This is a genomic window from Neorhizobium galegae (assembly GCF_021391675.1).
Lineage (GTDB): Bacteria > Pseudomonadota > Alphaproteobacteria > Rhizobiales > Rhizobiaceae > Neorhizobium > Neorhizobium galegae_B.
In genome coordinates this window covers 1,025,729-1,081,833 of sequence record NZ_CP090095.1, presented here as the reverse complement: position 1 = coordinate 1,081,833, position 56,105 = coordinate 1,025,729, and the positions used below count along the sequence as shown (strand labels likewise).

At 62.7% G+C, this 56,105-nt stretch carries 57 protein-coding genes and 1 pseudogene (2 of these 58 running past the window's edge); 34 read left to right on the top strand and 24 right to left on the bottom strand.

Annotation, left to right across the window (positions count from 1 at the left end):
• Positions 1 to 387: the 3' portion of a DUF1801 domain-containing protein gene (locus LZK81_RS05230; RefSeq protein WP_233955406.1), read on the top strand. The gene continues 57 nt to the left of window position 1, outside the view; 387 of the gene's 444 nt are visible here — the last part of the coding sequence; the start codon falls outside the window, past its left edge; it ends in the stop codon at positions 385 to 387.
• Positions 388 to 590: 203 nt separating this feature from the next.
• Positions 591 to 1,745 carry an acyl-CoA dehydrogenase family protein gene (locus LZK81_RS05225; RefSeq protein ID WP_233955405.1) on the top strand — a complete coding sequence of 385 codons (1,155 nt, stop codon included), beginning with the start codon at positions 591 to 593 and terminating at the stop codon, positions 1,743 to 1,745.
• Positions 1,746 to 1,991: 246 nt separating this feature from the next.
• Here the strand turns inward: LZK81_RS05225 and LZK81_RS05220 are convergent, their stop codons facing one another.
• From LZK81_RS05220 to LZK81_RS05210, 3 genes are all read right to left on the bottom strand, one after another.
• On the bottom strand, positions 1,992 to 3,059 hold the full coding sequence (locus tag LZK81_RS05220; protein ID WP_233955404.1) for a zinc-binding metallopeptidase family protein: 1,068 nt from the start codon (positions 3,057 to 3,059) through the stop codon (positions 1,992 to 1,994).
• Between the two features lie 92 nt (positions 3,060 to 3,151).
• Positions 3,152 to 3,343: a CsbD family protein gene (locus LZK81_RS05215; RefSeq protein WP_046607099.1), complete on the bottom strand. Its 192-nt coding sequence runs from the start codon at positions 3,341 to 3,343 to the stop codon at positions 3,152 to 3,154.
• A gap of 93 nt (positions 3,344 to 3,436) precedes the next feature.
• A complete protein-coding gene (locus LZK81_RS05210; protein WP_046627305.1) occupies positions 3,437 to 4,042 on the bottom strand; it encodes a YqgE/AlgH family protein in 606 nt (201 codons plus the stop codon).
• 162 nt (positions 4,043 to 4,204) lie between these two features.
• Between LZK81_RS05210 and LZK81_RS05205 the strand changes: the two genes are divergently transcribed.
• The 6 genes from LZK81_RS05205 to LZK81_RS05185 all read left to right on the top strand — a co-directional run bounded on the left by LZK81_RS05205 (position 4,205) and on the right by LZK81_RS05185 (position 8,514).
• Entirely contained in the window at positions 4,205 to 5,062 is an 858-nt protein-coding gene (locus LZK81_RS05205; RefSeq protein WP_233955403.1) for a protein-disulfide reductase DsbD domain-containing protein, read from the top strand.
• A 139-nt stretch (positions 5,063 to 5,201) separates the two neighbouring features.
• Positions 5,202 to 5,687 (top strand): peroxiredoxin, encoded by a 486-nt coding sequence (locus LZK81_RS05200; RefSeq protein WP_046607097.1) that lies wholly within the window; start codon positions 5,202 to 5,204, stop codon positions 5,685 to 5,687.
• A 142-nt stretch (positions 5,688 to 5,829) separates the two neighbouring features.
• Positions 5,830 to 5,952 (top strand): hypothetical protein, encoded by a 123-nt coding sequence (locus LZK81_RS29240; protein WP_267967568.1) that lies wholly within the window; start codon positions 5,830 to 5,832, stop codon positions 5,950 to 5,952.
• Positions 5,949 to 6,716, top strand: coding sequence for a metal ABC transporter ATP-binding protein (locus LZK81_RS05195; protein WP_233955402.1), 768 nt, complete (start codon positions 5,949 to 5,951; stop codon positions 6,714 to 6,716). Before LZK81_RS29240 ends, LZK81_RS05195 begins: the two co-directional genes overlap by 4 nt.
• On the top strand, positions 6,713 to 7,585 hold the full coding sequence (locus LZK81_RS05190) for a metal ABC transporter permease (protein WP_233955401.1): 873 nt from the start codon (positions 6,713 to 6,715) through the stop codon (positions 7,583 to 7,585). Before LZK81_RS05195 ends, LZK81_RS05190 begins: the two co-directional genes overlap by 4 nt.
• A 29-nt stretch (positions 7,586 to 7,614) precedes the next feature.
• Positions 7,615 to 8,514: a metal ABC transporter substrate-binding protein gene (locus tag LZK81_RS05185; protein ID WP_233955399.1), complete on the top strand. Its 900-nt coding sequence runs from the start codon at positions 7,615 to 7,617 to the stop codon at positions 8,512 to 8,514.
• Between the two features lie 42 nt (positions 8,515 to 8,556).
• Here LZK81_RS05185 and LZK81_RS05180 read toward each other — a convergent pair whose 3' ends face one another.
• The 7 genes from LZK81_RS05180 to LZK81_RS05150 all read right to left on the bottom strand — a co-directional run bounded on the left by LZK81_RS05180 (position 8,557) and on the right by LZK81_RS05150 (position 13,216).
• On the bottom strand, positions 8,557 to 8,865 hold the full coding sequence (locus tag LZK81_RS05180; RefSeq protein ID WP_046607093.1) for a Dabb family protein: 309 nt from the start codon (positions 8,863 to 8,865) through the stop codon (positions 8,557 to 8,559).
• A gap of 63 nt (positions 8,866 to 8,928) precedes the next feature.
• Positions 8,929 to 9,738 carry an endonuclease/exonuclease/phosphatase family protein gene (locus LZK81_RS05175; RefSeq protein ID WP_233955397.1) on the bottom strand — a complete coding sequence of 270 codons (810 nt, stop codon included), beginning with the start codon at positions 9,736 to 9,738 and terminating at the stop codon, positions 8,929 to 8,931.
• Between the two features lie 15 nt (positions 9,739 to 9,753).
• The gene (rnhA, locus tag LZK81_RS05170) at positions 9,754 to 10,194 is read right to left on the bottom strand and encodes a ribonuclease HI (protein WP_046610823.1); all 441 of its coding nucleotides are present in this window, start codon (positions 10,192 to 10,194) and stop codon (positions 9,754 to 9,756) included.
• Positions 10,191 to 11,174, bottom strand: coding sequence for a homoserine kinase (locus LZK81_RS05165; protein ID WP_233955396.1), 984 nt, complete (start codon positions 11,172 to 11,174; stop codon positions 10,191 to 10,193). Before LZK81_RS05165 ends, rnhA begins: the two co-directional genes overlap by 4 nt.
• 142 nt (positions 11,175 to 11,316) lie before the next feature.
• Complete coding sequence (ispH, locus tag LZK81_RS05160; RefSeq protein ID WP_233955395.1) at positions 11,317 to 12,324, bottom strand: 4-hydroxy-3-methylbut-2-enyl diphosphate reductase; 1,008 nt, start codon at positions 12,322 to 12,324, stop codon at positions 11,317 to 11,319.
• Positions 12,325 to 12,328: 4 nt separating this feature from the next.
• Positions 12,329 to 12,436 carry a DUF1304 family protein gene (locus tag LZK81_RS05155; RefSeq protein ID WP_233956474.1) on the bottom strand — a complete coding sequence of 36 codons (108 nt, stop codon included), beginning with the start codon at positions 12,434 to 12,436 and terminating at the stop codon, positions 12,329 to 12,331.
• A 129-nt stretch (positions 12,437 to 12,565) separates the two neighbouring features.
• Complete coding sequence (locus LZK81_RS05150) at positions 12,566 to 13,216, bottom strand: invasion associated locus B family protein (protein ID WP_233955394.1); 651 nt, start codon at positions 13,214 to 13,216, stop codon at positions 12,566 to 12,568.
• Between the two features lie 411 nt (positions 13,217 to 13,627).
• On the opposite strand from LZK81_RS05150, the gene coxB reads away from it, so the two are divergent.
• From coxB to LZK81_RS05105, 9 genes are all read left to right on the top strand, one after another.
• The gene (gene coxB, locus LZK81_RS05145; protein WP_046603472.1) at positions 13,628 to 14,512 is read left to right on the top strand and encodes a cytochrome c oxidase subunit II; all 885 of its coding nucleotides are present in this window, start codon (positions 13,628 to 13,630) and stop codon (positions 14,510 to 14,512) included.
• An 18-nt stretch (positions 14,513 to 14,530) separates the two neighbouring features.
• A complete protein-coding gene (gene ctaD / locus LZK81_RS05140; protein ID WP_233955393.1) occupies positions 14,531 to 16,237 on the top strand; it encodes a cytochrome c oxidase subunit I in 1,707 nt (568 codons plus the stop codon).
• A gap of 68 nt (positions 16,238 to 16,305) precedes the next feature.
• Positions 16,306 to 17,262, top strand: a complete 957-nt coding sequence (locus LZK81_RS05135; RefSeq protein WP_233955392.1) for a heme o synthase — start codon at positions 16,306 to 16,308, stop codon at positions 17,260 to 17,262.
• Positions 17,262 to 17,399, top strand: coding sequence for a hypothetical protein (locus LZK81_RS05130; RefSeq protein WP_046610976.1), 138 nt, complete (start codon positions 17,262 to 17,264; stop codon positions 17,397 to 17,399). The genes LZK81_RS05135 and LZK81_RS05130 overlap by 1 nt, the downstream gene beginning before the upstream one ends.
• Before the next feature lie 9 nt (positions 17,400 to 17,408).
• Positions 17,409 to 18,044 (top strand): cytochrome c oxidase assembly protein, encoded by a 636-nt coding sequence (locus LZK81_RS05125; protein ID WP_046603468.1) that lies wholly within the window; start codon positions 17,409 to 17,411, stop codon positions 18,042 to 18,044.
• Positions 18,045 to 18,095: 51 nt separating this feature from the next.
• A complete protein-coding gene (locus LZK81_RS05120; protein ID WP_233955391.1) occupies positions 18,096 to 18,971 on the top strand; it encodes a cytochrome c oxidase subunit 3 in 876 nt (291 codons plus the stop codon).
• Positions 18,972 to 19,038: 67 nt separating this feature from the next.
• Positions 19,039 to 19,809 (top strand): SURF1 family protein, encoded by a 771-nt coding sequence (locus LZK81_RS05115; protein ID WP_418936469.1) that lies wholly within the window; start codon positions 19,039 to 19,041, stop codon positions 19,807 to 19,809.
• Positions 19,810 to 19,902: 93 nt separating this feature from the next.
• On the top strand, positions 19,903 to 21,318 hold the full coding sequence (tldD, locus tag LZK81_RS05110) for a metalloprotease TldD (RefSeq protein ID WP_233955390.1): 1,416 nt from the start codon (positions 19,903 to 19,905) through the stop codon (positions 21,316 to 21,318).
• Positions 21,319 to 21,324: 6 nt separating this feature from the next.
• A complete protein-coding gene (locus tag LZK81_RS05105) occupies positions 21,325 to 21,870 on the top strand; it encodes a GrpB family protein (RefSeq protein WP_233955388.1) in 546 nt (181 codons plus the stop codon).
• Between the two features lie 13 nt (positions 21,871 to 21,883).
• Here the strand turns inward: LZK81_RS05105 and LZK81_RS05100 are convergent.
• Positions 21,884 to 22,180: pseudogene (locus LZK81_RS05100) on the bottom strand (pyrophosphatase); the annotation flags it as partial.
• 232 nt (positions 22,181 to 22,412) lie between these two features.
• Here LZK81_RS05100 and LZK81_RS05095 point away from each other — a divergent pair.
• The 3 genes from LZK81_RS05095 (at position 22,413) to LZK81_RS05085 (ending at position 25,011) form a co-directional block, all read left to right on the top strand.
• On the top strand, positions 22,413 to 22,976 hold the full coding sequence (locus tag LZK81_RS05095; RefSeq protein ID WP_046625076.1) for a hypothetical protein: 564 nt from the start codon (positions 22,413 to 22,415) through the stop codon (positions 22,974 to 22,976).
• Between the two features lie 95 nt (positions 22,977 to 23,071).
• Positions 23,072 to 23,863, top strand: a complete 792-nt coding sequence (locus tag LZK81_RS05090) for a sulfite exporter TauE/SafE family protein (protein WP_046625075.1) — start codon at positions 23,072 to 23,074, stop codon at positions 23,861 to 23,863.
• Between the two features lie 164 nt (positions 23,864 to 24,027).
• Positions 24,028 to 25,011: a polysaccharide deacetylase family protein gene (locus LZK81_RS05085; RefSeq protein WP_046611060.1), complete on the top strand. Its 984-nt coding sequence runs from the start codon at positions 24,028 to 24,030 to the stop codon at positions 25,009 to 25,011.
• A 15-nt stretch (positions 25,012 to 25,026) separates the two neighbouring features.
• Here the strand turns inward: LZK81_RS05085 and pdxH are convergent, their stop codons facing one another.
• A complete protein-coding gene (pdxH, locus tag LZK81_RS05080; RefSeq protein ID WP_046603462.1) occupies positions 25,027 to 25,647 on the bottom strand; it encodes a pyridoxamine 5'-phosphate oxidase in 621 nt (206 codons plus the stop codon).
• 64 nt (positions 25,648 to 25,711) lie between these two features.
• On the opposite strand from pdxH, the gene LZK81_RS05075 reads away from it, so the two are divergent.
• The 4 genes from LZK81_RS05075 (at position 25,712) to LZK81_RS05060 (ending at position 29,163) form a co-directional block, all read left to right on the top strand.
• Positions 25,712 to 26,170: an RT0821/Lpp0805 family surface protein gene (locus LZK81_RS05075; protein ID WP_046603461.1), complete on the top strand. Its 459-nt coding sequence runs from the start codon at positions 25,712 to 25,714 to the stop codon at positions 26,168 to 26,170.
• Between the two features lie 276 nt (positions 26,171 to 26,446).
• Entirely contained in the window at positions 26,447 to 27,583 is a 1,137-nt protein-coding gene (locus LZK81_RS05070; protein WP_046625074.1) for a DnaJ C-terminal domain-containing protein, read from the top strand.
• Positions 27,584 to 27,734: 151 nt separating this feature from the next.
• Entirely contained in the window at positions 27,735 to 28,553 is an 819-nt protein-coding gene (gene fabI / locus LZK81_RS05065) for an enoyl-ACP reductase FabI (RefSeq protein WP_038584258.1), read from the top strand.
• 22 nt (positions 28,554 to 28,575) lie between these two features.
• On the top strand, positions 28,576 to 29,163 hold the full coding sequence (locus tag LZK81_RS05060; protein ID WP_046610984.1) for a histidine phosphatase family protein: 588 nt from the start codon (positions 28,576 to 28,578) through the stop codon (positions 29,161 to 29,163).
• 57 nt (positions 29,164 to 29,220) lie between these two features.
• On the opposite strand, the gene LZK81_RS05055 is transcribed toward LZK81_RS05060, so the two are convergent.
• On the bottom strand, positions 29,221 to 29,481 hold the full coding sequence (locus LZK81_RS05055; protein ID WP_037084286.1) for a DUF1344 domain-containing protein: 261 nt from the start codon (positions 29,479 to 29,481) through the stop codon (positions 29,221 to 29,223).
• Positions 29,482 to 29,779: 298 nt separating this feature from the next.
• Here LZK81_RS05055 and LZK81_RS05050 point away from each other — a divergent pair, with 298 nt between their 5' ends.
• From LZK81_RS05050 to LZK81_RS05030, 5 genes are all read left to right on the top strand, one after another.
• Positions 29,780 to 32,941, top strand: a complete 3,162-nt coding sequence (locus LZK81_RS05050; RefSeq protein ID WP_233955386.1) for an EAL domain-containing protein — start codon at positions 29,780 to 29,782, stop codon at positions 32,939 to 32,941.
• Positions 32,942 to 33,075: 134 nt separating this feature from the next.
• Positions 33,076 to 34,173 (top strand): chorismate synthase, encoded by a 1,098-nt coding sequence (gene aroC, locus LZK81_RS05045; RefSeq protein ID WP_233955385.1) that lies wholly within the window; start codon positions 33,076 to 33,078, stop codon positions 34,171 to 34,173.
• 12 nt (positions 34,174 to 34,185) lie between these two features.
• Positions 34,186 to 35,286, top strand: a complete 1,101-nt coding sequence (gene ribB, locus LZK81_RS05040) for a 3,4-dihydroxy-2-butanone-4-phosphate synthase (RefSeq protein ID WP_233955384.1) — start codon at positions 34,186 to 34,188, stop codon at positions 35,284 to 35,286.
• A gap of 89 nt (positions 35,287 to 35,375) precedes the next feature.
• A complete protein-coding gene (locus tag LZK81_RS05035) occupies positions 35,376 to 35,624 on the top strand; it encodes a BrnT family toxin (protein ID WP_046625071.1) in 249 nt (82 codons plus the stop codon).
• Entirely contained in the window at positions 35,621 to 35,935 is a 315-nt protein-coding gene (locus tag LZK81_RS05030; protein ID WP_046610988.1) for a BrnA antitoxin family protein, read from the top strand. The genes LZK81_RS05035 and LZK81_RS05030 overlap by 4 nt, the downstream gene beginning before the upstream one ends.
• A 6-nt stretch (positions 35,936 to 35,941) precedes the next feature.
• Here the strand turns inward: LZK81_RS05030 and LZK81_RS05025 are convergent, their stop codons facing one another.
• The 11 genes from LZK81_RS05025 to LZK81_RS04975 form a co-directional block, all read right to left on the bottom strand.
• Complete coding sequence (locus LZK81_RS05025) at positions 35,942 to 36,943, bottom strand: Gfo/Idh/MocA family protein (protein WP_046603454.1); 1,002 nt, start codon at positions 36,941 to 36,943, stop codon at positions 35,942 to 35,944.
• A gap of 25 nt (positions 36,944 to 36,968) precedes the next feature.
• Positions 36,969 to 38,144 carry a mannonate dehydratase gene (uxuA, locus tag LZK81_RS05020; protein WP_046603453.1) on the bottom strand — a complete coding sequence of 392 codons (1,176 nt, stop codon included), beginning with the start codon at positions 38,142 to 38,144 and terminating at the stop codon, positions 36,969 to 36,971.
• Positions 38,145 to 38,165: 21 nt separating this feature from the next.
• Positions 38,166 to 39,233: an ABC transporter ATP-binding protein gene (locus tag LZK81_RS05015; protein WP_233955383.1), complete on the bottom strand. Its 1,068-nt coding sequence runs from the start codon at positions 39,231 to 39,233 to the stop codon at positions 38,166 to 38,168.
• A gap of 4 nt (positions 39,234 to 39,237) precedes the next feature.
• Entirely contained in the window at positions 39,238 to 40,470 is a 1,233-nt protein-coding gene (locus LZK81_RS05010) for an AGE family epimerase/isomerase (protein ID WP_233955382.1), read from the bottom strand.
• A gap of 2 nt (positions 40,471 to 40,472) precedes the next feature.
• A complete protein-coding gene (locus tag LZK81_RS05005) occupies positions 40,473 to 41,366 on the bottom strand; it encodes a carbohydrate ABC transporter permease (protein ID WP_233955381.1) in 894 nt (297 codons plus the stop codon).
• Positions 41,363 to 42,250, bottom strand: coding sequence for a carbohydrate ABC transporter permease (locus LZK81_RS05000; RefSeq protein ID WP_233955380.1), 888 nt, complete (start codon positions 42,248 to 42,250; stop codon positions 41,363 to 41,365). Before LZK81_RS05000 ends, LZK81_RS05005 begins: the two co-directional genes overlap by 4 nt.
• A gap of 120 nt (positions 42,251 to 42,370) precedes the next feature.
• Positions 42,371 to 43,678 (bottom strand): extracellular solute-binding protein, encoded by a 1,308-nt coding sequence (locus LZK81_RS04995; RefSeq protein WP_233955379.1) that lies wholly within the window; start codon positions 43,676 to 43,678, stop codon positions 42,371 to 42,373.
• An 88-nt stretch (positions 43,679 to 43,766) separates the two neighbouring features.
• Positions 43,767 to 45,038 carry a neutral/alkaline non-lysosomal ceramidase N-terminal domain-containing protein gene (locus tag LZK81_RS04990; protein WP_233955378.1) on the bottom strand — a complete coding sequence of 424 codons (1,272 nt, stop codon included), beginning with the start codon at positions 45,036 to 45,038 and terminating at the stop codon, positions 43,767 to 43,769.
• Positions 45,035 to 46,174: an N-acetylglucosamine-6-phosphate deacetylase gene (locus tag LZK81_RS04985; protein ID WP_233955377.1), complete on the bottom strand. Its 1,140-nt coding sequence runs from the start codon at positions 46,172 to 46,174 to the stop codon at positions 45,035 to 45,037. The genes LZK81_RS04990 and LZK81_RS04985 overlap by 4 nt, the downstream gene beginning before the upstream one ends.
• 2 nt (positions 46,175 to 46,176) lie before the next feature.
• Complete coding sequence (locus LZK81_RS04980) at positions 46,177 to 46,956, bottom strand: sugar isomerase domain-containing protein (RefSeq protein WP_233955376.1); 780 nt, start codon at positions 46,954 to 46,956, stop codon at positions 46,177 to 46,179.
• Positions 46,949 to 47,737: a 6-phosphogluconolactonase gene (locus tag LZK81_RS04975; RefSeq protein ID WP_233955375.1), complete on the bottom strand. Its 789-nt coding sequence runs from the start codon at positions 47,735 to 47,737 to the stop codon at positions 46,949 to 46,951. The genes LZK81_RS04980 and LZK81_RS04975 overlap by 8 nt, the downstream gene beginning before the upstream one ends.
• 201 nt (positions 47,738 to 47,938) lie before the next feature.
• Between LZK81_RS04975 and LZK81_RS04970 the strand changes: the two genes are divergently transcribed.
• From LZK81_RS04970 to treS, 5 genes are all read left to right on the top strand, one after another.
• On the top strand, positions 47,939 to 48,931 hold the full coding sequence (locus LZK81_RS04970) for a LacI family DNA-binding transcriptional regulator (RefSeq protein WP_046603448.1): 993 nt from the start codon (positions 47,939 to 47,941) through the stop codon (positions 48,929 to 48,931).
• Positions 48,932 to 49,134: 203 nt separating this feature from the next.
• Positions 49,135 to 49,641 (top strand): cupin, encoded by a 507-nt coding sequence (locus LZK81_RS04965; protein ID WP_233956472.1) that lies wholly within the window; start codon positions 49,135 to 49,137, stop codon positions 49,639 to 49,641.
• A 295-nt stretch (positions 49,642 to 49,936) separates the two neighbouring features.
• Positions 49,937 to 50,914 carry a Bug family tripartite tricarboxylate transporter substrate binding protein gene (locus LZK81_RS04960; protein WP_052753473.1) on the top strand — a complete coding sequence of 326 codons (978 nt, stop codon included), beginning with the start codon at positions 49,937 to 49,939 and terminating at the stop codon, positions 50,912 to 50,914.
• Positions 50,915 to 51,172: 258 nt separating this feature from the next.
• Positions 51,173 to 54,427: an alpha-1,4-glucan--maltose-1-phosphate maltosyltransferase gene (locus LZK81_RS04955; protein ID WP_233955374.1), complete on the top strand. Its 3,255-nt coding sequence runs from the start codon at positions 51,173 to 51,175 to the stop codon at positions 54,425 to 54,427.
• Between the two features lie 22 nt (positions 54,428 to 54,449).
• Positions 54,450 to 56,105, top strand: partial view of a maltose alpha-D-glucosyltransferase gene (gene treS, locus LZK81_RS04950; protein WP_418936493.1) — the 5' portion only. The gene runs 1,650 nt beyond the window's last position; only the first 1,656 of its 3,306 coding nucleotides appear in the window; it begins with the start codon at positions 54,450 to 54,452; the stop codon falls past the right edge of the window.

Below are 56,105 nucleotides of genomic sequence, written 5' to 3'. Positions count from 1 at the left end.
GCGCAGTTGATCGATGCGAGGATCCGCGAACTGGGCGACTGGCGGGGCGAGACGCTCGCCCGGGTGCGGTTCCTGATCAAGCAGGCAGCGCCCGACGTGGTCGAGGAATGGAAGTGGCGAGGGGTCCCGGTCTGGGAGCGCGACGGGATCATCTGCACCGGCGAGACCTATAAGGCAGCCGTGAAACTGACCTTTGCCAAAGGGGCTTCGCTGGAAGATCCTTCCGGCCTCTTCAACTCCAGCCTCGACGGAAATACCAGGCGTGCCATCGATCTTCACGAGGGCGACAAGATCGATGAGGAGGCGCTGAAGGCACTTGTTCGCGGCGCCGTGGCGCTGAATGCCGCCCGCCCCGCCCGCTCCCGAAAGAAGCCGAAGAGCGCCTGAAAAAGCGCCTCGAAACGGCGCGGATCGATCCGCTTTCCGATGCATGATCAAGGGCCCCGAGTGACTGGCACGGCCCCGATCATCCTCGGCGCCGCGGTGTCGGCGATCCACGTCCGGCAGGGGCTAGTCCATTTCCTGTACTTGCGGCCGCTCGCCGAGCGGCCAACACTCCGCCCATTCTCGACAAATGGGAGGAGAAAAACATGACCGCAGCAACCGAATTCAAACCCGCCCACACAGTCCGTTCGAATGCGATCGGCATTGCCAGATTGCTCGGGCCGGCCTTTGCCGCACGCGCCGCCGAGGCCGATGACGGCGATGCCTTCGTCGCCGACAATTATCGCGACCTGCGCCATTCCGGCCTGATCGAGGCTGGCGTTCCCGCCGATCTCGGCGGCGGCGGCGCTGAGGTTCGCGAACTCTGCGACATGATCCGGGAGCTCGCGCATCATTGCGGATCGACGGCGCTCGCCTTTTCGATGCACACGCATCAGGTGGCGATCCCCGCCTGGCGCTGGACACATCAGAAGGCGGCACCGGTGATGCCGCTTCTCAAACGCGTGGCGGCAGAGCGGATCATCCTGCTTTCGAGCGGCGGATCGGACTGGATCGAAGGATCGGGCAAGGCCGAGAAGGTCGATGGCGGTTACCGGATCACCGGACGCAAGATCTTCACCTCCGGTTCGCCGATCGGCGACATCCTGATGACCGGCGCGGTGCTCGACGAACCGGATGGACCGAAGGTCCTGCATTTCGGCCTGCCGATGAAGTCGCCGCATATCAAAGTTCTCGACACCTGGAAGGTGATGGGAATGCGCGGCACGGGCTCGAACGACGTGATGATCGAGGGCCATGTGGTGCCGGAAGAGGCGGTCGCGCTGAAGCGCAACCAGGGCGAATGGCACATGCTGTTCCACATCATCTCGATGATCGCCTTCCCGCTGATCTATTCCGCCTATCTCGGCGTTGCCGAAAGCGCCCGCGATATTGCGCTCGAGATGGCGAAGCGGAAGGAGCCGGACGCCCATGTGATCGAGCTTGCCGGACGGATGGAGACCGAACTCAGGGCCGCGCAATATGCCCTTGCCGCCATGATTGCCGTGGCCGAACGCGGCGAACCTTCGCCGGCCACGACCAACGAGATCATGATCGGCCGCTCGCTGGTCGCCCGTCACGCGATCGCCGCGACGGAACTCGCCATGGAGACAGCGGGCGGCGCAGCTTTCTACCGGGACAAGGGCCTCGAACGCCGGTTCCGCGACATTCAGGGCGCCCGTTATCACCCCATGAGAACAGGACCGCAGCAGGAATTTTCCGGCCGCATCGCCCTGGGTCTCGATACGCTCAGGACCTTTTGAGAGACAAAAGCTTGAGGTGGCGATGTCCAAAAACCAGCATAGGCTGTATTCCCGCTCAGGAATACAGCCCCATTGGAGCAACTTCAACGCAGAGTAGCGCCCATTAAAATATGAAAATGCATGTTTTGGAGTTGACGAAATCGTGATCTTGCCCCCTAATTCCCAGGGGTCTCTGAATGCGCCCCATAAACTACTTCCCGCCTTTCGATCCACCGAAAGGCGGGTTTTCTTTTTGGGGCGGGGAGTTTATCCCCTCTGCGCCTGGATAAGCCGGTGAATATATTCCAGCTTGACCATGACGGCCTGCGAGAGGACGAAGGGATAGAGATCCGGCTGGCCCATCGAGCGGTGGATGCTGTTGAGCGCCATGCTGAACGGCACCCAGGCCGAGATGAGCTGTTCCGCATCACGCGCCGCATAAGGGTTGAAAGCCACTTCAGCCGCCATTTCCGCATGGCCGCGCGGTTCGATCACCATGCCATAGGCGCGGGCGGTCTCCAGCGTGTCGACGATATGCAGATAGTGGGCGAAGCACTCGGCGAAATCTTCCCAAGGATGGGTGCTGGCATAGGTGCTGATGTAGAAATCCTGCCAGCCGGGCGGCGGGCCCTGCACGTAATTTCTCTGCAGCGCCGCGCCGTAATCGATCGTCTCGTCGCCGAAGATGGCGCGGAATTCGTCCAGCCTGCCGCCGTCGCGCACCAGCTTGTCCCAGATATAGTGGCCTGTTTCATGGCGAAAATGCCCGAGCATGGTGCGGTAGGGCTCATTCATCGAGACACGCACCTGCTCGCGGGTCGCGTCGTCGGCCTCGGCGGCGCGGATTGCGATCAGGCCGTCCTCGTGGCCGGTCATGGCCGGCACGATGGTGCCGTCCGGCTGAATTTCGTCGATCAGGAAATCGAAAACGAGGCCGCCCTGCGGATCCTCGTCGCGATTGGTGTGCGGCAGGTTCCAGCGCATCAGCGAGTAGAAGAGATGCCGCTGCGCCTGGCTGATCCGCCGCCACTGGCTGAGGCCGACCTCGGTCGAGGCGTCCGGAACCAGTCGGTTATGCCGGCAGGCAGGGCAGAAGGGATGCGGGTCGTCTGCGCTGACCGTCCAGTTGCAGATGTCCATCGCGGCATTGGCGCAGTGGCGTACCTTATAGTCCGGCCGGGCGACGAGATGCCATGTTCCCTCCCCTTCATCCTGCGCGAGCGCATGCATGGCCAAATGCTCCGGGACGAATGCCAGCCGATGGCCGCAGTTGACGCAGGCGCGATTGTCGAAATGGATGGTCTGGCCGCAATGATCGCAGTCGTAGAGGCGCATGGAACGTCCGTCAGTTTCAAAGGGGCGGATACAGAAAACCTGCTCCGGCCGGAGCCGGAACAGGTTCGCATTCTAAGCTTGTAGAGTAATCGTTACATGCGGTCGACAACACCCTTCACCGCATCCTTGACCTTGCCCTTGGCCTGCTGCGCATGGCCCTTGGCTTCCTGGCCCGCACCCTTTGCCTTGAGCTTCGGATTGTCGGTCATGTCGCCGGCTGCCTGCTTGACCTTGCCGGCCATTTCGTTGGCCTTGCCGGCCATCTTGTCACTGGTGCTGCCCATCGTGCTTCTCCTCGGTAAGGACGCCCATCGTCCTGCTGGGAAAAGAACTCCGGGCTGGAGGCTTCGTTCCGGAAATCTTTTAAAATTGAACGATCAGGCGTGGCCCGCTTCGCTGGAGAGCATTTCCGGGCTGACGCCGAGGAGTGCGAGGGCGCGTTCGTATTTGCCTTCCAGTGCGCGGTCGAAGATCAGCGCGTCGCTGGCAGGGCAGTTCAGCCAGCCGTTGTTGGCGATCTCGAGCTCCAGCTGGCCGGCACCCCAGCCGGCGTAACCGAGCAGCATCGTGGCACGTGCCGGTCCCCGCCCGGCGCAGATGGCGCGGATGATATCGAGCGTGGCGGTCAGCGAGATGTCGTCACTGACCGGAATGGAGGACTCGCTGACGAAATCGTCCGAATGCAGCACGAAACCGCGGCCGGTCTCGACCGGACCGCCGGAAAGGATCGGCAGATCACGGGTCTGCACCGGCAGCATGATCGCATCGGCCTGATCCATGATCTTCAGGTGGAGGAGAACGTCCGTGAACGAAATCTGCTGCGCGCGGTTGATGATGAAACCCATCGCGCCAGCCGACGAATGGGCACAGATATAAACGACGGCACGGGTGAAATTGCTGTCCTGCATGCCCGGCATGGCAATCAGGAACTGTCCGTCCAGGAAGCCCCGTTCACTCTTGTCCCCGAGGGTCGAGAAAGACATGATGCCTCCAGCCTGCCTTCCGGCCCGGCCAAACGGGCAGGAGAGCGTCAATTGCAATTCCATCAAGATGGGGCAGTCGCCCCGATCAATCAACCGAAAATGATCAGTTTGCGCGGGCTCGTGACTGGTTCGGGCAAGGCCAATCAGTTAAACGCTTGGTCGATGAAGAGAATTTCGCCGAGAAGCACTCCGTCCCGCGCGCCCGCAGCGCTCGCCGCCTGCATCACCGCAGGCGCGGTCCTGGGCATTGCCTCGATGAGCTGCGCCGAAACCACGCCGTGGGCGAGCAACGAGGGCGGCCGGATGCGGGTGGTGGCGATGCCGCCCGAGCCCGACGGCACGGTGCGCGGCGCGCTGCAGATCGAACCGAAGGCCGGCTGGATCACCTATTGGAAGGAGCCGGGCGATGCCGGCATTCCGCCGCAGATGGTGTTTTCGAAGGCAAGCGGCGTGACGCTGAACAGCATGAGCTATCCCGTGCCGAAGCGGATCGACAACGGCAAGCTGCGCGATATCGGCTACGACCATGCGGTCACCCTGCCCTTCGAGCTCAAGATGGAGGATCCCGGCAAGCCCCTGAACCTCGGCGCTTCCGCCTTCGTCGGCCTATGCCGCAATATCTGCATTCCGTTCCAGGCGGAGTTCTCGCTGCAGCTCGGAGCCACCAAGGGCACACCCGTCGAAGAGGCGATGATCCTCAACGCGGCGGCCTCGACACTCCCGGAACCGCCCTCGGACGATTTCGCGGTCACCTACTACGCGATGACGCAGGGGCGCGACAAGCTGGCCCTGAAGCTGAAACTGCCGCCCGAGGCCTCGGCACCGCCTCAGGTGATCGTCACCGGTCCGCAGGGCCACGTGCTTTTCGACGGCGTCAACGGCCGGCGTGACGGCGACGCTTACGCGCTCGACATGCCGGTCGGCAAATTACCGAAGAATTACGACATCAAGGGCAAGCGCTGGGGCATTCTGGTGATCGCCGGCAACCGCGCCATGGAAACCTCGCTCGCCTTCGAGTGACGTCACGTCCTGTTGATCGGACCTGCCTCCGGCGGCCCGTTGCATTGCGGCCTTTCCCTTGTCTTGCGCCAAGTGCGCTCTATAGTGCGCCGCGAATGGCGGGCCTGAAACAGGCGCTCGCCCAACCGAGGAGAGCCCCATGACGATTGCCATCGGCGACAAACTTCCCACAGCCAAGTTCAAGGAAAAGACCGCGGACGGCCCGGTGGAGATCACCACCGAACAGCTTTTCGATGGAAAGAAGGTGGTTGTCTTCGCCGTGCCCGGCGCCTTTACGCCCACCTGCACGCTGAACCACCTGCCGGGCTATCTCGAGAACCGCGACGCGATCCTCTCCAAGGGAGTCGACGACATTGCCGTCCTCGCCGTCAACGACTGGCATGTGATGGGCGCCTGGGCCACCCAGACCGGCGGCCTCGGCAAGATCCACTTCCTGGCCGACTGGGACGGCGCCTTCACCAAGGCGCTCGGCCTCGACGCCGACCTTTCCGCCGGCGGCCTCGGCGTGCGCTCGAAGCGTTATTCGATGCTGGTCGAAAACGGCGTCGTGAAGTCGCTCAATGTCGAGGAAAGCCCCGGCCAGGCCACAGTCTCCGGCGCCGCCGCGATGCTGGAACAGCTCTGAGGCCGAGTTTGCATTTCCGTTTGAAAAGGGCGCCATCCGGTGCCCTTTTTGTTTTACGCCCACATCGCGTTTTGATCGCGCCTTCTTTCCGCCATAATCGTTATAACATAACTGTAATGTTATTACATAAATGGCGGACCGAATGGCACATCCACTCCACTCCCCTGGCTTGATCGGCCGTTCGGCTCTTGGCCGCCTCGTCTATGTCGCGCTGCTCCTTGGCCTTCTCTGGCTGGCGATCGGCTGGGCGGCAATGCTTCCGTGAGCGCCCTCCTCACGCTCGATAATCTCACGGTCACCTACGACCGCCATCCCGCCGTCCACCACGTATCGGGTTTCTTCCGGGCCGGCAGCCTGACCGCGATTGCCGGGCCGAACGGTGCCGGCAAATCGACGCTGATGAAGGCGATCATGGGCGAATTGCGGCCGGCGGAAGGGCGGCTGCAGCATCAGCTCATCCGCAGCGATTTCGGATATCTGCCGCAAGCGGCAGATATCAACCGGCGTTTCCCGATCTCCGTCCTCGATACGGTGCTGCTCGGCGCCTGGCGGCATACGGGAGCCTTCAGGGCGAACAGAGCGACGGAATACGCCAAAGCGGCCAGTATGCTCGCCGCCGTCGGCCTCGGCGGCTTCGAACGGCGGCCGATCGGCTCGCTTTCGGCCGGGCAGTTCCAGCGGGTGCTGTTTGCGCGCCTTCTGCTTCAGGATGCCAAGGTCATCCTGCTCGACGAACCTTTTACGGCGATCGATGCTCGCACCACCCAGGACCTGCTCGACATCGTCGCGCGCTGGCACGGCGAGGGCCGCACCGTGATCGCCGTGCTGCACGACCTCGAGCAGGTGCGGGCGCATTTTCCCGAGACCCTGCTTCTGGCCCGCGAATGCATCGCCTGGGGGCTGACGGCGGAGGTGATGTCGGCCGGCAACCTGCTCAAGGCACGGATGATGGCGGAGCGATGGGACGACGGCGCAGGGATTTGCGAGAACCCAAGCGGAAGGGCCTCGAGCAACGGGGTTGTCGCATGAGCACATACGATCTGCTGATCGCGCCGTTTGCCGATTACGGCTTCATGCGCCGGGCGTTGGTCGCCTGCCTCTGCCTGGCGCTCGGCTCCGGACCGATCGGTGTCTTCCTGATGCTGCGGCGCATGAGCCTGATGGGCGACGCGATGAGCCATGCGGTGCTGCCGGGTGCGGCGATCGGCTATCTCGTCGCCGGCTCGCTGTCGCTGACTGCGATGGGGATCGGCGGGCTCGTAGCGGGTCTTTCAGTGGCGCTGCTTTCCGGGGTGGTCAGCCGCGCCACGGTGCTGCAGGAAGACGCGAGCTTTGCGAGCTTCTACCTGACTTCTCTGGCCTTGGGCGTGCTGATCGTCTCGCTGCGCGGCTCCAACATCGATCTGCTGCACGTGCTGTTCGGCACCATTCTGGCGATCGACGGCCCCGCACTCGCCCTCATCGGCTCGATCACATCGGTGACGCTCATCGCCCTTGCCCTGGTCTACCGGCCGCTGGTGGCGGAATGTTTCGATCCGGGCTTCCTGCGCACCGTCGGCGGCCGCGGGCCGGTCTATCACGCGCTGTTCCTGCTGCTCGTGGTGCTGAACATGGTCGCGAGCTTCCAGGCGCTCGGCACGCTGATGGCGGTCGGGCTGATGATGCTGCCGGCCGCAGTGGCGCAGCTCTGGGGCCGCAGCCTGACGGCGATGATAGCGCTTGCCGCCGCCACGGCGGCCGTCTCCGGCTATGTCGGGCTGGTCGCCTCCTATCACCTCGAACTCGCCTCCGGCCCGACGATCATCATGACGGCGGCGGTGATCTACGGCCTTTCCATTCTCTTCTCGCCGTCCGGCTTTGCCCGGTGGCTGTTTCCCAGCCCACATCTGAAGGGCTGATACCACCGGTCAATCTCAAGGAGACCTCGATGATATCCCGCAGACTGCTTCTCTCTGCCGCCATTCCCGCCCTCATGGCCTTTTCCGCCGTGCCGGCCTTCGCGGACACGCTCAAGGTCGTCGCCTCCTTCACGGTGCTCGGCGACGTCGTCTCCCAGGTGGGCGGCAAACATGTGAAGGTGACGAACCTCGTCGGCCCGAACGGCGATCCCCATGAATTCGAGCCGTCGCCGACGGACGCCCGGAACCTCAAGGCGGCGCAGGTCGCCTTTGTCAGCGGCGAAGGCCTGGAAGGCTGGATGGACCGACTGATCACCGCCTCGGGCTACAAGGGCAAGCCGGTCGTGGTGTCGGAAGGCGTCAATACCCGCACCATGGACGAAGACGGCAAGACGGTGACCGATCCGCATGTCTGGAACAGCCCGGTCAACGTGAAGGTCTGGGTCGCCAATATCGAGAAGGCGCTCTCGGAGGCAGATCCGGCCGATGCCGGCGCCTTCAAGGCGAATGCCGAGGCCTATATCCAGAAGCTCGACGCCATGAATGCCTACGCGCATTCCAAGTTCGACGCGGTACCGGCCGACCGCCGCAAGGTGCTGACCAGCCACGATGCCTTCGGTTATTTCGGCCGCGAATACAATGTCAGCTTCCTGGCGCCGCTCGGTCTTTCGACCGAAACGGAAGCTTCCGCCGCCGACGTCGCCAAGCTGATCGAGCAGATCAAGGCCGAGGGCGTAAAAACCTACTTCCTGGAGAATTCCAACGATCCGCGGCTCGTGAAGCAGATCGCCAAGGCGACGGCTGCCCAGCCGGGTGGCGAGCTTTATGTCGAATCGCTCTCGGATGCCAAGGGGCCGGCGCCGACCTATGAAAAGATGTTCCGCTACAATGTCGACCAGATCGCCGCGGCGATGGCGAAGTCGAGCTGATCCCGCAAGAGGAGGCTGAGGGCAAACGCCCGCGGCCTTTCTTCAGACCGCCATATCGAAAACCAGAAGCCCCGACAGACCGCCGTCCGCGGAACCGATGATCCGGTCGCCGACAGCTATGTGGTCCGGATGGACGAGATAGGCGTCGCGCGCCTCGGGGTTCTCGAAGGTCACGATGAAACCGTCGAGAAAGCCGCCGTTCAGGCCTTCCGGCGAGACGTTCTGGCCGAATTTCACGTCGAGGATGCCGGGCGTGACATCCTTCAGCGCGTCGATCGCATCGTAGATCGACTGCTTGTCGGCCTGCTGGATGGCCGCCTTGAACCGGACGAATACGCAATGCAGGATCATGAGCGGACCTCCACGGGTTGTTGGCGGCAGAATAGTGACTGATGCTCGGAGCGCAACAGCGGCTCAGGCGATTTCCAGAAGAAGCGCGCGGTGGTCGGAAACTTCCGGCTCGGCGACGACATCAAAATTCTCGACCTTCACATCCGGCGTCACCAGCAGGTAATCGGCATAACGGCCCTCCTTCGGGTACCAGGACGTGCGGGCGTCGGTGAAACCGCGGGTGGTGACGAGATCGGTGAGGCCGAGTTCTCCGAGAATGGCGAAGGTCTCGCTGCCGGGCTGCAGATTGAAATCGCCACAGACGACAAGTGGTTCACCCGGCTGCCAGACCTTTCCGATCAGCGCGACGAGAGCGTGGGCCTGGGCCAGCCGGGCCGGCGTATCGCCCTTGCCGGCAAGATCCCGCAGCCCGTGCATCTGCACGATGGTCACCGCCGAGCCGGTACCGTAGCGGTGGACGCGGACGGCGTGGGCGTTGCGCGAGCGCGGGTGCACGCCCCAGCCGTCGGCCGAGAACTCTCCATGCACGAAACCGAGCTGCTGGCCGACAATCGGGAAAGAGCCGCGCACGAAAGTGGCAAGGCCGAATTCGGAGCCGACCTCCCGCTCACCCTCGAACAGCGTGCCACGGGCGACCGGAGCGTACATCGCCTCATGGCCGGGCAGAACCGCCTTCACATCCTCATAGAGGTTGGCGCGCTGGGGCAGTTCGAAGGCGCCGTCGCGGTAGGCCAGCCAGTCGGCGTCCGCATCCGGCGTGCGGGTGACTTCCTGCAGGCAGAGCACATCCGGGTCAGCCGCCTTGAGATACTGCATCAGCGGCGCATGGACGCGGCCGCCCCAGGCGTTGAGGGAGATCAGGCGCAAGGTCATCGCTCAGCGCTCCGCCTACTTCTTCTTGAACGGCGCCATGCCGAGGCGGGCAAGCTCGTCGGCGCGCTCGTTTTCCGGATGGCCGGCGTGGCCCTTCACCCAGTGCAGCGTCACCTTGTGCTTGTTGCGCGCTTCCTCAAGCTGCTGCCAGAGCTCGGCATTCTTCACCGGCTTCTTGTCGGCGGTCTTCCAGCCGTTCTTCTTCCAGCCGAAGATCCATTTGGAAATGCCGTCCATCACATATTTGCTGTCGGTGTGAAGGTTGACCTCGCACGGGGTCTTCAGCGCATTCAGGGAATTGATCGCCGCCATCAGCTCCATGCGGTTGTTGGTCGTATCGGCCTCGCCGCCGAACAGTTCCTTTTGCGTGTCGCCATAACGCAGGATGGCGCCCCAGCCACCCGGGCCGGGATTGCCGGAACAGGCGCCGTCGGTGAAAATCTCTACCTGCTTCATGATGCGGACTGTCTTTCCTCGGCCAGCCCGTATTCGGTGGCCGATGTAATTTGGCGGTGGAAGCGCAGCTTGCGCAGATATTCGAGCGGGTCCTTCTTGACCACCAGCGCGCCCGCCGGCGTCGTCAGCCAGTCGTAGAGCCTCGTCAGGAAGAAGCGCAGCGCCGAACCGCGGGCGAGGATCGGCAGGGCCTCGATCTCAGCCCTCTCAAGGGGGCGGACGCTCTGGTAGCCTTCGAGCAGCGCCTGACCCTTGGTGAGATTGTAGGCGCCGTCCTTTTCGAAACACCAGGCATTCAGGCAGATCGAGACGTCATAGGCGAGCAGGTCGTTGCAGGCGAAATAGAAGTCGATCAGGCCGGACAGTTCGTCGCCGAGGAAGAAGACATTGTCCTGGAAGAGATCCGCATGGATGACGCCGGCGGCCAGGTCCTTCGGCCAGTTCCGGTCCAGGTGATCAAGTTCCGATGAGATCTCGTCCTGCAGGCCGGTCTCGACCTCGTCGGCGCGCGCAGCGGACCTTTCCCAAAGCGTCTTCCAGCCCTCCACGGAAAGCGAGTTCGGGCGTATCAGCTCGAAATCCTGGCCGGACAGGTGCATCCGGGCGAGCGCCTTGCCGACCTCGCGGCAATGTTTCGCCTCCGGCTTCCTCAGCCACATGCCTTCGAGGAAGGAGATGAGGGCGGCGGGCCGGCCGGACAGGGTGCCGTAGAGATTTCCGTCGTTGCGCGGCAGGGGCAGCGGGCAGGACAGGCCGCCGGCCGCCAGATGCTGCATCAGGCCGAGGAAAAACGGCAGGTCACGCTCATCCGTCCGCTTTTCGTAAAGCGTCAGGATCAGCGGATCGCGGGTCGTATGCAGCAGGAAGTTCGAATTCTCGACGCCCTCGGCAATCCCCTTGTAGGAGGTCAGTTCGCCGACATCGTATTCGGTCAGGAACTGCTTCAGGTCGTCTTCGGTGATATCGGTGTAAACGGCCAAGGTGTCATCCCGCTTGATTCTGCCGCGCAGATAAGTGATGGGGCTTTCCTAGCGGCTCGCCCGGCCCTTCGCTAGAGGCCGGGGCGTCCGAAGCTGAAATCGGACCGCTCCATCGATTTTTCCGGCTTCGCCGGGCCGCTCCTCACCCATTCACCCATGCCATGTCCTCAACAGTCAAAGGCACGCCGCGCAGCTCGCGGTTGACGAGGAAATTTTCGGTTTCTTCCGCGGTGATCGCGAGCTCGATCTCGGCCTCGAAACGCTCCTTGAAGGCGGCGATGATCTCGTCGACGATGACTTCCGGGGCGGAGGCGCCGGCGGAAAGGCCGAGCGTGCCGATGTGGCCGATCTCGTCCCAGTTCAACTCGGAGGCGCGCTGCACCAGCAGGGAGCGATTGGCCCCTGCCCGGAGCGCTACTTCGACAAGCCGCTTGGAATTCGACGAATTGGGAGCACCGACGACGATGAAGAGGTCGCAGCCGGGAGCCGCTTCCTTGACCGCCTCCTGGCGGTTGGTGGTGGCGTAGCAGATGCTGTCGGCGGCCGGCGCCGTGAGGTTCGGGAAACGCTCCTGCAGCTTGGCGATGACGCCTGCCGTGTCGTCCACCGAGAGCGTCGTCTGGGTGACGTAGCCGAGATTGTCCGGATCTTCGGGGACATAGGCTTCCGCATCGGCGATCGTATCGATCAGCGACACCGTGCCCGGCGGCAGCTGGCCCATCGTGCCGATCACTTCCGGATGGCCGGCATGGCCGATCAGCACCACATGGCGGCCGAGGCGCTGGTGGCGCATCGCCTGCTTGTGGACTTTCGAAACCAGCGGGCAGGTCGCGTCGAGATAGAAGAGATTGCGGGCCTCGGCATCCTCGGGCACGGATTTCGGTACGCCATGGGCAGAGAAGACAACCGGCTGGTCGCGGTGTTCGGCCGGGATCTCGTCCAGTTCCTCGACGAAAACGGCGCCCTTCGCTTCGAGACCCTCGACCACGTAGCGGTTGTGGACGATCTCGTGGCGGACATAGACCGGCGCGCCATAGGCCTTCAGCGCCAGCACGACGATCTGGATCGCCCTGTCGACGCCGGCGCAGAAACCGCGCGGGCCGCAGAGGCGAATCTTGAGCGGGCTTTTTTCAGATATGGATGATGCCATCAAATCAGGACGCCAGGACTGTCAGCACGAGAGCGAAAATGGCCGGACCGCCCTGGATGAACAGGATGCGCGGCTTGACCGACCACGCGCCATATATAGCGGCAATGGTCACGCACACAAGAAAGAAGAGCTTCAATTGGAAGGCGAAGGCGGGATGGCGTCGCGCACCATGTCGTCGAAACGCAGGGGAAATCACGCCTGCCCTCAAAGCCCATAAAGCTCCGATCGCCTTCTTATGACATCACGGAAGCGCGTCGTAGCCCGGGCCAAAGCCGGTGAGCTCGATCGGAATGCCGACCCGGTCCTGATCGGCGGATTCGCGCAGGGCAAAGACGGCAGCCTTGCCGGCGCGCAAGATGCGCATCAGTTCCTCGTCGATCTCCACTTCCACATAACAGCCCTCGGAGAAGCAGCGGGTGAAATAGGCGCGGCCGATATTGTTGTTGTCGACATAGAGTTCCATGCCGTCTTTCAGGAGAACGCCGAGTGGCGCGAGGATGCGCAGGATGCGTGCCTTGCGGTCGGCTGTCTTCAGCACCACCACCGACAGGCCGACTTCCGGCCGGTCCTCGGCGATGACGTTCTGCATCAGCGCGCACTGGTCGGCGGAAGCGCCGGCCGGCCGGTCGCAGATGATCGACCATGCGCCATGGTTCTCGCGCACGTTGCCCGGGGGCTGCGCCTGCTGCCCCGAAGGCTGCTGGGCCTGCCCGCCATTCGGCGCCGGCCGGGGTGGCTGCGGTCCCGGCTTGGCGCCCTGAGCCGGCTGGGGGGCCGGCTGTGGTGCCGCGGGCCGCGGGCCGGGCTGCGGCTGCTGCGCGAACGCGGGAAGCGAAACGGCGGCTGCAAGCATCACGGCTAGACCGGCGCAGATCAGGGAGGGACGACCCATGGAAACCTCTGGAAGACGAATCAGTGCGGCTATTCTTGTCGTTCACTAGACGAAATGAAAAGCCCTGACCTCTTTCCAGTGGAGTACGGCGAAAGTGGGACCCGCCAAGCGGCGTGGCCCAGCCGTCACTTTTATGAGGAAAAAGCCGGATTTTGGCCGTCGTACAGTCTATAATGACGCGGCCGGAGGTGTGGAAGGCCTTTTAAATACGATCTCGTCCCGGTCGAAAAGGCGGGTTACGCCCCCTGATTATCACGGGATTCCGGGCTTATTCGCGAGGCGCAAAAATGCCGCACGGGCTTTTCCCGCCAGATATTGCGGCGGCAGGCAAACTGTGATTGAAGCAGACCATATAGCTTGGATTCTGCGTTCGGTTTGATCGAGATCAGACGCATGGGGAGATATGTAGTGATGAACAGGGCTTTTGCAGTGATGACGGCGCTCATCTGTCTGCTGTTTGCTTCCGCAGGTTTTGCGGACCAGCCGCATCCGTGGCAGATTGATTTCCAGGCGGCCGCAACGCCGATCATGCACCAGATTCGCTGGTTCAACCACTATACGCTGTGGTTCATCGTGCCGACCACGCTGCTGGTTCTGGCCCTGCTGGTCGTCGTCGCCGTGAAGTTCCGTGCCAGTGCCAATCCGGTGCCGTCGCGGACCAGCCACAATACGGCGATCGAGATCATCTGGACGCTTGGCCCGGTTCTCATCCTCTTCTTCCTCGCCATTCCTTCCTTCAATCTCCTGAATGCCCAGCTCGAAATTCCGGAATCGGACATGACGGTCAAGGCGACCGCCACCCAGTGGCAGTGGAACTATGAATATGAAGGCACGCCGGCGCCGGTGGCCTTCGATAGTTTCATGCTCAAGGAACAGGACCGCGCCGCCGCCGGCAAGACCGATCCTGCCGTCTACCCGCGTCTTCTCGCCGTCGACAACGAACTGATCATCCCGGTCAACAAGACCGTGCGCATGCTGGTGACGGCTGCTCCGTCCGACGTGATCCACGCCTTCGCAATGCCGGCTTTCGGGGTCAAGATCGACGCCGTTCCGGGCCGTCTGAACGAAACCTGGTTCAAGGCCGAGAAGGAAGGCCTCTATTACGGCCAGTGCTCCGAACTGTGCGGCAAGGACCATGCGTACATGCCGATCGCCATCCGCGTCGTCTCGGAAGACAAGTACAAGACCTGGCTCGCAGCTGCTGCGACCGACCTGCCGGGCGCCTACAAGGCTCTCGTGGCTGCGGTCGACAAGCCTGCCGGCAATTTTGCCGTCGCGGCAAATGAATCCAAGTAATACAGAGGAGTGAGAACAATGGCTGGACATTCCGCTCACGACGATCACGCTCATGCTCGCACCTCTCACGATGATGCGCATGCTCACGACGATCATCACGATCATTCGCACACGCCGACCTTTGCTCAGCGTTGGCTGTTTTCGACCAACCACAAGGACATCGGCACGCTCTACCTGATCTTCGCGATCATAGCGGGCATCATCGGCGGCCTTCTTTCCGTTGCCATGCGCATGGAGCTGCAGGAGCCGGGCATCCAGATCTTCCACGGTCTGGCCGCGATGGTCTACGGCTACGAGGGCGACGCCGCGATCGACGGCGGCAAGCAGATGTTCAACATGTTCACCACCGCTCACGCACTGATCATGATCTTCTTCATGGTCATGCCGGCGATGATCGGCGGTTTCGCCAACTGGATGGTGCCGATCATGATCGGCGCGCCGGACATGGCTTTCCCGCGCCTGAACAACATCTCCTTCTGGCTGATCGTTCCGGCCTTCCTGCTGCTGCTGCTGTCGATGTTCGTCGAAGGCCCGGCTGGCGCCTACGGCGTCGGCGGCGGCTGGACGCTCTATCCGCCGCTGTCGAGCACGGGCTCTCCGGGACCGGCGGTCGACCTGGCGATCTTCGCGCTACATGTTGCCGGTGCATCCTCGATCCTCGGTGCGATCAACTTCATCACCACGATCCTCAACATGCGCGCTCCGGGCATGACGCTGCACAAGATGCCGCTGTTTGCCTGGTCCGTGCTGGTCACCGCCTTCCTGCTGCTGCTGTCGCTGCCGGTTCTGGCTGGCGCCATCACCATGCTTCTGACCGACCGCAACTTCGGCACCACCTTCTTCTCTCCTGAAGGCGGCGGCGACCCGATCCTGTTCCAGCATCTGTTCTGGTTCTTCGGTCACCCGGAAGTCTACATCCTGATCCTGCCCGGCTTCGGCATCATCAGCCACATCGTCTCGACCTTCTCGAAGAAGCCGGTCTTCGGTTATCTCGGCATGGCCTACGCCATGGTCGCGATCGGCGCCGTCGGCTTCATCGTCTGGGCCCATCACATGTACACGGTCGGCATGTCGCTCGATGCGCAGCGCTATTTCGTCTTCGCGACGATGGTCATCGCGGTTCCGACCGGCATCAAGATCTTCTCCTGGATCGCGACGATGTGGGGCGGCTCGCTGACCTTCTCGACGCCGATGATCTGGGCGATCGGCTTCATCTTCCTGTTTACCGTTGGTGGCGTCACGGGCGTCCAGCTCGCCAATGCCGGCCTCGACCGCTCGTTGCATGACACCTACTACGTCGTGGCCCACTTCCACTACGTTCTGTCGCTCGGCGCGGTCTTCGCCATCTTCGCGGCCTGGTACTACTGGTTCCCGAAAATGTTCGGCTATATGTACAGCCAGCGGATCGGCAACCTGCATTTCTGGGTCATGTTCATCGGCGTCAACCTGGTGTTCTTCCCCCAGCATTTCCTCGGTCTCGCCGGCATGCCGCGCCGTTACATCGACTATCCGGATGCGTTTGCCGGCTGGAACTACGTTTCTTCCATCGGCTCCTACATCTCCTTCGTCGGCGTTCTGATCTTCCTCTATGGTGTCTGGGAAACCTTCGCAAAGAAGCGCGTCGCCGGCGACAATCCCTGGGGCGAAGGTGCAACCACGCTGGAATGGCAGCTTTCTTCGCCGCCGCCGTACCATCAGTGGGAACAGCTGCCGCGCATCAAGTAAGCAGTTCATCTTTGAAGAGGGGCATCGCGGAACCCGCGATGCCCTGAAATACCAAACAGGACGGTTCAATGACGGTTATGGACAATCACGACGCTCTCGGCACCGATGGAGGCTCGCGCCTCTCGGAAGCGAGCGCGCGCGATTTCTTCGAGCTCCTGAAGCCGCGGGTGATGTCGCTCGTGGTCTTCACCGCATTCGCCGGCCTCATCCTGGCGCCAGGTCAGATCAATCCGGTCCTCGGCGTGATTTCCATTCTCTGCATCGCGGTCGGCGCCGGCGCCTCCGGTGCGCTGAACATGTGGTATGACGCCGATATCGATGCCGTCATGAGCCGCACCGCCAAGCGCCCGATCCCGGCCGGCCGCATCCTGCCCCAGGAAGCGCTCGCCTTCGGCCTGACGCTCTCGGTCTTCTCGGTCGTCATCCTCGGCCTTGCGGTCAACTGGTTCTCGGCCGCCCTGCTCGCGTTCACGATCTTCTTTTATGCCGTCGTCTACACGATGTGGCTGAAGCGCTCGACGCCGCAGAACATCGTCATCGGCGGCGCCTCCGGCGCCTTCCCCCCGATGATCGGCTGGGCCTGTGTCACGGGCGGCGTATCGCTCGACAGCATTCTCCTGTTCCTGATCATCTTCCTGTGGACGCCGGCGCATTTCTGGGCGCTCGCCCTCTTCAAGATGCGCGACTATGGTTCCGTCGGCGTGCCGATGATGCCGAACGTCGCAGGCGAGGCCTCCACCAAGAACCAGATCATCGTCTATGCGGTGCTGACCGCGGTGATCGCGGTTGCCCCCACCCTCACCGGACTTGCGGGCCTCGGTTACGGCATCTTCGCCGCCCTGCTCGGCGCGATCTTCGTCATCTGTTCCATCGCCGTCCGGCGCATGCCCGACGGCGATGAAAAGATGATGCCGGCGAAGAAGATGTTCGCCTATTCGATCTTCTATCTCTTTGCGATCTTCTCAGGCCTCCTGGCCGACCGGCTGCTCGCGGGATTGCCGCACCTCGTGGGAGGTTTGCTGTGATGGAAAAAATCACGCTCAGCGAAGCCCAGAGGAAGTCCCGCCGCAACCGCAATGTCGCGCTCGGCATCGTTCTCGCCGGGCTCGTGGTCCTTTTCTACATCATGACGCTGGTGAAAATCGGCGGAGTCGGGAACTAGGGTGGAGCGATGACGGACGTCAATCAGAACGGTCAGGCAAAACGGGTCAGCAACAGCGCGATCTTCGCCGGCTGCGCCGTTTTCGTGGCCGGCATGGTCGGCGCCGCCTACGCTTCCGTGCCGCTCTACCGGCTGTTCTGCCAGGTCACCGGCTATAACGGCACGACCCAGCGCGTCGAGCAGTATTCCGACAAGATCCTGAACAAGCCTATCCAGGTGACGTTCGACGCCAATATCTCGCCGGGCCTGAACTGGGAGTTCAAGCCCGCCAAGGCCGTCAACCCGAAGATCGGGGAGACCGTGCAGATCGAATACACGGCGACCAACCGATCGTCCAAACCGACGACGGGCAGTGCCGTGTTCAACGTGACGCCGATGGAAGCGGGCGCCTATTTCAACAAGGTCGAGTGCTTCTGCTTTACCGAGCAGACGCTGCAGCCCGGCCAGTCGGTTCAGATGCCGGTGGTGTTCTTCGTTGACCCGGAGCTCGCCACGGCCCAAGAGACCAAGAACATCAAGACGATCACCCTGTCCTACACCTTCTATCCGAGCGAGCCGGGCAAACCGGTTGCGGCTCTGCCGGAAGGCCCGAAGGCAGGCGCCCCGAAGACGGGCGCCCAGAACACAGGCGTGGGGAAACTTTAAGAGGGTCCGCCGGTTTTCCGGCGGAGCAGGCATTCATCCGGGGATTCTGACATGGCCGACGCGCATCAGAAAAATCACGACTACCACATCATCGATCCGAGCCCGTGGCCGATCCTGGCCTCGATCGGCGCCTTCGTCATGACCTTCGGCGGCGTCGGCTACATGCGTTACCTGCATGGCGGCCAGTTCCATATCTTCGGTCTGGACCTTGCGACCCCGTGGATCTTCTACATCGGCCTGGCGATCATCCTTTACACGATGATCGGCTGGTGGTCGGACACGATCAAGGAAGGCAATTCAGGCGCTCATACCCGCGTGGTCTCGCTGCACCTGCGCTACGGCATGATCATGTTCATCGCTTCCGAAGTGATGTTCTTCGTCGCCTGGTTCTGGGCATTTTTCGATGCCAGCCTCTACGCCAACGAGGCGATCCAGGCGAGCCGCGTCGAGTTTCTCGGCGGTCAGTGGCCGCCGAAGGGCGTCGAGGTGCTCGATCCCTGGCACCTGCCGATCTACAACACGATCATCCTGCTTCTGTCCGGCACCTGCGTCACCTGGGCTCACCACGCGCTGCTGCACGGCGACCGCAAGGGCCTGATCACCGGTCTGGCGCTCACCGTAGCACTCGGCATCCTGTTCTCATGCGTCCAGGCTTACGAATATATCCATGCCCCGTTCGCCTTCTCGAACTCGATCTACGGGGCTACCTTCTTCATGGCGACCGGTTTCCACGGTTTCCACGTCCTGGTCGGCACGATCTTCCTGGCTGTCTGCCTGCTGCGCGCCATCAACGGCGGTTTCACGCCCACCCAGCATTTCGGCTTTGAAGCCGCCGCCTGGTACTGGCACTTCGTCGACGTGGTGTGGCTGTTCCTGTTCTTCGCCATCTACATCTGGGGTGGCTGGGGCGCACCGCTCGCCCATTGAGCCAGGGGACATGAATTCCGGGAGGGCGGCGATAAGCCGCCCTTCTGCTTTTTGAGGACTGGAACGAATGGCGACCAAGGCACCCACCCAAGCCGCATCCGATGAAACGCCCGCCCGCGGCGGTGGCCGGATGATCGCGACCGCCGTCGTGGTGCTGGCGGCGCTCGCCATCTTGCTGTCGCTCGGCACCTGGCAGGTGGAGCGGCTGCATTGGAAGGAGGGCCTGCTTGCCGATATCGCCCAGCGGCGGGCGGCGGCACCCGTCCAGCTCTCCGATATCGAGTCGATCCGGAAATCCGGCGGCGATATCGAATACCGCCGGGTATCGATCACGGGCACGTTCGACCACGCCAGCGAGCGACATTTCTTCGCGACCTTCGGAGGCCAGACCGGTTTTTACGTCTACACCCCGATGACGCTTGCCGACGGCCGCATCCTGTTCGTCAACCGCGGTTTCGTGCCCTATGAAATGAAGGACCAGAAAACCCGTACCGCCGGGGAAGTTGCCGGCCCGCAGACCGTCACCGGATATGCGCGGGTGCGGCTTGGGGAAAAGCCGTCCTCGATCGTTCCGGACAACGATCTCGCCAAGAACATCTTCTACTGGAAGGATCTCGATGCCATGGCCTCGACCACCGGTATCGAGGCGTCGAAGGTCGTGCAGTTCTTCGTGGATGCCGATGGGTCGATCGTCAATCCGGGCGGCTGGCCCAAGGGCGGCGTCACCCAGTTCGACCTGCCGAACAGCCACCTCCAATATGCCGTGACCTGGTACGGCCTTGCCGCAGCCCTCGTTGCGGTCGTCATCGGCATGATCTTCCGCCGCAAACGCGCCTGAGCCCGCAGGATAGGCTTGCTTCGGTCCCTCCCCGGACCTACATCGGTTGGAGCAGAGCGCGCGTCTTCACAGGGTAGCGCCGAAGGAGCACTCATGAACACCGACCTTCTCAACCTTTTCGACTGCGACGAGACCAAGCTGCGCTCGATCCTCTCCGAGGCGCTTACCGGCGCCGATGACGGCGAGCTTTTCGTGGAACATGCCCAGGCGGAATCGCTGACCTTCGACAACGGCCGCCTCAAGGGCGGTTCGTTCAACACCGACCAGGGGTTCGGACTGCGCTCGGTCGCCGGCGAAGCGGTCGGTTATGCCCATGCAGGCGAGCTTTCGTCGGCAGCGCTGTCCCGCGCCTCGGATGCGGTGCGGGCCGTCACCGCCGGTTATTCCGGTTCCTATACGGCCGCTCCGCAGCGCACCAACAAGAAATATTACGGCGACGAGAACCCGATCGGCAGCCCCAGCTTCGAGGAGAAGGTCAAGCTGCTGACCGATATCGACGCCTATCTGCGCTCCAAGGACGACAAGGTGCGGCAGGTGACGGCCACCGTTTCGGCAAGCTGGCAGGTGGTCGACATCCTGCGCGCCGACGGACACCGGGTGCAGGATATCCGCCCGATGACCCGCATCAACATTTCCGTCGTCGTCGGTGACGGCGACCGGCAGGAGAGCGGTTCGTTCGGCACCGGCGGCCGCATCGGCTTCGGCGATTTCGTCACGGAAGGCAACTGGCAGACCGGCGCCGACGAGGCGCTGCGCCAGGCGCTCGTCAATCTCTCCGCAATCGACGCGCCGGCGGGCACGATGGATGTCGTGCTCGGCTCCGGCTGGCCGGGCGTGATGCTGCACGAGGCGGTCGGCCACGGGCTGGAAGGCGATTTCAACCGCAAGAAGACATCGGCCTTTGCCGGGCTTCTGGGTGAGATGGTCGCGGCCCCCGGCGTTACTGTCGTCGATGACGGGACGATCGACAACCGCCGCGGCTCGATCACGATCGACGACGAAGGCACGCCGTCCGCCTATAACGTGCTGATCGAGAACGGCAAGCTTGTCGGTTACATGCAGGATCGCCAGAACGCCCGGCTGATGGGCGTCCAACCGACCGGCAACGGCCGCCGCCAGGGTTACGCCTATACGCCGATGCCGCGGATGACCAATACCTACATGCTCGGCGGCGACAAGACGCCGGAAGAGATCATCGCCTCGGTCAAGAAGGGCATCTACGCCGTCTCCTTCGGCGGCGGCCAGGTGGACATCACCTCCGGCAAGTTCGTGTTCGGCTGCACCGAGGCCTACATGATCGAGAACGGCAGGATCGGTCCGGCAATCAAGGGCGCGATGCTGATCGGCAACGGCCCGGATGCGATGCGCCGTGTCTCGATGGTCGGCAACGACATGAAGCTCGACACCGGCATCGGCAATTGCGGCAAGGGCGGCCAATGGGTCCCCGTGGGCGTCGGCCAGCCGCATCTGCGGATGGACCAGGTGACGGTGGGCGGGACGAAGGCGTAAGGCCTGATGCCAACACCGGTCGAGATCGTCGATTACGACCCTTCCTGGCCGGCATGTTTCGCGGAGGCGGCGCTTAGGCTTGCGGCGCTTCTTGGTGACTTGGTCGTGTCGATCGACCATGTCGGCAGCACGGCCGTTCCGGGTCTAGCCGCCAAGCCGCTGATTGATATCGACGCGACGCTGCGCTCGGCCGCCGACATGCCGGCCGCCTCCGGCCATCTTCATTCCTGGGGATACGAACCGCGCGGCTCAAGGCATGGCGACGGCGTCTGGGCGTTTCTGCTCCGCGGAGAGCCGGGACAGCGCGTCTATCTCTGCCCGCCGGACAACGAGACCCATCGGAAACGAATGCTCTTTCGCGACAGACTGAGAGCCAATGCCGATCTGGCGGTCCAGTACGAGGGGCTGAAATACAAACTTGCCTTAGAATTCCGGCTTGATGGAGACAGCTACACGTCCGCCAAAAGCGAATTCATCCGAGCCGCCATCGGAACGGCCGCATCGGTCGAAACTCTCGTCCTGAAATTGCCGGTGAGGGACGGCGGGCAGTAAACTCACCCTCATCCGGCCTAAACAGCCATTTCCGCTCGATCGCCGATGCGAGATCGAGCCGGTTTGTGCGGGCAAAGAGCAGGACGTGGCCGAGGAGATCGGCCGTCTCGTCGGCGAGGTCGCGGCTGAGATCCTCGTCGCTCCTGCCCTTCTTTCGACCGCGGCCGGTTGTGCGGTTCCAGGCCTGGGTCAATTCGCCCATCTCCTCCTGCAGCTTCAGGAGAAACCAGTCGGGATCACGGATCATTCCGTGGGTTTCGGCATAGGTTGCGGATGCGGCCTCGAATTGTTCGGTAAGTTTGCCCAGCATGGCGTTCTCCTTTTGTATCCACAGGAGAATGCCGATTCCCGCGCCGTGTCCAGAGGGTCCTTCCCTGCTCGCCTGCCTCGATGTCTACACGCCAAATTGATATCGAACGGAGAGAAATAACCAGTGGTTGACGATCCCATGATAACTGTGGCCGTCCTTTTTGCTTGGAGGCCGGGGGAGAACAGATGATCGAAAGTGCCAGCTCAGAGCATGCCGAGCTCAAATTCATTCGGTGCGCGTGTTTTATGTTCTCGCCGTCGGCTGCGGCATAGTCTTGTCTTATTGTCTGTTTCAGCTGGTGGAGATCGTTTTTGCTGGCCGTGAGGGTCTCGCGCCGCTCACACGGGCCGTCATCCTCATCCCACTTGTGGTCGGCTGCAGCAGCTTTGCGATATTTTGCGTGCCCCGGATGAACCTCCAAAAAGCGGTCCTTATTATATCTCCCGATGGAATTTGGATGCCCGCCACGATGCCGCAGGTATTGCCTTGGACGGTGGTCTCGCAAATCACGCTTTTTGGAGAATATGGCTCGCCCAAAAATATCGCCGTGATTTCACGCGGCAGCCTCGACCCCGAAACACGTTCCCAGGTCACAAAGGCAAGCCACGGAGGCTCAGTCCCTCAGAGCTTGGTAATATCTCCCGCTTTACTGGGAAATATCAAGACCGACGATCTATTGGCGCTGATGAAACGCTACCACAAAAAGTTTGGCAGCACGCCGGATGAGGATTCAGGCCCCCCCGGGCCAACCCACTTTTCATTCCTCGTCGTGGACCGGTATCGAGGAGTAAGCTGAGCGTCAGGCCATAGTCGCCGGACCCAGGCTTGACACCTCACCCAAATCCCGGCAGGTGCGGGTCATCCGATCCCATCCGCATCACGGCATTTTCCATGGACTCCGCCAATCCGATTTCCGCTTTCCTGGACGCATGGATTCCGGGCCATGGGCCGGCGCAGCTCGTCTTTCTTTTCCTCTCGGCGTTGATTGCCGGGCTGGCGCGCGGGTTTTCCGGTTTCGGCGGTGCGTTGATCTTCGTTCCGCTCGCCGGTGCTGCCGTCGGGCCGAAGATCGCCCCTGCCCTGCTGCTGGTCATCGACGGGGTGACGACGCTCGGCATGGTGCCGGACGGCTGGAAGCGCGCCAACCGCCGCGAGGTGGGCACGATGCTGATCGGGACGCTGATCGGCGTGCCGGTGGGCACGACGCTGCTGGCGGTGATCGATCCGACGGCGCTGCGCTGGCTGATCTCGGTCGTTGTGCTCTGCCTGCTGATCTTCCTGATTTCCGGCTGGCGTTACCATGGCAAACCGAAGACGCCGCTGACGATCGGCGTCGGCGCGCTTGCCGGCCTCTTCGGCGGTGCCGCACAACTCTCCGGTCCGCCCGTCGTCGCCTACTGGCTCGGCGGCGCCATTCCGCCGCTCACCGTGCGCGCCAATCTCATCCTCTATTTCGCGCTCTCGACGGTGATTTCCGCCATCGCCTATATCGTCGGCCACCTTTTGACCCTCGACGTTCTTGCGCTCGCACTGATCGCCGGGCCGGGTTACGGCCTCGGCGTGATCGCCGGTTCGAAACTGTTCGGATTTGCCTCCGAAGGCACCTTTCGGCGCATCTGCTTCCTGCTGATCGCCATGGCGGCGATCGTCAGCCTGCCGCTTTTCGACGCGCTGCGGCCCTGAGCAGGATTAAGCGCGGATTATTCAGCAAGACTTAACTCGTCCGAGAGTAGGGTCGGCCTCACCGAAGTAACGTGGGCGTGATCGCGGTGGGGAATACCAGGGAGAGGTTTCAGGCGCTTTGGCGCCGGGATGTCAAACGCCGGCTTGTCGCTGGCGGCCTCGATATGGCTGCCGCACTTGCGCGTGCCGGGATGATGCCCAATGCCCGCGGCCACGGCGCCATATTCACGCTCCACCACGTGCGGCCGAAACAGAGCCGGCCGCTGCAGCCGAGCGGCCATCTGGAAGTGACGCCGGATTTCCTCGGCGAAGCGATCGAACGACTCTCCGCCGAAGGTTACGAATTCATCCCCTTGAGCGACGTGCCGGCACGGCTTGCCGCCCCGACCAAACAGCCGTTCGCGGCCTTCACGCTCGATGACGGTTATCGCAACAACGCCGAATACGCCCTGCCGGTGTTTGCGCGCCACGGCGTGCCCTTCACCATCTTCGTCACCCGCGGATTTGCAGAGCGGACCCATTCACTCTGGTGGGAGACTGTCGCCGAGTTGCTCGGCCGCGAGCGGGAAGTGACCTTCGATTTCGGCGGCGGGCCTGAAATCCTCGACCTCACCTCCGAAGCCCGCAAGTTCGACGCCTTCGACCGGTTTTCCAGCTATGTCCTCGAAGTCGAGGAATCCACCGCCGTCTCGCGGATCGATGCGCTGGCGAGAAAACACGGCGTCGATCCGCTGAAGATCACCGCCGACCTCACGATGAATGCCGAAGAGCTCCGCTCGGTCGCCGCCCATCCGCTGGCTTCGCTCGGCGCCCATACGACGAGCCACCGGGCCGTCGCCCGGCTTTCGGCGGAAGACGCCCGCGCGGAAATGGAACAGTCCGCCGACTGGATCGAGGCTTTGACCGGCGAACGCCCGGCCACGATCGCCTATCCCTATGGCAGCCGTGCCGCGGTTTCCGAACGCGACTACGCGATTGCCAAGGAGATCGGCTTTTCGGTCGCGGTGACGACGCAGCCCGGCACGCTCTGCGCCAGATGCGTGAACAGGCTCACCGGCCTGCCGCGCATCTCGCTCAACGGCTATTACCAGCAGCCGCGCTACGTCTCAGCACTCGCATCGGGCATCCCCTTCGCGATCGGGCGGTGAAGCCCGCCCTTCCCTCTACGGATACATCCGCACCTTTTCCCATGGGCCGTCGGCGACGGTGCGGCGGAATTCGATGCGGTCGTGCAGGCGGAACTGGCGGTCGTGCCAGAACTCGATCGACACCGGCTTGATGCGGAACCCGGACCAGTGGGGCGGGCGCGGAATGTCGCCGATCGCGTAACGGGCGGTGTATTCAGCTACCGATTTTTCGAGCGCGAATCGGGTTTCGAGCGGGCGGGACTGTTTCGACGCCCAGGCGCCGATGCGGCTGCCGCGGGCGCGAGAGGCGTAATAGGCATCCGCCTCCGCGTCGCTCACCACCTCCACCTCGCCGCGCAGGCGAACCTGGCGGCGCAGCGATTTCCAGTGGAAGCACATCGCCGCCTTTTTCTGGCCGAGGATCTCGCGGCCCTTCTGGCTTTCGAAATTGGTGTAGAAGACGAAACCGTTCTCGTCATATCCCTTCAACAGGACCATGCGAACGTTCGGCATGCCGTTTTCGTCGACGGTCGCAACCGCAACGGCATTCGGATCGTTGGGTTCGGAGCTCTCGGCATCCTTCAGCCAGGTGCCGAAAAGCGCGAAAGGCTCATTCTCGGCGGTGAAGTCACCAGTTGTTAACCCGCTCTCAGACATATTGACTAAAATACTCCCAATCTCATGAAAATTGCCCGAGTTTTTCCGTCGGACAGGACGCACGGTGGTAGTGATAGCAAAGTCGAAGAGCCGCACAAAGAGGTCGTTTCTCCTCGGCAGACGGGCAGCCGCCCTCTGCCTTGCAGGGCTTTCGCTTGCCGGCTGTACCAGCAGCCTCGATCTCTTCGGAAGCTCCCCGAAAGTCGACCGCTCGATCGCGACCGGCACCGTGCCGGGTACGCCGCCGCACACCGGCGCCACGCTTTCCGACGAGGCGACGGTGCGTAACGCTGTCTCCTCGGCCGATCTTGCGAAGGTCGGCACAGCTTCGGTTCCGTGGGCGAATACCACGACCGGCAGCGCCGGCGTCGTCTCGCAGATCCGCGAGGCCCGCAACGGCGAGCAGATCTGCCGCGCCTTCACCACCACGCGGCATTCTTACGAGGGTATCGCCATGTTCTCCGGCCAGACCTGCCTGACCGGCAGCGGCGACTGGATGCTGACGGCCTTCGACCGCCAGTAGTCGCGGTCCGCGCCTTCCCCCGAAAAACCAACGCGCTGCGAAATCCGTTTCAGGCGTTTCCGTGAAAACCGCCGGAAACCATTCGTTTACCTTAATGACTACGACTGGCGGCCGCGTAACCACTGATTCACAAGTCCTAACATAGGCTCTCCGGATGTGAGCAGTAATCTGACCGGGACATGAGGAACCGGCGGACGACTGTCGGAGTTGTGACGAGTATCGGGGGTCCAAGGATCAAGCGGGGGCCTGCCGTTTCAAGTAACCGGTGGTCCCACAATGCGTGATCCCTATTCTCTTCTCGGCGTGAAGCGTAATGCCGAGCCCGACGAAATCAAGGCAGCCTGGCGCGCCAAGGCCAAGACCGTTCATCCCGACCAGAACCAGGACGATCCGTCTGCGACGAGCCGTTTCGCAGAGATCGGCCAGGCCTACGAGGTCCTGAAGGACCCCGAGCGCCGCAAGCGATACGACAGGGCCGCCGAGATGCACCAGACCATCATGCAGCAGCGCAATGCCGCCCGCGAAGCCGCCGAGCGCGCCAAGGCCGCAAAGGCCAATGCCGAAAAGGTCATGGAAGAACTCGCCAAGACCGATGCGCAAAACGCCAAAGCGCAGGCGCAGGCTCGCGGCCAATCGCAGTCCCAGGCCCAATCTCAGGCTCATCCCCAGAACCAGTCCGGCCCGGCAGGCGAAACGCCCGAGGACATGATCGAGCGCATTTTCGGCGCCACGGCAGCCGACCACGCAAAATCTCACACGGGCGGCCCGGCGCCGGCGAACGGCGATTCGGCGGAAACGGCCAAGGCAGATGTATCCGGCGGCGAAAGACCGCCCCTGCCGGCCCTCGCCATAGACCTGATCGCCTCCATCGTGCGCCGCTTCCGCGGCACGACGCCTGCTCCCGAAAAGGCTCCGGATATTTCCGTCGAGGCAACGGTGACCGTGGAGGACCTCCTGAAGCTCAACGCGGTCACGCTGAAGATGGCCGACGACCGCGAAGTCCGCCTTGTGCTGGAAAGAGGCATGACGGAAGGCCATGTGGCGCGACTCAAGGGCCAGGGCCTCAAGCTCGCCGGCATGAAATCCGGCGATCTTCTCGCCTCGATCAAAGTTTCCCGCGACAGTCGTTTCCGCGTCGAAGGTTTCAATCTTCACACGACCTTGTCGATTTCGCTCGAAGACGCGGTGCTTGGCGGCGACGCGTCGGTCGAAACGCCGGAAGGCAACCGCAACATCAGCATTCCGGCATGGTCCGGTTCCGACCAGACGGTCCGGCTGAACGGCCTTGGCCTTCACGACGATGCCGGCGGCCGCGGCGATCTCGTCGTCGAACTGCGCGTCGTCCTGTGGGAAAAGCCGAACGAAAAGGTCACCGACCTGATGCGGCACATGCGTCACGGGCTGTATGTCTGACGAGCACCGCCGAATATGACAGTTTTGCGTCGGTATTCACCGCAACGCACCCTTTGTTACGGCCACTAACACGAGATGATCCAAGTCTGCTTGAACCCTTGAGCCGCCTATGTCATAGGCAGCGTTCATCTAAGGTATCAGGGGACTATGTATGGTTCAGGCTTCCGGCCTCATGGCAGGCAAACGCGGTCTCATCATGGGCGTTGCCAACAACCGTTCGATCGCGTGGGGCATTGCCAAGGCTATCCACCAGCATGGCGGGGAAGTTGCGTTCACCTACCAGGGCGATGCACTCAAGAAGCGCGTTGAGCCGCTTGCCGCAGAACTTGGCGCCTACATGGCCGGCCATTGCGACGTCGGCGACGAATCGACCATAGACGAAGTCTTCGCCAATCTCGAAAAGCACTGGGGCAAGATCGACTTCCTGGTGCATGCGATCGGCTTTTCCGACAAGGACGAGCTGACCGGCCGTTACGTCGACACCTCGGCGGACAATTTCGCCAAGACGATGCAGATCTCGGTCTACTCCTTTACGTCAGTCGCAAGGCGGGCGGAAAAGCTGATGACCGACGGCGGCTCGATGCTGACCCTCACCTATTATGGCGCCGAAAAGGTCATGCCGAACTACAACGTCATGGGCGTTGCCAAGGCGGCACTCGAAGCCAGCGTCAAGTATCTCGCCGTCGATCTGGGTCCGAAGAACATCCGCGTCAACGCGATCTCGGCCGGCCCGATCAAGACGCTTGCCGCTTCCGGCATCGGCGACTTCCGCTACATCCTCAAATGGAACGAATACAATGCGCCGCTGCGCCGTACCGTCACCATCGAGGAAGTGGGCGATGTCGGCCTCTACATGCTGTCCGACCTGTCGCGCTCCGTCACCGGCGAAACCCATCATGCCGATAGCGGTTACCATGTCGTCGGCATGAAGGCCGTCGATGCGCCGGACATTTCGGTCATCAAGGACTGATGCTCTTCCAGGGACGTCTGCCGTGCTCATCTACATGATCCGCCACGGGCAGACGGACTGGAATGCCGAAGGCCGGCTCCAGGGCCAGCAGGACATTCCGCTCAATGCGCTCGGCCGTTCCCAGGCAACGCGGAACGGCGAACGGCTGCGCGAGATGATCGGCGCGGCGGACGGTTTCCGCTTCATCGCCAGCCCTCTGTCGCGTACCCGCGAAACCATGGAACGGCTGCGAACCGCCATGGGCCTCGATCCCCTCGCTTACGAAACCGACGAGCGGTTGGTCGAAGTCTCCTTCGGCGACTGGGAGGGTCATACGCTCGAGGAGATCGGCCAGATTTCTCCGGACCGGCTCGCCGCCCGCGCCGAGCAGAAGTGGAGCTTCATCCCGCCGGGCATCTCTGCCGAGAGCTATGAGATTCTCTGCTGGCGGATCGGCGCCTGGCTGCAGTCCGTTGAAGGTCCGACCGTCTGCGTCAGCCATGGCGGGGTGATCCGCTCGCTCTTCCGGCTGATCGGCAACCTCGACGAGGACGAGGCCGCCACCGTTCCGACCCCGCAGGATCGCATCCTCGAGGTCGATACCCGCTACAACCGGATGCAATGGCTCTGATCTGCGCCGGCACGACGCAGCGGATATTCTAAATTATACTTCGCTAACTATGGAATATTACTGAACGATCTGGAGATCGTCGACGACGCGGTTGCCATCGACGACCGTGTAGAAGACGAGCACCTTGACGCCGGCCTTCAAGCCTTCGAAATTGAACTCCTCGGGCACCTTGTAGGTCTTTCCGTCGTCGAGCGTGAAGTTGAGCGCCTTCGCGTCCACGGCCTTGATCGTGGCTTCGACGTCGGCACTTTGCGCCCAGCTGTTGAGGGGCGAAAAGACGCTGGCCGTGGCAAGCAGAGCAGCAATCAGGATGCGCATGGTCGGAAGCCTTGATGAGGTCGGTGATGTCTCGTTTCGACGCACAGATAGCCTGCTGATTGTGGCGAAAATCGCCCGGCACCATGACATTTTCCGTATAAGTAATGAGCTGATAGTTAACGCTTTTCGCGAACCTGGCGCCACGTTGGAGCCGGGTCAGACCCGTCCGCGAAATTATTCAAAGTATTCGTACAATAAATCGCGCCAAAGTTTGTAGGGTGGGGTGAAAGCGTAAATTAACCCCCGCCCCATAGGCTGTTCCGTCATGCCACAGCGGTTAATAAGAAGGTTTGCGCGCGTGAAATTCTGGCCGTCGTCCGGTTCCAAGTCACTGCGCCTGGCGCGCAGCACCAAGACCCCGACAGCAATCGCATTCGTTATCGCCCTTACGGTGATCTCGACCGGCGTGATCATCGACCAGCGTTACACCGAGGGTTTTCGCAGCGAGCTTCGCGCGACGACGGAAAAAGTTGCCGGCCTGTTGGCGCGGCGGCTCATTGCACGCGTGGAGACCGACACCGCTGCCGCCGGCCATCTGGCTCACGCCCTGAGGGAAGACGCCGAGGGCTCGGCGGATCAGTTCAAGCATTACGTCGATAAGGAACTTGGCGAGGCGACCCATTTTGCCGGCATCGCGGTCGCACCCAATTTCGAGTTTGCCCAAGTGATTACCCGCGACGGCATTGCCGGCGGTACGCCACGCAAGATCGGCAAGATCGATATTCCGCGCCTCGCAGACGACCTGAAATCCGTCAGCGGCCGGAACCGTGTATCACTGCTGAGCGGCAGCCAGGAGGGACACCTGACCCTGGTCGTGCCGGTGCCGAAGGAAGAGGACGGCACCGACCTGTGGGGCGCCATCGCCGTGCTGATCGACAAGCAGGGCCTGATGGAGGCTTCCGGCGTCACCTTCTCCCCCGCCACGGCGACGAAACCGAACCTGATCAATCTCGAGTGGCTGAACGTCGTCTTGCGGGACGCGGACAGGCCGGAATATTTCGCCTTCTTCGGCAATGATTCCATCGAGGACCAGTCTCCGATGAAATGGGCGGTGCCGATCGGCGGTGCCAACTGGACGCTGCTCGCCGCCCCTCGTTCCGGCTGGGACATCGTGCCGCCCAACCAGCTCGGGATCCGCCTCGCCCTCGTGATTGCCGCACTCGCGGTGATCGTGCCGATCTTCATCGCCACCTCGCTGATCTCGGAGCGCAACCGCAACATCGACGCGCTGAAGGCGCGTGAACTCAATCTGATCGAGCTGTCGCAACGCTTCAACCTTGCCATGGAAGCCTCCAATATCGGCATCTGGGAAGTGACCGGCAACAGCAACAGTCTCTTCTGGGACAACCGAGCCGCCGGGTTGCACGACAAGCCGGCGGCCAGCGAGGGCAATCGTCTCTACGACTGGCTCGGATCGATCTATCCGCCCGATCGGACGGCGGCGGAGACGCATTTCGTCGACTGCGCCTCCAGCAACACGCCTTGCAGCGAGACCTATCGGGTGCAGTTGCCGGACGGCACGCTGCGATACCTGAGGTCGGCGGGTGCGAACTATCGCAATGCCGACGGTACGCTGCGCACCACCGGGATTGTCTGGGACGTCACCGGCGACGTTGTGATGACGCAGACCCTGCGCAACGCCAAGGAAAATACCGACATCAAGAACGCCGAACTGGAGTTGGCGCTCGATGAACTGTCGAACCGCGAGCAGGACCTGGAAGAGCTGTCGACCAAGCTCGACCTCGCGCTCGACTCCTATAATTGCGGCATCTGGGAATCGAACCCGGCAACCCGGGTCGATACCTGGGATGCCCGCATGTGCCAGCTGCACGGCATCCCCTTTACCAACGGCTTCGTCCGGGTCGATGACTGGATCGAGCTCATCCATCCCGACGACCGGGAACTCGCCAAGCTCAGTTCCTATCATTTCACCGAGAACTTCCGGCCGGATCCGCTGGTCGTGCGCGTGCCCCAGCCGGATGGCTCGATCCGCTACATCCGCTCCATCGGCAAGATGCATAAGACGCGCGACGGATCCAAGAAGGTGGTCGGCATCGCCTTCGACGTCACCCAGGACGCCATCCTGACCAGGGAACTCAAGGCCGCCAAGGACGAGGCCGACGCGAAGAATGCAGAACTCGAACTCGCCAAAAGCCGGATCGAGCACAATTCCCTGCATGACCCGCTGACACTGCTGGCCAACCGCCGCAAGCTCGACATGGAACTCGACCGGCTGTCGCGCTCCAGCCATACCGAGCGCCAGAAATTCTCGATCCTGCATCTCGATCTCGACCGCTTCAAGCAGATCAACGACACGCTCGGCCATGCGGCCGGCGACGCGATGCTCGTGCACGCCTCGCGCATCCTGTCGCGCAACGTCCGCGGCAGCGATATCGTCGCACGTATCGGCGGCGACGAATTCGTGATCCTCGCCACCGGCAATTCCAGCGCCGAAGAGATAGGCCAGCTCGCCCAGCGCATCATCGCGGAATTTCACCAGCCGATCGATTTCGAAGGTTTTGCCTGCCGCTGCGGCGTATCCATCGGCATCGCCCAGGCAAGCGGCATGAATGTCGATGCGCGCCGTACTCTCGTCAATGCCGATATCGCGCTCTACCGGGCCAAGGGCATGGGCCGCAACCGATACGAATTCTTTACGCAGAACCTGCAGGCCGAGATCGTCAGCCACAAGCGCACCGCTGACGAGGTGCTGGCCGGCATCGACAACGACGAATTCATCGCCTTCTACCAGCCGCAGTTCGATGCCCGCACCAACCAGCTCACCGGTGTCGAGGCGCTGATCCGCTGGAACCATCCACATCACGGAATTCTTGCGCCCGACCGGTTCCTGAAGATTGCCGAGGACCTCAATGTGTCCGCCGCGCTCGACCACATCGTGCTCCAGACGGTTTTGAAGGACAAGATGCGCTGGGCAGCGCTGGGCATCCGGATACCGAAGGTTTCCGTCAACGTCTCCTCGAAACGCCTCCATGACGAAGCGCTGATCGACACGCTGCAGACACTGGCGATCGTGCCCGGCGAGATTTCCTTCGAACTGGTGGAATCGATCTTCCTCGACGAGAGTGAAGCGTCGGCGGCCGGCAATCTGCAGCGGATCAAGGAACTTGGCATCGATATCGAGATCGACGATTTCGGCACCGGCCATACCTCGATCGTCAGCCTTCTGAAGCTGAAGCCGAAGCGGCTGAAGATCGACCGGCAGCTCGTGATGCCGATCCTGACCTCGCCGCAGGAACGGGCGCTGGTACGCTCGATCATCGACATCGCCCGTTCGCTCGGCGTCGAAACGGTGGCGGAGGGGGTCGAGACCATGCAGCATGCGAGCCTTCTGCGCGAACTCGGCTGCGACCTGCTGCAGGGTTATGCCTTCGCCCGGCCGCTTTCCTTCGACGATTTCACCGCAGCCGCGAACCGAGGCTGGCGCAAGGCCGCCGCCTAGAGCCACTATTGTTCAGCTTGGCGGGTGTGATCGTTCTGCCAAGAAACACTTGTCGCCCGGCAACCTTTTCCATATGACAACCGCGTCAGAAGTTGGCGGAAGGCCAGCTCCGCCACAGCTGGTCCTGTAACGCCATGTCGCACAACACGTTCGGTCACCTTTTCCGCGTCACCACCTGGGGTGAAAGCCATGGCCCGGCCCTCGGCTGCGTGGTCGACGGCTGCCCGCCCGGCGTCCGTTTCACGCTTGCGGAAATCCAGGCCTGGATGGACAAGCGCAAGCCCGGACAGTCCCGGTTCGTGACGCAGCGGCGCGAGGACGACATCGTCAAGGTGCTCTCCGGCGTGATGCTGGACGCTGACGGCGAGACGATGATCTCGACCGGCACGCCGATCTCGATGCTGATCGAGAATACCGACCAGCGCTCCAAGGATTACGGCGAGATCGCCCGCCGCTACCGTCCCGGCCATGCGGACTATACCTACGACGTGAAATACGGCATCCGCGATTATCGCGGCGGTGGCCGTTCCTCGGCCCGCGAGACGGCTGCCCGCGTCGCCGCCGGGGCGCTTGCCCGCAAGGTCGTGCCGGGCTTGAATATCCGCGCCGCGCTGATCCAGATCGGCAAGCATAAAATAGACCGCGCCAACTGGGACTGGGATCAGATCGGCCAGAACCCGTTCTTCTGCCCGGACGCCGCGATGGTGCCTGTCTGGGAAGACTATCTCGACGGCATCCGCAAGGCGGGTTCCTCAATCGGCGCCGTGGTCGAAGTTATCGCGGAAGGTGTGCCCGCCGGCCTCGGCGCGCCGGTCTATGGCAAGCTCGATCAGGATATCGCCAGCCTTCTGATGTCGATCAACGCCGTCAAGGGCGTCGAGATCGGCGACGGTTTCGGTGTTGCAGAACTTTCCGGCGAGGAAGACGCCGACGAGATGCGCATGGGCAATGACGGCAAGCCCATATTCCTCTCCAACCATGCAGGCGGCATTCTCGGCGGCATCTCGACCGGCGAGGCTGTGGTCGCCCGCTTCGCGATCAAGCCGACCTCCTCCATTCTTACCGAGCAGCGCTCGATCGACGTCGACGGCAACAATGTCGAGGTGCGCACCAAGGGCCGCCACGACCCCTGCGTCGGCATCCGCGCGGTGCCGATCGGCGAGGCGATGGTTGCATGCGCAATTGCCGACCACTATCTCCGCGACCGGGCCCAGACGGGGCGAAATCTCTAGGAAACGACATTCATGGCCTATGATCAGAAGCGCGTCGTCGACGCCCTCCGCGCATTCGAAGCCGGCGAAATCGTCGTCGTCACCGACGACGACGACCGTGAGAACGAAGGCGACCTGATTGTCGCCGCAGTCCACTGTACGCCTGACAAGATGGCCTTCATCGTGCGCCACACGTCCGGCATCGTCTGCGCGCCGATGCCGCGAGAGGAGGCCAAGCGCCTCAACCTCAATGCCATGGTGGCGGAAAACGACAGCGCACATACGACCGCCTTCACCGTCACCGTCGACTTCAAGCACGGCACGACGACCGGCATTTCCGCCGAGGACCGGACGCTCACCGTCCGCAATCTCGCCAATCCGAATGTCGGGCCGAGCGATTTCGTGCGGCCCGGCCATATCTTCCCGCTGATCGCCCGCGAAGGCGGCGTGCTGATGCGCTCCGGCCATACGGAAGCGGCCGTCGACCTCTGCAGGCTCGCCGGTCTTCCACCGATCGGCGTCATCTGCGAACTCGTCAACGACGACGGTACGGTGACACGTGGCCAGCAGGTCACCGACTTTGCCGCCAACCATGGCCTGAAGCAGGTTTCCGTCGCCGATCTCATCGCCTATCGCCAGCGCAAGGAAACGCTGATCGAGCTGCAGACGGCATTTGACGTCGAGACGCCGCACGGCAAGGCGAAGGCGCATGCCTATTCGCTGCCCTGGGACCCGATGCAGCACGTGGCAGTGATCTTCGGCGACATCCGCGATGGCGTCGATATTCCGGTTCGCCTGCATCTCGAAAACGTCACCCGCGACGTGTTCGGCACGCAACGCTCGGTCGATCGTTACATGGCGAAAATCGAGGAAGAGGGTCGCGGCGTGATCATCTACCTGCGCGAAGGTTCGGTCGGCGTCGGCCAGAAGGATCATGGTCGCAAGCTGCGCCAGGACCAGGAGGGTCATGCCGAAGCCCAGGCCCGCGAGAGCGAATGGCTGGAAATCGGCCTCGGCGCACAGATCCTCAAGGATCTCGGCGTCACCTCGATCAAGCTGCTGACCCGCAGCGAGCGCCACTATGTCGGCCTCGAAGGTTTCGGCATCAAGATCGCCGAAACGGTGATCTGCTGATCGCCCTCAATCCTTAGGGTTGCAAAAGGTTTCGGACCGTTCCATCGTCGCTCGTTGTCGGGCGGCGATTTTTCGTGTACGGATAATAATTGAAGATCATTTGGGACGAGACGAAGAGGATTGTGAATCTCGAGAAGCATGGTCTCGATTTCGCCGATCTTTATTTCGAATTCTTCGCAACGGCGGTGACCACACCCGCCAAGAAGGCGAGATCCAAAGCTGTCGGCCGCCTGAAGGATGGAACGATCGTCGTGATATTCCTGGCGCTCGGCTCGGAAGCGATCTCGGTCATTTCGATGCGCCCTGCCCGAAAAGATGAGAGGAGCATGATCGAATGAACATCAAGCACGAAAAACAGAAAGAATTTCGCCCTGGTCGCGGATATACCAAAGAGGATTGGGACGCGGTCGACAGCCCACCACTGACCGCCGAAGAGATGGCGAGCATGCGGCCGTTCCGGGAAGTTTTCCCCGAGATGGCCGCGAAGATGGAACAGGCGATCGCCGCCCGTGGCCGGCCGAAACTTGAGGCGCCGAAGGTGGCCGTCACGCTCCGGCTCGATCCGGACGTGCTCGAAAAGTTCAAGGCGACGGGCAAGGACTGGCGGGCCAAGATGACCGAGGAGCTGCGCAAGGCAGCCGGGCTCTGAGACCGTCTACCGGCTGGCGGCGAGGATTTCCGCGATGAAGCGGTGAGCCTTGAGCGCATCCTCGCCGGTAACGCGCAGCGGTGTGCCGTTGCGGATCGCATCGACGAAATTCTCGATCAATGCCCGATGCATTTCGTGGCCAAAGGCCATCGGATTGGCCCCTGCCCCGCTGCCGGATTTCTCGCCGCCCTCCGTAATGGTCGTGCCGTCCGTGAAAGCCGCATCCAGCTTGGCGCCCGTAAAGACCGCGGTGCCTTTGGTACCGAGCAGCTCGATGCGTTCCGGCAGGCCAGGATAGGCGCAGGTGGTGGCGTTAAGCGTGCCGATCGCGCCGTTTTCGTAGGCGAAGGTCGCCGTCACCAGGTCTTCGGTTTCCATCGAATGGATCGGGCTGGTGCGGACGAAGGACGAGACGTCTGTCGGCGTGCCGGCGAAGCTCAGCAGCAGGTCGATCGTGTGGATGCCCTGGGTGAGCAGCACGCCGCCGCCGTCGCGCGCCATGGTGCCTCGGCCCTCGACGTCGTAGTAGCTCTGCGGACGCCAGTTGCGGATCGCGGCGGAGGCCTCGATCAACTGTCCCAGGCGGCCGGACCTGACGATCTCATCGAGCTTCATAGCCGCCGAGCGGAAACGGTTCTGCAGCACCATGGCCAGCAGCACGCCTGCATCCGTCGCGGCGCGGACGATTGCCTCGGAGCGCTCGAAAGAAATGTCGAGTGGTTTTTCCAATAGAATATGCTTTTTCGCCGTAGCGCATCGCTGGACGAGTTCCAGATGGCTGCTCGGCGGGGTGAGGATCAGCACGGCCTCGGTCGTCTTGTCCGCGAAGATCGCATCGAGATCACCGGTCACCGGGATCGGGTACTCGGCGGCGAATGCCTCGCGCCGGGCGGCGGTCTGGCTGAAGGCCGCGACGCATTCGATCCGGTCGGAAAGGTCGAGGAGGGCGCGGGCGTGGTGCCCCGCTGCCATGCCTAGCCCGATCATCGCCACTTTCAGTTTCGTCATCGTCCCCTCCCCTCAGGATCTGTTTTCAGCCGAGAACTTCGAGCGTGCGCATGATGCCGCGCAGTTCCGCCAGACCCTTCAGCCGTCCGATGCAGGAATAGCCGGGATTGACGCGTCTGCCTATGTCGTCGACGATCGCATGGCCGTGGTCGGGACGCATCGGGATCTGCCAATCGGCCCGGCCTTCGGCCTTGCGGCGCTTTTCCTCGGCCATCAGTGCCATGGTGACCCGCACCATGTCCGTATCCCCCTCCAGATGCTCGGCCTCGTGGAAGGAACCGTCGCCTTCCTTGGTGACGTTGCGCAGGTGGGCGAAATGGATGTCGGGGCCAAATTCCTTCGCCATGGCGACGAGATCGTTCTCGGGATTGGCGCCATAGGAGCCGGTGCAGAGCGTGATGCCGTTCGAGGGCGACTTCACGGCCGAGAGCAGCGCGCGTGCATCCGAGGCTTTGCAGACGACGCGCGGCAGGCCAAACAGCGGGAACGGCGGATCGTCCGGATGGATCGCCATCCTGACGCCCGCCTCTTCGGCAACCGGGATGATCTCGTTCAGGAACGTGAAGAGGTTTTCGCGGAAACCGCCTTCCTGCAGTTCCTTGTAGATATCCAGCATGCGGTTGAGGCTCTGCCGGTCGTAGACGAATTCGCGGGCCGGCACCCATTCGATCAGGTTGCGCTCGAGCCGGGCAAGATCGCTCTCGCTCGCCGTCTTCAGCCATGTTTCGGCCCTGGCGATACGGTCAGCAGGATGATCGGCCTCAGCGCCGGGCCGCTTCAGGATGAAGACGTCATAGGCGCAAAATTCGACGATATCGAAACGCAAGGCCGTGCCGCCATGCGGCATCTCGTATTCGAGATCGGTGCGGGTCCAGTCGGTGATCGCCATGAAATTGTAGCAGACCGTCCTGATGCCGGCCCTGGCGACTGCGCGGATAGACGCCTTGTAGTTGTCGATCAGCTCGCGGTAACGGCCGGTGCGGGTCTTGATGTCCTCGTGGACGATGATGCTTTCCACCACCGACCAGGTGAGCCCGGCCTCCTCGATGATCGCCTTGCGCTTGGCGACCTCGTCGTCAGGCCAGGCACGGCCGTCGTTGAGGTGATGTAGCGCGCTGACGATCCCCGTCGCGCCGGCCTGTTTCACATGCGAGAGCTTGACCGTGTCGTCCGGTCCGAACCAGCGCCAAGTCTGTTCCATCCTATTGTTACCTTATGCTTGTCAGCCGAGCCGCATGCCGGTGGCGGCATCGAAGACATGGCTGTTGGTGGGCGCGAGCGCCAGATTAAGCACTTCGCCGGTTTTGATGAAAAGCCGCTCACGCAGCTGCGCCGAGAATTTCTGGCCGTCGACGATGCCCTGCACAAAGGTTTCCGAACCGGTCGGCTCGATATTCGTCACGGTCATCGGAATGCCCTCGTTTCCGGAGGCGATGGCGAGGTGTTCAGGCCGGATGCCGTAGATGACCGCGGTGCCGGGGGGAGCGGAAGCTTCCGGGCCGAGCGGCAGGCGGACGCCATTTTCGGTCAGCACGGACTTACGATCTTCGGCCACTTTGCCGGCCAGGAAATTCATCGACGGCGAGCCGATGAAGCTGGCGACGAAGGTGTTGACCGGCCTGTCGTAGAGTTCCAGCGGCGCGCCGACCTGCTCGACGATACCATCCCGCATCACCACGATCCGGTCGGCCATGGTCATCGCCTCAATCTGGTCGTGGGTGACGTAGACGGTAGTCGTCTTGATGCGGGCGTGGATGTCCTTGAGTTCCGCGCGCATCTGCACGCGCAGCTTGGCGTCGAGGTTGGAGAGCGGTTCGTCGAACAGGAAAACCTTGGGGTTGCGGACAATTGCGCGGCCCATGGCGACGCGCTGTCTTTGACCGCCGGAGAGTTGCTTCGGGTAACGCTTGAGGTAATCGGTAAGCCCCAGGATACGCGCCGCGTCGTTGACCCGCTCGGCGATCTCCTCCTTGGATTTCTTGGCGAGCCGCAGCGAGAAGCCCATGTTCTCGGCAATGGTCATATGCGGGTAGAGCGCATAATTCTGGAAAACCATGGCGATGTCGCGGTTCTTCGGCTCGACCTCGTTGATGACGCGGCCGTCGATACGGATCGTGCCGCCGGAGATATCCTCGAGCCCGGCGATCATCCGCAGCAGCGTGGACTTGCCGCAGCCGGAGGGGCCGACGAGGACAACGAAGGCGCCATCCGGCACATCGACCGACACGCCCTTGATGGTCTCGAAGTCGCCATAGGCCTTGCGGACGTTCTGGATTTCAACGGAAGCCATGTATTTATCCTGAAACTGTTCGGGTTTGAGGCTTCAACCGATCTGCGGCGTGAATGGCTGCGAGCAGGCTGAGGCCGGTGTGATAGCCGGGATCGAGATCCGGCGTCGCGGGCACGAAATCGACCGGGCCGTCCTTGGTCATGGTCTGGTAGGCGATCGGCGGTGTGCCGCGCCAGTAGCGCTCAAAGAAGGCGGCATGCGCGGTCTTCCAGACGCTGAGGCTGGCGGCGCTACCGGTGCGCTCGTGTGCGAGAGCTGCCGATCGGATGGTTTCCGGCAGCGACCACCACGGGCAATAGGGGCTCTGCGCCTCACCGGTCTTGATGGACACCGTGAGCGTGATGCCGGGACCGACGAAGCCCTTTCGAAAGGAAGAAACGAGGATGCGTTCCAATTTGTCGATCAGTGCCGGATCGGCGGTGTCATCGAGATAGTCGAGCGCGAAGCCGACGAACTCGATGCCGTGGCCGACGTTGCAGCTGTCCTCGCCGGGCACATTGCGGAGCAGGCCGGTCGCAGCGTCGTAATGCCTGTCGATGACATGGGCGATGAAGCGGTCGGCAAAGGCGAGATGCGCTGTGTGGCCGGCGCGCTTCAGCATGCCGGCTGCACCGAGCAGGATCATGCGCGGACCGAAATCATTGGCCTGGACGGCGAGGCTATCGAGTGAGAGTGGCCGGCGTTCGTCCATCTGGAAACGGCCGGTTTCGATGGCAGTGATCACCCGGTCGAAATAGGCGAGATGGTCGGTAATATCCGGCAGGCCATAGCGGCTTGCCGCGGCCACCAGCCCCTTGGCCACGAAGGCGTCGGAATAGGTGTAGATCAGTGCCGGCTTTTCCTGGGTCTGGAGCATGTTCGCCTGATCGGCATAGACGGCCTGCATGTCGCGGTCGTAGCAGAAATAGGCGTGGCCATCCGGCTTCTGGAGGTTCGCCAACAGGTCATAGAGACGACGGCCGGCGGCATCGAGCTTTTCAGCTAAGGGCGGCAGTTCCTGCTGGAAGAACTCGGCATGGGTGACGACCGCTTCCAGTCCCCTTCCCTGGATCCAGCCATAGGTGTAATCCGGACCTCGAACACCGCCTTCCGCGCCATAGTCGTCCAGTGTCAGGCTGTTCTGCTTGGTGTTCAGGAACCCGCCGCCGAGCATCGGCCGCTGCAGCATCCAGTAGAGGGTGCCGGCATTGGCTGCGGCATAGGTGGTGCGGGCTTCTTCAAGGAAATCCATCGCCATCGTCACTCCTTGAGGCCGGTGCTGGCGACGCCCTGCACGAAGTTGCGGCGCAGGATGACGAAGAGCAGGATGGAGGGGATGAGGACCGTGGCGGAGGCGGCGCTGAGGCGCCCGAGATCGACGGTGAAGCCGGTCTGGAACAGCGCCAAGCCCACTTCGATCGTGTAACTGGTGCGGGTCGTCGCGACGATCATCGGCCAGGCGAAGGCGGTCCAGGCCTGGAAAAAGGCGAGGACGGCGAGCGCTCCAAGGGCGCCGCGCAAGAGCGGCAGGACGATGTGGAGGAAGATCCAGAACTCACCGGCGCCATCGATGCGGGCGGCTTCCAGCAGTTCGTCGGGAATCGAGTGGATGACGTTCTGGCGGATCAGGAAGATGCCGAAGCTCATCACCAGATAACCGAGCAGCAGGCCCCAGACGGAATTGAGGATGCCGAGGCTCTTGGCCTGGAAATAGAGCGGGATCATGTAGACCTCGAACGGCACGATGGCGGTTGCGAGGAAGAGTGCGAAGAGGATGTTCATCGTCCGGAAGCGGAATTTTCCGAAGATGTAGCCGGCAATCGCAGATGTCGCGACGATGGCGATGGTCGACATCACCGCAAAGGCGATGCTGTTGGCGATCCAGCGGAGCAGCGGCGTTTCGCCGAGCACGGCGGAGAAATTGGCAATCGTCGGGTCGCGCGGGATGATGGTCGGCGGCCACGAGAGCATTTCGGCGGGCGTCTTGAAGGCGTTCGCCACCAGGAAGACCAGCGGCAGGAGCATCAGGATCGAGACGACGATGAGGAAGACGTCGATCGCGAAGTTGATTGCGCGCTTCTTGCGGCGCAGGCGCACGCCCTCGGACAGCTCTTCAGTGGTGGGCTCGATATAATTCACAGAATTGGTGGTCATGCCTTGCCCCTTTCCCGCAGCGTCGAGAACTGGATGAGCGTCAGCCCCAGCACGATGACCAGGAGCACGACGGCTTCGGACGCCGCGTAACCGACGCGGTAATTGCGAAAGCTGTTTTCCAGCATGTCAAGAACCAGCACCCGCACCTGCCGTCCGGGCGCCCCTTGCGCATCGGAGGCGAGCACGAAGGCCTGGGCGTAGACGTTGAAGCCGGAAACCAGCGTTACGACTGAGACATAGAGGGTGATCGGTTTCAGCATCGGGATCGACAGGTACCAGAAGCTCTGCGGGCCGGAGGCGCCATCGAGCTTCGCCGCTTCATAAAGCGAGACCGGCAGGTTCTTGAAGCCGACGATATAGATCAGCACCGCGTAACCCAGCGCCTGCCAAGAGCAGAGCACGATGATGCAGATGACCGACAGAACCGGATCGAACAGCCAGGATTGCGCCGGGATGCCGAAAAAGGTCAGCAGCGCGTTCAGCGGCCCGAGGCGGGCATCAAAGATCCACTTCCAGGCCATGGCGGCGGGAACCAGCGACACGACATGCGGAATGAAGATCGCCGTCTCGTAGAAACCCGCCATCCGCGAGCGGGTGCGGTGGAAGATCAGCGCGGCGATGATCAGCGCCATCGGAATGGTCAGGATCAGCACGCCGAAGGCGATGATCGTCGTGTTGACCAGCGCATCGATGAACAGGTGGTCGCCCATCAGCTCGCGGAAATTCGCGAGGCCGACGAAGGGCTTGTTCTTCGACAGGATGTCCCACTTGAAAAGGCTGAGCCTCAGCGTGTCGGCGATCGGATAAAGCCGGACATAGGCAAAGACTGCCAGGGTCGGCAAAATCGCAAGGATCGCAAAAATCCATCTTTTGCGCTTCAGCATAAAGTTTGGCCTGTAGACAGCAGGGTTCGGCCGCGGCGCGGGTCGGACCCTGGATCCCCGTTTTAAGTGCCCGGAGCAATGATGCTCCGGGCCCATGCGATTGGCGAGTGGTGCCGGCGATTATTTCGCAGCCAGGCCTTCGCGGGCGAGGATGGTGTTCACTTCGTCGCTGGCCTTCTTGAGGAAAGCATCGATCTTGGCATCGTCGCCGGCAAGCGAGGCGTCGCCGAAAGCGGCGACGAGCTGGGCGGCAACGCGGGTCAGAATCTCTTCGATCGGGCCGATCGACGGCAGCGTGAAGAACTCGTAGCCTTTCGGATAGTCGACGAAGGCAGCAAACGCCGGTTGCTTGGACGTGACGGCCGAATAGTCGACACCCGAACGGTTCGGCAGCCAGCCGACGTTCTGGAGCAGCCAGACGAGGTTGTCCGGCGAATTGGCCGCCTTGGCGAATTCCCAGCCGACCTTGGCATCAGCGCCCTTGCCCGCGACATAGAGGTTGGTGGGCAGGGCGATGGAACCCTTCGGCAGCGGCGCGGTGGCGTATTTCAGGTCCGGCGCCTTTTTGGCGATGTCGCCGATCACCCAGGATTCGCGGATGAACATGGCGGTCTGGCCGCGCTCGAAGGCATCGGCATCGGCCGGCATTTCCGGGGTGACCGTCTTGGTGGTGAAGATGTTGGTGAGATATTGTTTCAGCGCCTTGCGGCCAGCTTCATTGGCGAAATTGGGCTTCCACTTGCCCTCGCCTGCGGGAACCAGGATGGCGCCGCCATATTGATGCATGTTGATCCAGAATTTCTCTGCAATGCCCTGGCCACCGCCCGAGAGACGCATGCTCCAGCCCGACACCGTCGCCTTGCCGGAGGCATCGCGCTTGGTCAGCTTCTCGGCATAGGTCGAATATTCCTCCATGGTCTTCGGCGCGGCCGTCAGCCCCGCAGCCTTGAACATGTCGGTGTTGTAATAGAGCGCGCCCTGGCCGCGGAAAAGCGGCACGCCGTAGATCTTGCCGCCCTGGCCTGCAGTATCGCTGAAGAACTTGTCGAAGTTCTTCGGGTCCTTCACGAAGGTCGAGATATCCGCCGGCGCTTCCGGCAGAAGATCGTTTTCAAGGTAACGGGTGGCGGTCGAGCCGGAGAGCTCGATCACCGTCGTGCCGTCCTGGCCGCCGGTAAGGCCGAGCGCGACGCGCTTTTCATGTTCGCGAAGGGCGATCGCCTCGACCTTCACCTCGAGTTTAGGATAAGCGGCCTTCATGCCCTGCGCGACATGTTCGTAGAACGGTGCCATTTCCGGATAACCGCTCCAGACCGTCAGCGTTTCGGCCGAAACGGTGGAAGCGCCCGAGAGAAGGGCTGCGCCGAATGCCGCGCTCACAAGCAGCGCGCGGGTCGAAATCCTGGTCTTTGCTGATCTGTTTTTCATGTCCCTGTTCCCTTGTTGTTGTTGACAAAAAGCTCTCATGCAACCGGTTGCGTGTCAAGCATCGGATCGTTTGTGATGGCCCATCGGCTCATGCGGCCTCGCTTCCACTGGAGGTCGCTTTCGCGAGTTCGATAGCGCAGGCCGCGAGCGCTTCGGCAGAGCCCGGAGCGAAGGTCGCCGCCACGCCGTAATAGCGGTGCGCCTCGTCGACTTCGTAGCCGCCGAACTGGAATTCGCTGGCCGGCGGGATGTAGCCGGGATTGTCGTCGGCAAAGCCGATGACGAAGGCCGGCGCGTCCGCGCCGAGTGCCGCACGGATGGTCAGCGCCGTCTCCGCAAAGATCTCGCCCGGCAGCGCGACGATCGGCACCCCACCCCAATCGAGCACGGTCACCCGCGCTGCCAGCGGCTCCGGTTCAAGCGGCGCGATGTCGCGTGCCCAATTGGCCCAATAGCCGAGCAGGTTTTTGCGGGCGGGTTCGGCGCTCAGGGCCTCGTCCCGCCAGCGGTTTTCGAGAATTTCGGAGGCTTCGGTCTCGCGGCGCGCGAAGGCGAGGCTGACGGTGCCGTTGCGAGCGCTTGATGTCTCTGAAACGGGCTGTTCGGCAGCGCCGAGCGCGGCCTCCGCGATCTTGCGGCCGATCCGTTCGGCGGCAGCAAAGCTGCGATCCGGGTTCGCGGCAAGCGAGATCGACGCATGCGCCGAGTGGCCGGTATTGGCGTCGCCGACGCAGCCGGTCATGAACAGGGCGACCGCGCCGGGATGAGCTTCTTCCAGCGCATGGCGAACGAAATGCGGATAATCCGCCGTCCAGAGGAGATTGTCGGCCGCCAGCACGACCGGATGGCAGGCATAGGCGGTGACGAGGGCGATCATGCTGCCATCCGCAGCGCGGATGCGAAGGAGCGGCAGGGAAGCATCCACGGGTCCGCCCGGATGGCGCCGATTGCGCGCAATCCCCGGATCACTTCCCTGCCCCACAGTGATCGTTGCCGGCCGGCGCGAGGCGGCGGCCTTGTCGATGGCTGCGACGCATGCGTCTTCCAGCCGCTCCAGATAGGTTGGATCGGCTGCGATGCTGAGCCGGCCGGCCATGGAGACCGGGCCACCGTGATTGTGGAGTGCTGCGACCACGACATTATCCGTCGGCAGGATGCAACGCTTACGGATCCGGGCGCTCGTCGCGGCATCGATGCCGATCACATCGGCGACGACGACCGCCGTGTCGCCGACCACCACGGCGCGCGCCGTCAGGGCATCATGGGCGCCTTTGGCCGGCAGGGTGCGTGCCGCAAAACCGGACATCGCAAGACCGGGCGGCGGGGTGATATCGACGATGGCGGCTCCGACCGGGATCATGCGCAGTGCGCCTTTTCGCCGTGGACCCAGGTTTCTCTGACCTTCAGTTCGCGCGCGCCTTCAGACCATTCGAAACGGATGAGATCGGCCCGGGCGCCGACTTCCAGCCGTCCCCGTCCGCCGACGAAGCGGCCAGGGTTTCGGGTGGCCAGCAGAAGCGTATCGGCAAGCGGGAGGCCCGCCATCTGCGACGCGATCGCGACATTGGCGGACAGCGGCAGGCTGGCGCCGGCGAGATAGGGCGTGCCGGCAACGCTGATGCGGCCTTCAGGCGAAACCTCGACGCGGCCGCCGACCGGCTGGTCATAGATGCCGGCCGGCATGCCGGCGAGCGCCACCATATCGGACACGAGGATCGCGCGACCCATGCCCTTGGCGCGCAGCATGGCCTTGAACGTATCGGCCGGCAGGTGCCAGCCGTCGGCGATGAAGCTTGCCGTCAGCCGATCGTCGGCAAGCTGCGCCCAGATGAAATTGGGATGGCGTGGCAGCATGGCGGCGGCGCCGTTACCGAGATGGGTGGAGAGAACCGCGCCGGCCTCTGCAGCCGCATGGATTTCCTCGGGCGTCGCGGCGGTGTGGCCGAGCGCCACGTGGACGCCTCTCGCCGTGAGAGTGCGGATATACTCGACGCTGCCCTCGTGTTCCGGCGCAAGCGTCACCATCGAGACCAGATTGCCGGAGGCCTGCTGCCAGCGGTCGAATTCCGCGATCGACGGCGGGCGGACATGCGCCAGCGGATGGGCGCCACGCGGACCGTCCTTGTCCGAGATCGACGGGCCTTCGACATGGATGCCCGGCACCATTTCGGCGATCAGTCGGTGGCCGGCGCGGATTCTTGCGATATCGGCGAGCGCCTGAAGGATGGAAGTCTCGGAGGCCGTGATGATGGTTGGCAGCCAGGTGGTCACGCCGACGCCCAGCATCTCCTCGCAGAGCGAAAGGAGGATGTTGGCGGTGACTTCGCCATTGTTCAGGTCGAAGCCGCGATAACCGTTGACCTGTAGGTCGATCAGGCCGGCGGAGATGTAACGCGGACTGGTATTTTCCGCCGGACGAATGGCGGCTATCGCGCCGTCGGCGATTTCGATCGCGATACCTTTGCCGGTGCGGGGATCGATACCGTCGACGACCATGGTCAGAGCGCCCTCACCCGGCCTTGAAAATTGGCGATGAAACGGCCGTTTGCCTCATCGCCGCCCGGCGCATTGCCGCTGCGCCACACCGGCGGCTCGATGCCGCGTTCGACAAGTTTGGCGACCGTGCGGATGACCAGGCAATTCAGCGTGAACGCATTGGCGAAAGTGGAGATCGCCGCGATGTTCTCGCCCATGCCCGGCACGGTCACGACCGCATCGCCGATCGGCACCTTGCAGTCGATGGCGATGTCGACGATGTCATGCAGGTTCTGCCTGGTCGGATGGCGGGCCGGATGGTCCGGCGAGGTTTTCGAGGCGTGTTCGCGGGAACTGACGCCGATCAGGAAGGTGCCGCGGCGTTTGGCTTCCAACGCCGCATCGATCAGCGCGGCATTGATGCCGTAGGCATTGACGAGGATCAGCAGGTCGGTGTCGCCGAGCCGCTGATTGGCGATGACCACCTTGCCGTAACCCGGCGTGCGTTCGATCGCCATGGAACGGAGCGCGCCGTTCGACAGAAGCGTGCCCTCGTCGAGAATGGCGCTGATATGCATCAGGCCGCCAGCGCGAAAAAAGACTTCCTGCGAGGCGAGATTGGAATGGCCGCCGGGACCATAGATATGCACCAGCCGGTCGGCGGCGATCTGGTCGGCGAGTTTTACCGCAGCCTGGTCGAGCGCGGCTTTCTCCTCCTCCAGGACCCGCCGCATCAGAGCTTGGGTCGAAGCAAGATAACCTTCGCAGAGCGCATCCGCATCGATGACGGGGTTCTCAGGCATCGGGGTCTGAATCCTTGTCGATATAGAGGGTGCAGGCGGCGTGGAAGCGCAGGACGCTGGCCGGGCATTCCGTGGTCAGCGGGCCGTAGAGCGTTTTCGAAACGGCATCGCGCTTGACGGCGCCCGGCACGACGCAGAACATCCGGTCGGCTCTGAGCAGGCGCGGCACCGTGAGCGTGATTGCCTCGTGGGGCACGGACGCGAGGTCGGGGAAACAATCGTCGTCGACCTGCTGCTGGCGGCAGATGTCGTCCAGTTCGACGATCTTGACGTCCAGCGGATCCTTGAAATCGGCGACCGGCGGGTCGTTGAAGGCGATATGGCCGTTGACGCCGATGCCGAGGCAGACGAAATCGACCGGCGCCTCGTTCAGCAGGTCGGAATAACGGCGTATCTCGGCGCCCGCATCCGGCTCGGGAGTGATGCGGTGCACGGCGGCGAACGGCAACTTGGCGAACACATGTTCGTCCAGCCAGTTGGCGAAACGCGCCGGCGAGGAGGGCGAAAGGCCGATATATTCGTCCATGTGGAAGGCGGTGACGCGGCCCCAGTCGATGCCCGGCACGGCGCAGAGCGCCTTCAGCATGTCGGCCTGGCTGGGGGCGGCGGCAAAGACCATGCGGACTTCCGTCTGGTTGGCGAGGCGCTCGGTCAAGGCGGCGGCAATGTCGGCCGCCGCCGCGGCGCCCATCTCGGCCCGTGTTGCAAAGCTTTCGACCGAGAGGCGGTCGAAGGTCCGCCGCGTTTCCGGCGAAGGACGATGGGCGGTGGCGAGGTTCAACGCGGTCTCCATGTCTGCAGGGTCGCACCGGCAGGCGGGCTTCGCCTCGCCGCATCCGTTGCAGGTCCCTTATCTGCAGCAAAAGACTTCCATGCAACCGGTTGCATGTCAAGTGGATGAATGTCAGTCTTCGCGTCAGAATTGATAGCGCTGCGGACTTCATGCTAAGTGCCAGGACAAACGGGCGAGTTCTCAATTTCCATGATCAAGCGGACCAAGGGCGTCACCATCAGCCAGGTCGCCGATGCGGCAGGCGTTGCGCGTTCCAGCGTGTCGCGCGCCTTCACGCGGCCGGACATGCTCTCCCCGGAAACCGTGACGCGGATCATGAAGGCGGCGGAAGCGCTGGGCTACGTGCCGAACCACACAGCGCGGGCGCTCAGCACCGGGCGGCACGGCAATGTCGGCCTGATCGTGCCCGATATCGCCAACCCGTTCTTTCCGCCGCTGATCCAGGCGGCCCAGCTCGAAGCGGACAGATCCGATTTCTGCATCTTCCTCGGCAATACAGAAGAAAACCCGAAGCAGGAGGACAAACTGGTCGGCCGGTTCGCGGGCCAGGTGGAAGGCCTGGTGCTCGCTTCCTCGCGCCTCTCGGACGAACGCATCCGCGCCCATGCGGGCCTCTTACCGCTGGTCTTGATCAACCGCGATATCGACGGCATCCCGCGGGTGCTGATCGACAGCGGCTCGGGCGTCCGGGAAGCCGTCGAACATCTCGCCAAGCTCGGACATCGCCGGATCGTCTATGTCAGCGGCCCTTCGAATTCCTGGTCGAACAAGCAGCGCCGTACCGCCATCAAGGCCGCAGCATCAAGGCTCGATATCGTCGTCGAAACGGTGCCGGCGGTGCTGGCGAGCTACAATTCCGGCCGCAACGCAGTGAGCGCGATCCTCGCCACCGGCGCCACGGCTGCCGTCGCGTTCGATGACCTGACAGCGCAAGGCGTGCTGGCAGGCCTTTCCGAAAAACGTGTCTCGGTGCCCGGCGATTTCAGCCTGATCGGCTGCGACGACGTGCTCGGCGCCGTCACCTATCCGGCCCTCACGTCGGTCTCCAACCGCTCGACCGAGGCCGGCCGGGTGGCCGTCTCGCTGCTCCTCGACATGCTGCAGTCGCGCGCCATCCGCGACGTGCGCTACGTGCTGGAAACGCATCTCGTGGTGCGCAATTCGACGACCGCGGCGCGATAGACGCGGGAACCTTGCCGTCGGGGGCCCGTTGGGAAGGATATCCGATCTTTCCACGGGAGGTTTCATGCCCAACAAGAACATGAAGAAGTGGTCGCGGGACGTGACCGAGCGCAGCGATGCCATGGATCTGAAGGATTTCGGCCGTGAACCGAAGCATTAAGATCACCCCACCGAGCCTCGACGCCGCTATGTCCGCCACTTCGATGACAGTCGAAACAATCCTGTTCGAATTCAGCGACTGGGTGCCGAACAACCCCGATCTGCCGGTGCTCGTCTATCGGCAGGCCATTCCGGCGGAGGGCGAGATGGCACCGAAGTTCGAAGACCGGTTCCAAGCCAATGGCTGGCAGGGCATCTGGCGCGACGGCGTCTTCGACTACCAGCACTATCACACCGGCGCCCACGAGGTTCTGGGGATCGCCGGCGGCCGGGCACGGTTGCTGATCGGCGGACCGGCTGGAGCCGAGCTCAGCGTCCATGCCGGAGACTGCCTGATTCTGCCGGCCGGCACCGGCCACAGGCGGATTGATGCGAGCCGAGATTTCATGGTGGTCGGCGCCTACCCGCCCGGACAGGACGCGGATATCCAGACCCGGCCGGCGAACCGGGCGCAGCTCGACACCATCGCGAACCTGCCGCTTCCAAAGACCGACCCCGTGGAAGGGGCCGACGGCACTCTTCTGCGGGCATGGTCGCGACACCGTTCCTAGAGTCTCCCCGCACGGCTGCCACTGCCTTCTGAATGGCAAGCTGCCCTCTGTTTTTCGAGTGGCGGAATGGGGTGTTTCCGGCCTGCAAATCGCTCATAAATCAGGCATCGAAACGCCGCGGCATAAGCGCGGCCATCGAGGCCATTAGATTTGAGCCGGACGCCGGCGAGGCATTTGACGACCCCAAAATTGTATGGCTACCTTATATTTTGGCGCGAGCGGGAGGAGACTGTTCGCGCCATCCCATTCCGGCCGCGCCCGCGATGTTCCGGACTGACTCTAGGAGGAGAGTGCAGTGAAGAAACTTCTAGCAGGCGCCCTGGCGCTGGTGTTTTCCGCATACATTCCGGGCGGCACTGCCACCGCCGCCGACGAATACCCGACCCGGCAGATCACTCTGATCGCCGGTTTCCCGGCCGGCAGCGGCGCGGACGTCTATGCCCGCTTCTTCGCCAAGAAGCTCGAAGAGCAGCTCAAGCAGACCGTCATCGTCGACAACAAGCCGGGCGGCCTCGGAAGCCTTTCGGTCGTCGCGCTCAAGAACGCCAAGCCGGACGGCTATACGATGCTGATCGGTTCGGCCGACCAGTTCACCGCGGCGCCCTACGTCTTCAACGCCCCGCCCTATGATCCGCTCAAGGACTTCGACTATGTCGCGCCGGTGTTCAGCCAGGCATTCATGATGCTGGTCAACGCGAAATCGCCCTACCAGAAGATTTCCGACCTGACCAAGGCGATGAAGGAAAAGGGCGCCAAGGGCTCCTACGCCACGTCGAACTTCCCGTCTGTCATCCTTGCCGAAATGTACAAGGCCAATACCGGCGTGCCGGACACACTTCAGGTGCGTTACAAGACGAGCGCCGACTCGCTCAACGACTTTGCGAGCGGAGCGATCGATTACATGGTCGGCGATCCGGTCTTCGGCCTTGCCCGCTCGCGTGACGGAACGCTGCGCGTGCTGGCCGTCAGCACGGCGAAGCGCATTTCCTCTGTCCCGGATATTCCGACCTTCGCGGAAGAAGGCGTGCCGAATGTCGACGTGCGCATCTGGTGGGTTCTCGCTGCGCCCAAGGGCACGCCGAAGGATATTGTCGACAAGATGCACAAGGTGATGACGCAGGTCACCACCAGCGAAGAAGCCCGCAAGTTCGTCGGCACCAATGGCGGCGAGCCGATGACGCTCGATAGCCCGAAGGCGACCCTCGACTACGCGACGATGGACACCAAGCGCTGGGAAGAGTGGGCCAAGATCGGCAAGATCGAAAAGCAGTAGGCTTCCAGACGCATGACCGTATCAGGAAGGCCGGAGCGATCTCCGGCCTTTTTCTGTTTCAGCGTGTCCGAAAATAGGGCCCAAGACGCCTCTCAGAAACAACTGCGGATTGATCATCTGCATCAACAGCTTCGCCGAAGATGCAGGCCCGAAGCGTGAGAAACCGCGTGAGTCAGGCAATTTTATCGGAACCAGCACCGCCGCTCGACAGTTAGACCGCAGAATTCGACGGCTCTAATCGACGGCGAGGCAAAACCGATGAACACGCGCCCCCAATTCATCGCGGGGACATCCCTCGCGCAACTCCCACCTCAGATTTACTACGTTCATCCCCTGATGCTGAGGGGGCTCGACGCGTGGCGAGAGGTTTTTGCGCATGCGAGGGATCTCGGTTTCGACACGGTGCTGACGGCGCCGCTTTTTGAGCGGGGCCACAATGCGAGCGTCTTCGTGACGAAGGACTTCGACCGGCTCGACCCTGAGCTTCAGATCGGCGCCTCCGTCCAGGACGGGATCAAGGCCCTGATCCGGGCGGCGCGCGAAAGCAAGATCAAGCTGATGCTCGACCTCGTGGTCGATCGGGTCGCCGTGGATGCGGAACATGCCGGACCGATCCCCGCCGATCCGCGTATCGCGCCGCGGGACAGCTGCAGCCGTGGCATCGACTTCATGAGCGAAGCCCGCCATATCGAGGATTGGCGCAATCGGATGGCACAGCTTGCCGGCCTCGGGATTGCCGGTTTCCGCTGCCTCGGCATCGGCCGCCTGGCGCCGGAAGCCTGGTATGACCTTATCGTGTCGACACGCAAGACCGTGCCGGAAACCACCTTTCTGGCTTGGACGCCGGGCACCTCCTTCGAGGATCGCCGGGCGCTGGAGGGTGCCGGTTTCGACGGCAGCTTCTCGTCGCTCGCCTGGTGGAACCTGGAGGAACGCTGGATCCTCGACGAATACCAGATCCAGCGGCAGCTCGGTTATCAGGTCACGTTTCCGGAAGCACCTTTTGGCAAACGCATCGCCCATGGCACCGACAGTTGCGAAGTGCTGCAGAGGAAGGCAATTCGGTCGCTGAAGCTCGCATCCACCTTCGCCAGCGGGCTGATGATCCCGATGGGCTTCGAATTCGGCGCTGCGACGCCGCTCGACCCGCTGTTTGGCGACGGAATGGGCCTCAGGGGCCTGCGCGAGCAGGGATCGTTCGATCTCTCGGCCGATATCCGGAGCGTGAACGCCGGCACCAACAAGACGGCGGCCGGCTTTGCCCGCCAGCCGCTCCGTCTCATCTCCACCAGCCAGACGCCGGCCGTGGCGCTGATGCAGACCGACCGGGAAGACCTTCGTACCGCCCAGAAGGTGCGTGTCGTGGTTCTGAACCGGGATCTGCGCCGCTCCGTGGCCGCTCCCTTCAACGCGCTTCGTGAGGCCGCCGCGCCCTTTCTGCCGCTCGAAGCGCCGGAGGCGGATGGCGAAGCCTTTGCCGCACAGCTCAAGCTGAAACCCGGCGAGATCAGGATATTCGAGGGCCGGTCGTCGGTGCCCATCGTCGATGCCGTGCCTGTGCCGGCCGTGGACAAGGCGACCGCTTCGCCACGCCTCGCGATCGAGAAGATCACGCCTTCCGTCGATGACGGCCGTTTCGTGGTCAAACGGGTCGTCGGCGAGACGGTGACGGTCGAGGCTGATATCTTTGGCGACGGCCACGATCCGCTGGCGGCAGCGCTGCTTTGGCGCGCAGCCGACGAGACCGAATGGACCGAGGAACGCATGCAGCTCGTCCTCAACGATCGCTGGAATGCGGAATTCACTCTGAAGCGCATGGGCCGCCACGAGTTCCTGATCGAAGCCTGGCGCAATCCCTTCGCGATCTTCCGCTATGAATTCGTGAAGAAACACGAAGCGCGGCTCGATCTGAGGCTGGAAATCCAGGAGGGCATCAACCTCGTTCTCGATGCGCTGGACAATTCCTCCGGCAGGATCAAGACACGGCTGAAAGCCCTGTTCGACAAGCTGACCGAGGTGCAAGACCCGCAGCGCACGGAAATCCTGCTGGCGCCCGAGACCGCCGATCTGATGGCGGAAGCCGACCGCCGGCCGTTCAAGGTCCGCTCGCAGGCGATCCAGGTCGATGCGGAGCGTATCGCTGCCGGTTTTGCCAGCTGGTACCAGATCTTTCCCCGCTCGCAGAGCGGCGATCCCAGCCGGCACGGCACGTTCGACGACGTCATCAAGCGGCTGCCCGATATCCGCGACATGGGCTTCGACGTCCTTTATTTTCCGCCCGTCCACCCGATCGGCAAGACCAACCGCAAGGGCAAGAACAACTCGCTGAACCCCGCGCCGGACGATCCGGGCAGCCCCTATGCGATCGGCTCGGAAGAAGGCGGTCATGACGCGATCCATCCGGAGCTCGGCACGTTCGAGGACTTCCGCCGGCTGGTGGATGCCGCCCAGGAAGAAGGCCTTGAAATCGCGCTCGACCTCGCGATCCAGGCTTCGCCCGATCATCCGTGGCTGAAATCACATCCCGGCTGGTTCGACTGGCGGCCGGACGGGACGATCCGTTATGCGGAAAACCCGCCGAAGAAATACGAGGACATCGTCAACGTCGATTTCTACGCCCATGACGCGATCCCCTCGCTCTGGGTCGAGTTGCGCGACGTCGTGCAGAAATGGGTCGACAATGGCGTCAAGCTGTTTCGCGTCGACAATCCGCACACAAAACCTTTCCCGTTCTGGGAGTGGCTGATCGCCGACATCCGCGCGCGGCACCCGGATGTGGTCTTCCTGTCGGAGGCCTTCACCAAGCCGAAAGTCATGTACCGGCTCGCCAAGGTCGGCTTCTCGCAGTCCTATACCTATTTCACCTGGCGCAATGCCAAGTGGGAGCTCGAGCAATATATGCGCGAGATCACCACCGAAGAGCCGAAGGAATTCTTCCGGCCACATTTCTTCGTCAACACCCATGACATCAATCCGGACTTCCTGCAGAACGCGCCGCGGCCGGCCTATCTGATCCGCGCCGCGCTCGCCGCGACGCTGTCCGGTCTCTGGGGCGTCTATAACGGCTTCGAGCTTTGCGAGGGCCGGCCGGATGCCAAGCGCAAGGAATATGCGGATTCGGAAAAATACGAGATCCGCGCCTGGGACTACGACCGCCCCGGCAACATCAAGGGCGAGATCACCCTGCTCAACCGGCTCCGCCGCGAGAACCCGGCGCTGCATTCGCATCTCGGCCTGCAGCTTCTCACCGCCTGGAATGACAACATCATGTTCTTCGAGAAGGCGAGTGCCGGTCGCGAGAACGTCCTGCTGATCGCAATCAACCTCGATCCGCACAATGCGCAGGAGGCGGATGTCGAAATACCGCTCTGGTCGTGGAACCTCCCGGACCATGGCGCACTTGACGTCGAAGACCTGATCACCGGCCAAAAGTTCACCTGGACCGGCAAGATGCAGAGGCTGCGGCTCGATCCCCATTGGGGCCTGCCCTTTGCGATCTGGCGTGTGAGATAGGGGAGGAAAGCAAAAAATGGATATGACGAGTGCAAACCGGGGCCAGGGGCAGAACCAGGCACAGATGAATGACGGCGATCCGTTGTGGTACAAGGACGCCGTCATCTACCAGCTCCACATCAAATCGTTCTTCGATGCGAATGGTGACGGGATCGGCGATTTTCAGGGCCTGCACGAGAAGCTCGACCATATAGCATCGCTCGGGGCGAACGCGATCTGGCTGCTGCCCTTCTTCCCGTCGCCGCGCCGCGACGATGGATACGACATCGCCGACTACGGCAATGTCAGCTCCGACTACGGCACGATCGAGGAGTTCCAGGCCTTCGTCGAGGCAGCGCACCAGCGCGGCATCCGGGTCATCATCGAGCTCGTCATCAACCATACCTCCGACCAGCATCCGTGGTTCCAGCGGGCGCGGCATGCGCCGGCCGGCTCTCCGGAGCGGGATTTCTACGTCTGGTCGGATACGGACCAGAAGTTCCCCGAAACCCGGATCATCTTCCTCGACACGGAAAAATCGAACTGGACCTGGGACCCGGTCGCCGGCGCCTATTACTGGCACCGCTTCTATTCCCACCAGCCGGACCTCAACTTCGACAATCCGCAGGTGCTGGAGGAGCTGCTCGGTGTCATGCGCTTCTGGGCGGATACTGGCATCGACGGGTTCCGGCTGGACGCTATCCCCTATCTCGTCGAGCGCGAGGGCACGAACAACGAGAACCTGCCCGAGACGCACGAAATCCTGAAGAAGATCCGCGCCTCGCTCGATTCCACCCATCCCGGCAAGATGCTGCTCGCCGAAGCCAATCAATGGCCGGAGGACACGAACGAGTATTTCGGCAATGGCGACGAATGCAACATGGCGTTCCACTTCCCGCTGATGCCGCGCATGTACATGGCGATCGCCAAGGAAGACCGTTTCCCGATCACCGACATCATGCGCCAGACGCCGGAAATCCCGGAAAACTGCCAGTGGGCGATCTTCCTGCGAAACCACGACGAGCTGACGCTCGAAATGGTGACCGACGAGGAGCGCGACTACCTCTGGAACATCTATGCCGCCGACCGCCGCGCCCGCATCAATCTCGGCATCCGCCGCCGTCTTGCGCCGCTGATGGAGCGAGATCGGCGCCGCATCGAGCTGATGAACGCGCTGCTTCTGTCCATGCCCGGAACGCCGGTTCTCTATTACGGCGACGAGATCGGCATGGGCGACAACATCTATCTTGGCGACCGCGACGGGGTGCGCACCCCGATGCAATGGTCGCCGGACCGCAATGGCGGTTTCTCCAAGGCCGATCCGGCCCGGCTCGTCCTGCCGCCGGTGATGGACCCGCTCTATGGATACGAGGCGGTAAATGTCGAGGCGCAAGGCTCTGACGCCCATTCGCTGCTGAACTGGACCCGGCGCATGCTTGCGCTGCGCAACAAGCACTCCGCCTTCGGTCGCGGATCGCTGAAATTCCTGACGCCGGGCAATCGCAAGATCCTCGCCTATCTGCGGGAATACAATGGCGAGACGATCCTCTGTGTTGCCAATCTCTCGCGCCTGCCGCAGGCAGTGGAACTCGACCTGGCGCATTTCGCCGGCCGCGTGCCGATCGAGCTTTCGGGCATGTCGCCCTTCCCGCCGATCGGCCAGCTGACCTATCTCCTGACCCTGCAGCCGTTCGGCTTT

Bases quoted from the DNA above. Each gene is read 5' to 3' on its own strand.
- LZK81_RS05225 (WP_233955405.1), top strand. From the start codon at position 591: ATGACCGCAGCAACCGAATTCAAACCCGCCCACACAGTCCGTTCGAAT.
- LZK81_RS05220 (WP_233955404.1), bottom strand. From the start codon at position 3,059: ATGCGCCTCTACGACTGCGATCATTGCGGCCAGACCATCCATTTCGAC.
- LZK81_RS05215 (WP_046607099.1), bottom strand. From the start codon at position 3,343: ATGGGCAGCACCAGTGACAAGATGGCCGGCAAGGCCAACGAAATGGCC.
- LZK81_RS05210 (WP_046627305.1), bottom strand. From the start codon at position 4,042: ATGTCTTTCTCGACCCTCGGGGACAAGAGTGAACGGGGCTTCCTGGAC.
- LZK81_RS05205 (WP_233955403.1), top strand. From the start codon at position 4,205: ATGAAGAGAATTTCGCCGAGAAGCACTCCGTCCCGCGCGCCCGCAGCG.
- LZK81_RS05200 (WP_046607097.1), top strand. From the start codon at position 5,202: ATGACGATTGCCATCGGCGACAAACTTCCCACAGCCAAGTTCAAGGAA.
- LZK81_RS29240 (WP_267967568.1), top strand. From the start codon at position 5,830: ATGGCACATCCACTCCACTCCCCTGGCTTGATCGGCCGTTCGGCTCTT.
- LZK81_RS05190 (WP_233955401.1), top strand. From the start codon at position 6,713: ATGAGCACATACGATCTGCTGATCGCGCCGTTTGCCGATTACGGCTTC.
- LZK81_RS05185 (WP_233955399.1), top strand. From the start codon at position 7,615: ATGATATCCCGCAGACTGCTTCTCTCTGCCGCCATTCCCGCCCTCATG.
- LZK81_RS05180 (WP_046607093.1), bottom strand. From the start codon at position 8,865: ATGATCCTGCATTGCGTATTCGTCCGGTTCAAGGCGGCCATCCAGCAG.
- LZK81_RS05175 (WP_233955397.1), bottom strand. From the start codon at position 9,738: ATGACCTTGCGCCTGATCTCCCTCAACGCCTGGGGCGGCCGCGTCCAT.
- rnhA (WP_046610823.1), bottom strand. From the start codon at position 10,194: ATGAAGCAGGTAGAGATTTTCACCGACGGCGCCTGTTCCGGCAATCCC.
- ispH (WP_233955395.1), bottom strand. From the start codon at position 12,324: ATGGCATCATCCATATCTGAAAAAAGCCCGCTCAAGATTCGCCTCTGC.
- LZK81_RS05150 (WP_233955394.1), bottom strand. From the start codon at position 13,216: ATGGGTCGTCCCTCCCTGATCTGCGCCGGTCTAGCCGTGATGCTTGCA.
- coxB (WP_046603472.1), top strand. From the start codon at position 13,628: ATGAACAGGGCTTTTGCAGTGATGACGGCGCTCATCTGTCTGCTGTTT.
- ctaD (WP_233955393.1), top strand. From the start codon at position 14,531: ATGGCTGGACATTCCGCTCACGACGATCACGCTCATGCTCGCACCTCT.
- LZK81_RS05135 (WP_233955392.1), top strand. From the start codon at position 16,306: ATGACGGTTATGGACAATCACGACGCTCTCGGCACCGATGGAGGCTCG.
- LZK81_RS05130 (WP_046610976.1), top strand. From the start codon at position 17,262: ATGGAAAAAATCACGCTCAGCGAAGCCCAGAGGAAGTCCCGCCGCAAC.
- LZK81_RS05125 (WP_046603468.1), top strand. From the start codon at position 17,409: ATGACGGACGTCAATCAGAACGGTCAGGCAAAACGGGTCAGCAACAGC.
- LZK81_RS05120 (WP_233955391.1), top strand. From the start codon at position 18,096: ATGGCCGACGCGCATCAGAAAAATCACGACTACCACATCATCGATCCG.
- LZK81_RS05115 (WP_418936469.1), top strand. From the start codon at position 19,039: ATGGCGACCAAGGCACCCACCCAAGCCGCATCCGATGAAACGCCCGCC.
- tldD (WP_233955390.1), top strand. From the start codon at position 19,903: ATGAACACCGACCTTCTCAACCTTTTCGACTGCGACGAGACCAAGCTG.
- LZK81_RS05105 (WP_233955388.1), top strand. From the start codon at position 21,325: ATGCCAACACCGGTCGAGATCGTCGATTACGACCCTTCCTGGCCGGCA.
- LZK81_RS05090 (WP_046625075.1), top strand. From the start codon at position 23,072: ATGGACTCCGCCAATCCGATTTCCGCTTTCCTGGACGCATGGATTCCG.
- LZK81_RS05085 (WP_046611060.1), top strand. From the start codon at position 24,028: ATGGCTGCCGCACTTGCGCGTGCCGGGATGATGCCCAATGCCCGCGGC.
- pdxH (WP_046603462.1), bottom strand. From the start codon at position 25,647: ATGTCTGAGAGCGGGTTAACAACTGGTGACTTCACCGCCGAGAATGAG.
- LZK81_RS05070 (WP_046625074.1), top strand. From the start codon at position 26,447: ATGCGTGATCCCTATTCTCTTCTCGGCGTGAAGCGTAATGCCGAGCCC.
- fabI (WP_038584258.1), top strand. From the start codon at position 27,735: ATGGTTCAGGCTTCCGGCCTCATGGCAGGCAAACGCGGTCTCATCATG.
- LZK81_RS05055 (WP_037084286.1), bottom strand. From the start codon at position 29,481: ATGCGCATCCTGATTGCTGCTCTGCTTGCCACGGCCAGCGTCTTTTCG.
- aroC (WP_233955385.1), top strand. From the start codon at position 33,076: ATGTCGCACAACACGTTCGGTCACCTTTTCCGCGTCACCACCTGGGGT.
- ribB (WP_233955384.1), top strand. From the start codon at position 34,186: ATGGCCTATGATCAGAAGCGCGTCGTCGACGCCCTCCGCGCATTCGAA.
- LZK81_RS05030 (WP_046610988.1), top strand. From the start codon at position 35,621: ATGAACATCAAGCACGAAAAACAGAAAGAATTTCGCCCTGGTCGCGGA.
- LZK81_RS05025 (WP_046603454.1), bottom strand. From the start codon at position 36,943: ATGACGAAACTGAAAGTGGCGATGATCGGGCTAGGCATGGCAGCGGGG.
- uxuA (WP_046603453.1), bottom strand. From the start codon at position 38,144: ATGGAACAGACTTGGCGCTGGTTCGGACCGGACGACACGGTCAAGCTC.
- LZK81_RS05015 (WP_233955383.1), bottom strand. From the start codon at position 39,233: ATGGCTTCCGTTGAAATCCAGAACGTCCGCAAGGCCTATGGCGACTTC.
- LZK81_RS05010 (WP_233955382.1), bottom strand. From the start codon at position 40,470: ATGGCGATGGATTTCCTTGAAGAAGCCCGCACCACCTATGCCGCAGCC.
- LZK81_RS05005 (WP_233955381.1), bottom strand. From the start codon at position 41,366: ATGACCACCAATTCTGTGAATTATATCGAGCCCACCACTGAAGAGCTG.
- LZK81_RS05000 (WP_233955380.1), bottom strand. From the start codon at position 42,250: ATGCTGAAGCGCAAAAGATGGATTTTTGCGATCCTTGCGATTTTGCCG.
- LZK81_RS04995 (WP_233955379.1), bottom strand. From the start codon at position 43,678: ATGAAAAACAGATCAGCAAAGACCAGGATTTCGACCCGCGCGCTGCTT.
- LZK81_RS04990 (WP_233955378.1), bottom strand. From the start codon at position 45,038: ATGATCCCGGTCGGAGCCGCCATCGTCGATATCACCCCGCCGCCCGGT.
- LZK81_RS04985 (WP_233955377.1), bottom strand. From the start codon at position 46,174: ATGGTCGTCGACGGTATCGATCCCCGCACCGGCAAAGGTATCGCGATC.
- LZK81_RS04980 (WP_233955376.1), bottom strand. From the start codon at position 46,956: ATGCCTGAGAACCCCGTCATCGATGCGGATGCGCTCTGCGAAGGTTAT.
- LZK81_RS04970 (WP_046603448.1), top strand. From the start codon at position 47,939: ATGATCAAGCGGACCAAGGGCGTCACCATCAGCCAGGTCGCCGATGCG.
- LZK81_RS04965 (WP_233956472.1), top strand. From the start codon at position 49,135: ATGACAGTCGAAACAATCCTGTTCGAATTCAGCGACTGGGTGCCGAAC.
- LZK81_RS04955 (WP_233955374.1), top strand. From the start codon at position 51,173: ATGAACACGCGCCCCCAATTCATCGCGGGGACATCCCTCGCGCAACTC.